The sequence below is a fragment of the Dysgonomonas sp. 216 genome, from assembly GCF_010501065.1.
GTDB lineage: Bacteria > Bacteroidota > Bacteroidia > Bacteroidales > Dysgonomonadaceae > QVMM01.
Map to the genome: position 1 here is coordinate 1 of NZ_QVMM01000011.1, position 57671 is coordinate 57671.

Annotated in this window: 52 protein-coding genes (1 of these 52 running past the window's edge); 26 read left to right on the top strand and 26 right to left on the bottom strand. The window is 37.8% G+C overall.

Annotation, left to right across the window (positions count from 1 at the left end; genetic code table 11):
• Positions 1-197 (top strand): hypothetical protein (locus D0T53_RS13470; protein WP_221411512.1); only part of this gene is annotated, 197 nt, incomplete at its 5' end.
• Between the two features lie 250 nt (positions 198-447).
• Here the strand turns inward: D0T53_RS13470 and D0T53_RS07900 are convergent.
• Complete coding sequence (locus D0T53_RS07900) at positions 448-2034, bottom strand: peptide chain release factor 3 (protein ID WP_163266606.1); 1587 nt, start codon at positions 2032-2034, stop codon at positions 448-450.
• Positions 2035-2249: 215 nt separating this feature from the next.
• Here D0T53_RS07900 and D0T53_RS07905 point away from each other — a divergent pair, with 215 nt between their 5' ends.
• Positions 2250-2498, top strand: a complete 249-nt coding sequence (locus D0T53_RS07905) for a hypothetical protein (RefSeq protein ID WP_163266608.1) — start codon at positions 2250-2252, stop codon at positions 2496-2498.
• A gap of 129 nt (positions 2499-2627) precedes the next feature.
• On the top strand, positions 2628-3401 hold the full coding sequence (locus D0T53_RS07910) for an NUDIX domain-containing protein (protein WP_163266610.1): 774 nt from the start codon (positions 2628-2630) through the stop codon (positions 3399-3401).
• 91 nt (positions 3402-3492) lie between these two features.
• Here the strand turns inward: D0T53_RS07910 and D0T53_RS07915 are convergent, their stop codons facing one another.
• The 15 genes from D0T53_RS07915 to aroQ form a co-directional block, all read right to left on the bottom strand.
• The gene (locus D0T53_RS07915) at positions 3493-5088 is read right to left on the bottom strand and encodes an MFS transporter (protein WP_185152983.1); all 1596 of its coding nucleotides are present in this window, start codon (positions 5086-5088) and stop codon (positions 3493-3495) included.
• Positions 5089-5114: 26 nt separating this feature from the next.
• Complete coding sequence (locus tag D0T53_RS07920; protein WP_163266612.1) at positions 5115-5786, bottom strand: bifunctional 4-hydroxy-2-oxoglutarate aldolase/2-dehydro-3-deoxy-phosphogluconate aldolase; 672 nt, start codon at positions 5784-5786, stop codon at positions 5115-5117.
• 91 nt (positions 5787-5877) lie between these two features.
• On the bottom strand, positions 5878-6672 hold the full coding sequence (locus tag D0T53_RS07925) for a gluconate 5-dehydrogenase (protein ID WP_163266614.1): 795 nt from the start codon (positions 6670-6672) through the stop codon (positions 5878-5880).
• 34 nt (positions 6673-6706) lie between these two features.
• Complete coding sequence (locus D0T53_RS07930) at positions 6707-7750, bottom strand: sugar kinase (RefSeq protein ID WP_163266616.1); 1044 nt, start codon at positions 7748-7750, stop codon at positions 6707-6709.
• A 96-nt stretch (positions 7751-7846) separates the two neighbouring features.
• Positions 7847-8998 (bottom strand): DUF4861 domain-containing protein, encoded by a 1152-nt coding sequence (locus tag D0T53_RS07935; protein ID WP_163266618.1) that lies wholly within the window; start codon positions 8996-8998, stop codon positions 7847-7849.
• A gap of 19 nt (positions 8999-9017) precedes the next feature.
• Positions 9018-9860, bottom strand: a complete 843-nt coding sequence (gene kduI / locus D0T53_RS07940) for a 5-dehydro-4-deoxy-D-glucuronate isomerase (RefSeq protein ID WP_163266620.1) — start codon at positions 9858-9860, stop codon at positions 9018-9020.
• Between the two features lie 317 nt (positions 9861-10177).
• A complete protein-coding gene (locus D0T53_RS07945) occupies positions 10178-10414 on the bottom strand; it encodes a hypothetical protein (protein ID WP_163266622.1) in 237 nt (78 codons plus the stop codon).
• A 67-nt stretch (positions 10415-10481) separates the two neighbouring features.
• Entirely contained in the window at positions 10482-12377 is a 1896-nt protein-coding gene (locus D0T53_RS07950; RefSeq protein ID WP_163266624.1) for an amidophosphoribosyltransferase, read from the bottom strand.
• 171 nt (positions 12378-12548) lie between these two features.
• Positions 12549-13580 carry an inorganic phosphate transporter gene (locus D0T53_RS07955; RefSeq protein WP_163266803.1) on the bottom strand — a complete coding sequence of 344 codons (1032 nt, stop codon included), beginning with the start codon at positions 13578-13580 and terminating at the stop codon, positions 12549-12551.
• 22 nt (positions 13581-13602) lie between these two features.
• Positions 13603-14250 (bottom strand): DUF47 domain-containing protein, encoded by a 648-nt coding sequence (locus D0T53_RS07960; protein ID WP_163266626.1) that lies wholly within the window; start codon positions 14248-14250, stop codon positions 13603-13605.
• A 142-nt stretch (positions 14251-14392) separates the two neighbouring features.
• Positions 14393-15625 (bottom strand): FtsX-like permease family protein, encoded by a 1233-nt coding sequence (locus D0T53_RS07965; RefSeq protein ID WP_163266628.1) that lies wholly within the window; start codon positions 15623-15625, stop codon positions 14393-14395.
• The gene (rbfA, locus tag D0T53_RS07970; RefSeq protein ID WP_163266630.1) at positions 15622-15984 is read right to left on the bottom strand and encodes a 30S ribosome-binding factor RbfA; all 363 of its coding nucleotides are present in this window, start codon (positions 15982-15984) and stop codon (positions 15622-15624) included. Before rbfA ends, D0T53_RS07965 begins: the two co-directional genes overlap by 4 nt.
• 38 nt (positions 15985-16022) lie before the next feature.
• Positions 16023-16655, bottom strand: a complete 633-nt coding sequence (locus D0T53_RS07975; RefSeq protein WP_163266632.1) for an O-methyltransferase — start codon at positions 16653-16655, stop codon at positions 16023-16025.
• Between the two features lie 271 nt (positions 16656-16926).
• Positions 16927-18390 (bottom strand): pyruvate kinase, encoded by a 1464-nt coding sequence (gene pyk, locus D0T53_RS07980; protein ID WP_163266634.1) that lies wholly within the window; start codon positions 18388-18390, stop codon positions 16927-16929.
• Between the two features lie 33 nt (positions 18391-18423).
• Complete coding sequence (aroQ, locus tag D0T53_RS07985) at positions 18424-18855, bottom strand: type II 3-dehydroquinate dehydratase (protein WP_163266636.1); 432 nt, start codon at positions 18853-18855, stop codon at positions 18424-18426.
• A gap of 244 nt (positions 18856-19099) precedes the next feature.
• On the opposite strand from aroQ, the gene D0T53_RS07990 reads away from it, so the two are divergent.
• Positions 19100-20032 carry a DUF4421 family protein gene (locus D0T53_RS07990; protein WP_163266641.1) on the top strand — a complete coding sequence of 311 codons (933 nt, stop codon included), beginning with the start codon at positions 19100-19102 and terminating at the stop codon, positions 20030-20032.
• On the opposite strand, the gene uvrB is transcribed toward D0T53_RS07990, so the two are convergent.
• The 5 genes from uvrB to D0T53_RS08015 all read right to left on the bottom strand — a co-directional run bounded on the left by uvrB (position 20033) and on the right by D0T53_RS08015 (position 24370).
• Complete coding sequence (gene uvrB, locus D0T53_RS07995) at positions 20033-22048, bottom strand: excinuclease ABC subunit UvrB (protein ID WP_163266643.1); 2016 nt, start codon at positions 22046-22048, stop codon at positions 20033-20035.
• 111 nt (positions 22049-22159) lie between these two features.
• Positions 22160-22468: a T9SS type A sorting domain-containing protein gene (locus D0T53_RS08000; RefSeq protein ID WP_163266645.1), complete on the bottom strand. Its 309-nt coding sequence runs from the start codon at positions 22466-22468 to the stop codon at positions 22160-22162.
• Positions 22469-22531: 63 nt separating this feature from the next.
• Positions 22532-23446: a ribonuclease Z gene (locus D0T53_RS08005; RefSeq protein ID WP_163266647.1), complete on the bottom strand. Its 915-nt coding sequence runs from the start codon at positions 23444-23446 to the stop codon at positions 22532-22534.
• Complete coding sequence (locus D0T53_RS08010) at positions 23446-24027, bottom strand: 7-carboxy-7-deazaguanine synthase QueE (RefSeq protein WP_163266649.1); 582 nt, start codon at positions 24025-24027, stop codon at positions 23446-23448. The genes D0T53_RS08005 and D0T53_RS08010 overlap by 1 nt, the downstream gene beginning before the upstream one ends.
• A complete protein-coding gene (locus tag D0T53_RS08015) occupies positions 24011-24370 on the bottom strand; it encodes a 6-carboxytetrahydropterin synthase (protein WP_163266651.1) in 360 nt (119 codons plus the stop codon). Before D0T53_RS08015 ends, D0T53_RS08010 begins: the two co-directional genes overlap by 17 nt.
• 284 nt (positions 24371-24654) lie before the next feature.
• On the opposite strand from D0T53_RS08015, the gene D0T53_RS08020 reads away from it, so the two are divergent.
• From D0T53_RS08020 to D0T53_RS08050, 7 genes are all read left to right on the top strand, one after another.
• Positions 24655-26127, top strand: a complete 1473-nt coding sequence (locus D0T53_RS08020; RefSeq protein WP_163266653.1) for a DUF3078 domain-containing protein — start codon at positions 24655-24657, stop codon at positions 26125-26127.
• Between the two features lie 168 nt (positions 26128-26295).
• Entirely contained in the window at positions 26296-27930 is a 1635-nt protein-coding gene (locus tag D0T53_RS08025; protein WP_185152984.1) for a peptide MFS transporter, read from the top strand.
• A 287-nt stretch (positions 27931-28217) separates the two neighbouring features.
• Entirely contained in the window at positions 28218-30431 is a 2214-nt protein-coding gene (locus D0T53_RS08030; protein ID WP_163266656.1) for a T9SS type A sorting domain-containing protein, read from the top strand.
• Positions 30428-30757 (top strand): hypothetical protein, encoded by a 330-nt coding sequence (locus D0T53_RS08035; protein WP_163266658.1) that lies wholly within the window; start codon positions 30428-30430, stop codon positions 30755-30757. The genes D0T53_RS08030 and D0T53_RS08035 overlap by 4 nt, the downstream gene beginning before the upstream one ends.
• A 194-nt stretch (positions 30758-30951) precedes the next feature.
• A complete protein-coding gene (locus tag D0T53_RS08040) occupies positions 30952-31536 on the top strand; it encodes a 50S ribosomal protein L25/general stress protein Ctc (RefSeq protein ID WP_163266659.1) in 585 nt (194 codons plus the stop codon).
• 41 nt (positions 31537-31577) lie between these two features.
• Positions 31578-32141: an aminoacyl-tRNA hydrolase gene (gene pth / locus D0T53_RS08045; protein ID WP_163266660.1), complete on the top strand. Its 564-nt coding sequence runs from the start codon at positions 31578-31580 to the stop codon at positions 32139-32141.
• Positions 32142-32436: 295 nt separating this feature from the next.
• On the top strand, positions 32437-32931 hold the full coding sequence (locus D0T53_RS08050) for a redoxin family protein (RefSeq protein ID WP_163266661.1): 495 nt from the start codon (positions 32437-32439) through the stop codon (positions 32929-32931).
• Positions 32932-33015: 84 nt separating this feature from the next.
• On the opposite strand, the gene D0T53_RS08055 is transcribed toward D0T53_RS08050, so the two are convergent.
• From D0T53_RS08055 to D0T53_RS08065, 3 genes are all read right to left on the bottom strand, one after another.
• Positions 33016-33783: a zinc ribbon domain-containing protein gene (locus tag D0T53_RS08055; RefSeq protein WP_163266663.1), complete on the bottom strand. Its 768-nt coding sequence runs from the start codon at positions 33781-33783 to the stop codon at positions 33016-33018.
• A gap of 112 nt (positions 33784-33895) precedes the next feature.
• A complete protein-coding gene (locus tag D0T53_RS08060) occupies positions 33896-34990 on the bottom strand; it encodes a Nif3-like dinuclear metal center hexameric protein (protein ID WP_163266665.1) in 1095 nt (364 codons plus the stop codon).
• 126 nt (positions 34991-35116) lie between these two features.
• A complete protein-coding gene (locus D0T53_RS08065; protein WP_163266667.1) occupies positions 35117-35908 on the bottom strand; it encodes an endonuclease/exonuclease/phosphatase family protein in 792 nt (263 codons plus the stop codon).
• Between the two features lie 43 nt (positions 35909-35951).
• On the opposite strand from D0T53_RS08065, the gene D0T53_RS08070 reads away from it, so the two are divergent.
• A complete protein-coding gene (locus tag D0T53_RS08070; protein WP_163266669.1) occupies positions 35952-36248 on the top strand; it encodes a hypothetical protein in 297 nt (98 codons plus the stop codon).
• On the opposite strand, the gene D0T53_RS08075 is transcribed toward D0T53_RS08070, so the two are convergent.
• Together D0T53_RS08075 and D0T53_RS08080 are read right to left on the bottom strand one after the other, a co-directional pair.
• Positions 36225-37106 (bottom strand): rhomboid family intramembrane serine protease, encoded by an 882-nt coding sequence (locus tag D0T53_RS08075; protein WP_163266671.1) that lies wholly within the window; start codon positions 37104-37106, stop codon positions 36225-36227. The two genes, D0T53_RS08070 and D0T53_RS08075, sit on opposite strands and share 24 nt — an antisense overlap.
• A complete protein-coding gene (locus D0T53_RS08080) occupies positions 37090-37737 on the bottom strand; it encodes a rhomboid family intramembrane serine protease (RefSeq protein ID WP_185152986.1) in 648 nt (215 codons plus the stop codon). The genes D0T53_RS08075 and D0T53_RS08080 overlap by 17 nt, the downstream gene beginning before the upstream one ends.
• A 348-nt stretch (positions 37738-38085) precedes the next feature.
• On the opposite strand from D0T53_RS08080, the gene D0T53_RS08085 reads away from it, so the two are divergent.
• From D0T53_RS08085 to D0T53_RS08150, 14 genes are all read left to right on the top strand, one after another.
• Positions 38086-38352 (top strand): HU family DNA-binding protein, encoded by a 267-nt coding sequence (locus D0T53_RS08085; protein WP_163266675.1) that lies wholly within the window; start codon positions 38086-38088, stop codon positions 38350-38352.
• 161 nt (positions 38353-38513) lie between these two features.
• Positions 38514-40319 carry an arginine--tRNA ligase gene (argS, locus tag D0T53_RS08090; RefSeq protein WP_163266677.1) on the top strand — a complete coding sequence of 602 codons (1806 nt, stop codon included), beginning with the start codon at positions 38514-38516 and terminating at the stop codon, positions 40317-40319.
• Positions 40320-40729: 410 nt separating this feature from the next.
• Positions 40730-43846, top strand: a complete 3117-nt coding sequence (locus D0T53_RS08095) for a TonB-dependent receptor (protein ID WP_185152985.1) — start codon at positions 40730-40732, stop codon at positions 43844-43846.
• An 18-nt stretch (positions 43847-43864) separates the two neighbouring features.
• On the top strand, positions 43865-45337 hold the full coding sequence (locus tag D0T53_RS08100) for a RagB/SusD family nutrient uptake outer membrane protein (RefSeq protein WP_163266679.1): 1473 nt from the start codon (positions 43865-43867) through the stop codon (positions 45335-45337).
• Positions 45338-45356: 19 nt separating this feature from the next.
• Positions 45357-46091 carry a hypothetical protein gene (locus tag D0T53_RS08105; protein WP_163266681.1) on the top strand — a complete coding sequence of 245 codons (735 nt, stop codon included), beginning with the start codon at positions 45357-45359 and terminating at the stop codon, positions 46089-46091.
• A gap of 152 nt (positions 46092-46243) precedes the next feature.
• Complete coding sequence (locus D0T53_RS08110) at positions 46244-49138, top strand: pitrilysin family protein (RefSeq protein WP_163266683.1); 2895 nt, start codon at positions 46244-46246, stop codon at positions 49136-49138.
• A gap of 775 nt (positions 49139-49913) precedes the next feature.
• On the top strand, positions 49914-51038 hold the full coding sequence (gene dnaN, locus D0T53_RS08115) for a DNA polymerase III subunit beta (protein WP_163266685.1): 1125 nt from the start codon (positions 49914-49916) through the stop codon (positions 51036-51038).
• A gap of 83 nt (positions 51039-51121) precedes the next feature.
• Complete coding sequence (locus D0T53_RS08120) at positions 51122-51892, top strand: 3'-5' exonuclease (protein ID WP_163266687.1); 771 nt, start codon at positions 51122-51124, stop codon at positions 51890-51892.
• Positions 51893-52072: 180 nt separating this feature from the next.
• Positions 52073-52387 carry a TRL domain-containing protein gene (locus D0T53_RS08125; protein WP_163266689.1) on the top strand — a complete coding sequence of 105 codons (315 nt, stop codon included), beginning with the start codon at positions 52073-52075 and terminating at the stop codon, positions 52385-52387.
• 76 nt (positions 52388-52463) lie between these two features.
• Positions 52464-52997, top strand: a complete 534-nt coding sequence (locus D0T53_RS08130; protein ID WP_163266691.1) for a hypothetical protein — start codon at positions 52464-52466, stop codon at positions 52995-52997.
• A 44-nt stretch (positions 52998-53041) separates the two neighbouring features.
• A complete protein-coding gene (locus D0T53_RS08135; RefSeq protein WP_163266693.1) occupies positions 53042-53623 on the top strand; it encodes a DUF3109 family protein in 582 nt (193 codons plus the stop codon).
• A 58-nt stretch (positions 53624-53681) separates the two neighbouring features.
• On the top strand, positions 53682-54131 hold the full coding sequence (locus D0T53_RS08140) for a copper resistance protein NlpE (RefSeq protein ID WP_163266695.1): 450 nt from the start codon (positions 53682-53684) through the stop codon (positions 54129-54131).
• A 190-nt stretch (positions 54132-54321) separates the two neighbouring features.
• Positions 54322-55434 (top strand): efflux RND transporter periplasmic adaptor subunit, encoded by a 1113-nt coding sequence (locus D0T53_RS08145; RefSeq protein WP_163266697.1) that lies wholly within the window; start codon positions 54322-54324, stop codon positions 55432-55434.
• A gap of 138 nt (positions 55435-55572) precedes the next feature.
• Positions 55573-57671, top strand: partial view of an efflux RND transporter permease subunit gene (locus tag D0T53_RS08150; protein ID WP_163266699.1) — the 5' portion only. Its footprint extends 955 nt past the window's final position; the window shows 2099 of its 3054 coding nt (coding positions 1-2099); it begins with the start codon at positions 55573-55575; the stop codon falls past the right edge of the window.

Consider the following 57671-nt stretch of genomic DNA (forward strand, 5'->3'; position numbering starts at 1 on the left):
GCGGGTCGCACAGCAGGCGCAGTCTTGATTTTTTGGTTCGTTTTGCATCAAGGCAAAATGAACGAAGGCAAGCATCGGTAAGATGCGCGGCAGTTAAAAGAACAATTACATTTTTAGTTTCCTTTTCCAGCCTTGCATTGAATAATGTTTGGCTTATGGCGGTTAAGTGCCTCTGTATCTGTCTGCAAGGGAAATAGTCAAAACAACCATGCAGAGAACTTTAACTTCAATAATTTACAATTCGTCATCGAAAAACAGGAGGCTTTTGTCAGAATATTCATTGCTTTAAAGGAATAGAGAAGATGCCTCTTCTGTAGGGAACCATAAAGAGGCTAAAACCGTCAGAACTGTCAGGTTTTGCAAAAATGACACAGATAGAGCCCGCAAACAAGGATGTTATTCTACCTTAATAGAATAAGAACGAGGCAGGAAAATAGATATGCGACCTTAAAATTCGGAAGTGAAGTGGAACTTTATGTTCTTAAAGTCTTGTTGCGCCATCATCAACACGTAGTTCGAGTCGGCAAGAAAAACATCACGTCCATCTTTGTCCTTAGCCATATATTGGGCTTTGCGCTTTTTGAATGTTTCCAGTTCGTCTTTGTCGTCGCTTTCAATCCAGCATGCTTTATATAGGCTGATCGACTCCCAGCGGCATTGTGCACCATATTCGTGCAACAGGCGGTACTGAATAACTTCGAATTGCAGTTGTCCTACGGTTCCTATAATCTTGCGTCCGTTAAATTGGTTGACAAACAATTGTGCCACACCCTCGTCCATAAGTTGGTCGATGCCCTTTTGCAGTTGTTTTGTTTTCATTGGGTCGGCATTGTCAATATATTTGAACATCTCGGGCGAGAAACTAGGTAAGCCTTTGAAATGGAGCAGTTCGCCCGAAGTAAGCGTGTCTCCAATTTTGAAAGTCCCCGTGTCGGGCAAACCTATAATATCGCCAGCGAAAGCTTCATCAACAGTCTCTTTTTTCTGAGCCATAAAGGCAGTGGGAGCCGAGAACTTCATCATGCGGTTCAGGCGGATATGCTTGTAGTTTACGTTACGTTCGAACTTACCCGAGCATATCTTCACAAAGGCGATGCACGAACGGTGGTTGGGGTCCATGTTGGCGTGAATCTTGAATATAAAGCCTGTGAAAGCTTCCTCTTCGGGCACCACTACACGCTCTATTGCCTGTATGGGGCGAGGCGAGGGGGCTATCTTCACAAAGCAGTCGAGCAGTTCTTTTACCCCGAAGTTATTCAGTGCCGACCCGAAAAACACGGGAGCAACTTCTCCTTTCAGGTAACGGTCGATATTCAGATCGGGATAAACGCCCTCAATAAGCTCAATGTCTTCACGCAGTTTGGCTGCCAGTTGTTCGCCTATGTGCTTCTCCAGATCGGGGTGTGCTATGTCTTTAAACTCGATAGACTCGGTAACTGTCTGTTTGCTGGGCGTATACAAATCCAGCTTTTCGTCGTATATATTATATACTCCCCTAAACCGTTGCCCACTGTCGATAGGCCAGCTCAAAGGGCGTACTTTTATCTGTAGTTCCTCTTCTACTTCGTCCAGCAAATCGAAGGGGTCTTTACCGTCCCTGTCCATTTTGTTGATGAATACCATAACAGGGGTTTTGCGCATACGGCACACCTCCATCAGCTTTCGGGTTTGGGCTTCCACCCCTTTAGCCGAGTCGATAACGATAATAACACTGTCGACAGCCGTAAGCGTACGGAATGTGTCTTCGGCAAAGTCTTGGTGTCCGGGAGTATCTAAAATGTTTATCTTATGGTTGTTATATTCGAAACCCATTACCGAAGTAGCCACAGATATACCCCGTTGCTTCTCTATCTCCATCCAGTCAGATGTTGCAGTTTTCTTGATCTTGTTCGATTTAACAGCTCCGGCAACGTGTATAGCCCCCCCAAAAAGCAGTAGCTTCTCGGTTAAGGTTGTTTTACCGGCATCGGGGTGGCTAACAATAGCAAACGTACGTCTTCTGTGTATCTCTTTATCAAGCTCAGGATTATTCATCTTTCAAATTTTAAGGTGCAAAGATACTACTTTTTTCATTTCGCCACTATACGAATAAAGCTTGTCTTATAGCAATGAGAATATTATGTTTAGTATATGTGTTAAATGTTTAGATTTTATTAACAAAATGTTTGTTTCAATGATTATGAGTGTATATTTTAATTCCTATATTTGTAATTCACTAATTATATGACATTAATAAACAATTACTAGAAATGAGAAAGTTAATAATATCAACAGTAATGTCATTCGCTCTTCTATTGTCTGTATCAGTAATGGCTCAGGATACTAAACCTGCAAAAAAGGAAGGATCGGCCAAAGCTAAAACCGAATGCCCTAAAAAAGCAGAATGTTCAGAAAAGAAGAAAGCTGAATGCACAAAGAGTACAGAGTGTACAAAAAAAGCAGAATGCAAGAAGGTGGAAAAGAAATCTTGCTGTGCAGCAAAGGCTGATAAAAAATAAATTGGGGTAATACTTCAGTTTAAGATTGTTAGATAAAAGCTAATAATCAATATATTAAGAGAGTACTTCCTCGGGAGTACTTTTCTTAGCTTAGACACACTTGTACCATAAAACTACATTATATTGCTTATGTTAAGAACAGCTTTCGGGTTGTCGGATAGTAAAAATGACTATCTGCCAGGCATTTCTGTCGATTGCGTCATCTTGGGCTTTTTTGAAGGAAGTCTTAGGGTGTTGCTTAATAAATACGATTCTTATGACAAATGGCTTCTACCCGGAGGTCTTGTCTTTCGAGACGAAAGTATAGAGGATGCTGTTGACAGACACCTAAAATCAAGAACCGGATTGAGAGACATATACACTAAGCAATTCTATACATTTGGTGCTCACGACCGTATAAATGTTGAAGAACAAAAAAGCATTATTAATCAATATAATTTACCGGAAGGGTCGGATTGGTTTATCAACAGGTTTGTAGGTATTGGGTATTACGCTTTAGTCGAATATTCGAAAGTTCAGATATATTCTGAAAATGAAGGGGAAACCGTTAGTTGGCACACAATCAACAACCTACCTGCATTATATGCCGACCACAAGCATATTATACAGAAAGCTTTGGATGATATTTATTATCAAATAGGGTTTGTGCCTATAGGTTATGAGTTATTACCGGACAAATTTACAATGCCAGAGCTACGACAGGTATATGAGTCATTCTTAGGAAAAGAACTTGATCGTAGAAACTTTCAACGAAAAATGTTATCTATCGGCTTGTTTGAGAAGTTGAACGAGACACGAAAAGTAGGAGCACATAAAGCTCCTAACCTCTATTCGTTCAATAAGGAAAGATATACTGAAGCTCTAAATCAAGGACTTCAGTTAATAGATTGGAAGTTCTCTTAAAAGAGAAAAAGCTTGCTGTAAAGCACAGTTTATATACAATAAAACGGGTAACCCAAAGGTTACCCGTTTTATTGTAATATCGTGATTTAGACTAATCTAAATCTGTAATAGGTTTATACTTCGGTACGAGTATTTTCATCACAACCCACCCAATAAGATAGGCTACGGCACAGATTGAAAATATGATCATATAACCCGAATTTATACCATCAACAACGGTTTCACCCGATTTAGCGAGCATTCTCAAAAACTCTTCGAGATTAGAAACATTATGTTCTTTAAGTAATGCTTCTGTTGCTTCTTTAGTTTGGAATTGCGGATATTTGTCGAGTAAAGCTTCTCCGTTTATAGTACTCCAACTCTTTTGCGTAAAATCGAACAGTTTCCCCGATCCTTTATTGATAAGGAATGAACCAATACCTCCGGCCATACCTCCAATACCTGTAATAGTGGCAATTGCTTTTTTGGGGAACATGTCTCCAATAGTAGAGAATATATTTGCCGACCAAGCCTGATGTGCTGCTCCTGCAATACCAATTATAATAACAGGAACCCAATAAGATATGTGACCTAATGGTTGAGCCAAAAGTGCCAATAATGGGAAGAATGCGAATATTAACATCGCTTTCATACGCCCTGCATACGGATTCATCTTCTTTTTATCTACAAAATACGATGGTAACCAGCCTCCGATAATGGATAGCAGAGTTATTAGATAAAGAACAAATATAGCTAACTGTCCTTCTGTATCTGACGATTTTATGTCATAAACCGAACTTAAATAAGCCGGAGCCCAGAACAGGAAGAACCACCATACTCCGTCTGTCATAAATTTTCCAAAGGCAAAAGCCCATGTTTGACGGTAGCGGAATGCTTCTTTGAACGATATCTTTTTTGATTCCTGAGCCTTTTCAACTTCTTCTTCAACAGGGTCTGTCGAATCCAGATCGGATTGTATATAAGCTAACTCTGCTTTGTTTACTTTAGGATGTTTCTCTGGTTTGTTATAGATAAAGGTCCAGAATCCCATCCACACAAAACCGAGGGCACCAATAATAATAAAGGACATTTCCCATCCCCAATGTTCAGCTATTACAGGAATGGTTACCGGTGCAGCTAGTGCTCCGACCGTAGCTCCCGCATTAAAGATACTGGTAGCGTAAGCTCTGTCTTTTTTAGGGAAGTATTCGGCTGTAGCTTTTATGGCGGCAGGAAAGTTTCCGGCTTCACCTATAGCTAAAACAAAACGGGCTATGATAAATAGAACAACACTAACACTAGCCACACGTCCTACATTTTGCACAGCTCCAATAGCTTCGCGAGCTCCTTCAAAACCAACAAACCATTCTCCTGCTACAATACCAGAGGTTGCGATACCACAAAATGCGTGAATTACAGCTCCAATCGACCATACGCCGATAGCCCATAAGAATCCTTTCTTTGTATCCATCCAGTCGACAAACTTTCCGGCAAATAGCATACCAACAGCATAGAAAATAGAGAACAATGCTGTAATTGTTCCATAGTCGTCATTGGTCCAATGAAACTCGGGAGAGATAAAGTCCTTCCACGTCAGAGAAAGAACCTGACGATCGAGGTAGTTGATTGTTGTAGCAAAAAATAACATAGAACAGATTACCCATCTGTAATTTGTCATTCTATTGCCTTCTTGTTTAAGTAAATTCATGTTTTAATTGGTATTTTGATTAAAGATTATTTGTTCCTTATTTTGGCAATAATACCAAATGCATCTTTACACATTTGAGTTATCTTACCCCAGTCTTTAGCAGCTATTACCTCTTTAGGGAATAGGTTCGACCCCATGCCAACGCAAGTAACTCCGGCGCTAAACCATTTCGATAGGTTTTCTTCTGTAGGCGTTACTCCACCTGTAACCATTATATTAGACCAAGGCATTGGAGCCTTAACCCCTTTCACAAAAGCCGGTCCCATAACATCGCCCGGAAATACTTTTACCAGTTCTGCTCCTAACTCCTGAGCCAAACCTACTTCTGATACCGATCCACATCCGGGAACATATGCTACCTGACGGCGGTTACATGCTTTAAATATTTCGGGATTTAATAGTGGGCCTACAATAAAATTAGCGCCAAGTTGAAGATAAAGAGATGCTGTACCCGGATCAACAACCGAGCCTATTCCCAATATCATCTCTGGGCATTCTTTTGCAGCCCATTTATTTAGTTCTCCAAATATTTCGTGGGCAAAATCACCCCTGTTTGTAAATTCAAACGCTCTGACTCCGCCTTCATAGCAAGCTTTAAGTACTTGTTTAGATACTTCCAGATCATTATGATAGAAAACAGGAACCATTCCGGTTTCTGCTATTGTCTGACATACTTGTATACGTGTAAATCGTGCCATTTTATATATCTATAATTAATAACAAGAGCCAATATACCAATTTGCAATCGGTATATCGGCATACATGTCTTTTGTTATTCTGTTTTTATTATCAAGGTTGCTTTCCTATATAAGCTAAAATTCCACCATCGACATATAATACATGTCCGTTAACAAAGTTAGAGGCTTCCGAAGCAAGAAATACTGCCGGACCTGCCAGATCTTCGGGGTTTCCCCAGCGAGCTGCCGGAGTTTTAGCAATAATGAAAGAATCGAACGGATGACGAGATCCATCGGCTTGCTTTTCGCGTAAAGGTGCGGTTTGGGGTGTTGCTATATAACCGGGGCCGATACCATTACATTGAATGTTATATTCGCCGTATTCAGAAGCTATATTACGGGTAAGCATTTTAAGACCTCCTTTGGCTGCAGCATAAGCCGAAACTGTTTCGCGTCCAAGCTCACTCATCATCGAACAAATGTTAATGATTTTTCCTGCTCCTTTTTTTATCATGTTAGGTATTACCGCTTTAGCAACAATGAATGGCGCATTTAAATCAACATCGATAACTTGACGGAATTCGTCTGCACTCATTTCAATCATTGGTATACGTTTGATTATCCCTGCATTGTTTACAAGAATATCAATAACGCCTACTTCTTTTTCGATTTGTTTTACCATTGAATTAACCTGATCTTCGTTTGTTACGTCACAAACATATCCGTTAACTTCAAGTCCAATTTCTTTGTATGCGGCAACACCTTTGTCTACAAATTCTTGTTTTAAATCGTTGAAAACGATTTTAGCACCAGCTTTTCCAAGAGCAGAAGCTATAGAAAAGCCTATTCCGTAAGAAGCACCTGTAATCAGGGCAACTTTACCTTCTAATGAAAATTGATTAGTCATTTTTTTGTTTTTTTATATGCATTTATTGTATTTATTAGCGGGAAACACGTCCTGAACCATCGCCTTTCATCAGGTTTTCAACCTCGGCAACTGTAACTAAATTAAAGTCGCCATAAATGGTGTGTTTCAAACATGATGCAGCAACTGCAAATTCAAGCGCTTTTTGGTCGTCGTTAGGATAGCTTATCAAACCATAAATAAGACCGCCCATAAACGAGTCGCCACCACCTACACGATCAACAATGTGTGTGATGTCGTAACGTTTCGACTGGTATAGCTTATCCGAATATAAACATCCTCCCCATGTATTATGGTTTGCATTAATTGAACCGCGAAGTGTAATGATAACTTTCTTCGCACGAGGGAAACGTTTCATTAACTGAGTACAAACCGATTCAAATTCGGCAGCATTAACTTCTCCTCCTGTATGTGCAACATCAAAACCTTCGGGTTTGATTCCAAATACTTTCTCTGCATCTTCTTCGTTTCCTAATATAATGTCGCAACCTTCAACTAATGCAGGCATTATTTCCGATGCAGTTTTTCCGTATTTCCAAAGGTTTTTGCGGTAGTTTAGGTCGGTAGATACAGTAACTCCCATTTCGTTTGCTATTTTAATAGCTTCGAGACATGCATCTGCTGCACCTTGAGACAACGCTGGCGTAATTCCCGTCCAATGAAACCATTTAGCATCTTTGAACAGTTCGCGCCAATTAATCATACCGGGTTTTATATCTGCGATAGCCGAATTAGCACGGTCGTAAACAACTTTCGATGCACGGGCTACAGCTCCTGTTTCGAGGAAATAGATACCTACACGATCACCTCCGCGAACTATATTATTAACCCCCACATTATATTTTCTAAGGTCTGATATACACCATTCGGCAATATCATTATTTGGTAGCCTTGTTACAAAATCGGTTGGAATTCCATAATTTGATAATGAAACGGCTACGTTTGCTTCTCCTCCTCCAAATGTAGCATTCAGATTTGTTGATTGAATAAATCTTTGATAACCGGGAGTTGCCAAACGCAACATTATTTCTCCAAAAGTTACTACTTTTTTCTTTTCCATGTTTTTATTTATATGATGTATTAAAGTTAAGTCTCTTATATTAGATAAAGGTCGATAATCTGCCGTATATAAGCAGGTTATCAACCTTTTTTTATCTTAATATTTTACTGCAAGCGGCTGTTTAAGTGCTTTTGCAAAATTGGATGTATAAACTTCGAAATCGTTAAGCGTAGGAAAACCAAACTTAGACCATCCATATCCTGTGTAATATGTAACAGGAGAATCTGGCTGATAAGTAGCTACAGCTAAAACATGAGAATATAAATCTGGTTTTTGAGTTTTAGGGTTCATTATTGCATATGTATCAATAACATCCTTGTCGAAGTTTTCAGGAAACACAAGTGCCAGGTAAATGTTATCAGCTTTACTGCTTTTAGGTTCAGCATATACAATATAATCTTTTGCGGCAGAAACTATAATAGAATCGTTTTCGCGTTTAACCAATCCTGCAGCAACAGCTATAGGTGTTTTCAGATTACCATACGATTGCACTACTTTCGATAGTTGAGAACCTGCATCTATCGATATTGTGCGGCTTTCGCTATATGTTTGTCCATCAACTGTTATGTCTTTATATACAAGTTTAAAGGTTGTGCGCAACGGGCCATTTTCCAGAACTTCTTGAGAGGCATAATTTTCGTTCAACCAAAGCGAATCATTTACATAAGGTGCCATAGCTCCGGCTCCAAGAGTTCGTCCTACTTTATAATCATCCAAGCCTTCTCCATGATCTTCGTGATACGAAGCTTTTCCGGCCAAGTCGTCTTTATACCATTTGTCGATAATTAAAGCGTTAGTACGTTTAAACCATGCGTCAAAGCCGTTGCTTGGGCCGTCAGATGCAATCAGAGACGGACCATATGCACGGAATGCCACGCGGTCGTTCTCCCATGCAAAATCATCTTTACGTTCTTGAATGAATCGTCCGAATGTTTTTGCTTCAAAAGTTTCGATTGCTCCTGCTTTAATAGTGAATGTTCCGGTTTCTCCGGCTTTCAAATTACCTTGAAAAATTAGTTTACCGTCAAAAGTTACCTGAGACGGAATAATCTCTCCTGCTTGGTTTACAACCTGATAAACCTGTCCTTCTGCTAAATCTACTTTTGCTTTGATAGCATCAACAGGCACTTCTACCATTTCGACAGTACGGTCGAAATCGCTGGGATTTTCAACTGTAATCTTCATCTCTTTGGGTGCACAAGATGCAAGTAATGCTGCAACAGCAAACAGTGCAAAATATTTTCTCATAGAATTTATATTTAGGTGTTTATTTCAATTTGTCAGCTGTAAAAGTATCCATGTCGTCATAGTCAAGATTCTCGCCACACATAGCCCAAATAAAAGTGTAATTGCTTGTTCCGGCTGCCGAGTGAATTGACCACGAAGGAGATATTACGGCTTGTTCATTTCCCATAAATATATGGCGTGTTTCTTGAGGTTCGCCCATGAAGTGGCATACCGATTGCTTTTCGGGAACTTTAAAGTAAAAGTAAGCTTCCATTCTGCGCGAATGTGTATGCGGAGGCATAGTGTTCCAAACGCTTCCTGTTTTCAATTCGGTCATACCCATTTGTAACTGACAGCAAGGTACTATTTCGCTTAATATGATTTGATTAAGTAAACGCTCGTTTGATGTTTCTGGCGAACCTAAATCGCGGGTACGTCTCATTTCTGACGTTATTTGTGCAGTTGGGTATGCTTTATGTGCAGGCGACGATGCGAAGTAAAATTTAGCAGGATATAAGTGGTCTTTACTTTTAAAGATAACTTCTTTCGATCCACGTCCAACATAAACAGCATCTTTAAAACCTAATTCGTAATCTTTACCGTCAACAGTAACAATGCCTTCGCCTTCGATACAGATAATACCAAGTTCACGTCTTTCGCAGAAATATTCTGAACGAATAAGATCGACAGTTTCCAGTTTTAAGTCTTCTTTTACAGGTAGTGCTCCACCAATAATAAGACGATCGTTGTGAGTATAGGTCATCAACACCTCGTCTGCTGCAAAAAGCTTTTCAACTAAAAACTCTTTACGTAATTGTGTGGTATCATATTTTTTTACATCATTGGGATGAGTTCCCCAACGTTCTTCAATTGTAGTTTTCATATGCTTTGCTTATTTTATTGTTTAATATGTTGCTAATTTTCAGTAATATACTCCTTTTAGTCTTTTCATAACACTATAGCCGTTGATATTGTTTTCTATCAACTAAATAAGATTGTGGAGAAGTTATTTTATTCACAAAATATCAAGTTTTTGTTACAGAATACCTGATATTTGTTTATTCGGGTATACAAACGTATAGTTTTTAGTACAAGTTTACAAATCTAAATATCGGAAAAGGTTATAATAAGTGTGTATTTTACAATATTTAACTATGTGTTTATTCTAATTTACGTCCTCGTATTCTGTTGTGATTTTTATCAATATGAACAGTCATGTCTGCTGCATCCGATTTTATAACAGGTTGTATAAATCGGGGTGTATTCATTGTAGTCGTCCTCTATTAATTGGTCAATATCTTCTTCCGACCATTCGTGAAAAACTTCCGACCATGAATAATCATCCTGAATACTTTCGCATTCCCAACAATAAACATCTTCGTGCCCGCAAGTTGAATATGAAAGTAATATTAACGAGATAATAAATGCTTTTCCCATAATGTGTTGCAAATAAATTACTAATTTAGCAAATATACAAACATAAGAAAAAACTTGGCTCAAAAAATCAATAAGATCTAAGGCCTATTCCTTCTATGTAGTTAAGAAACGCCGTATTTACCATTCTGTTTCCTCCCGGGGTAGGGTAGTTTCCTGAGAAATACCAATCTCCTTTATGATTAGGGCAGGCTTTATGTAAATTTTCGATTGACTGAAACACTAATTTAACTTCGGCTTGAGTTCCTTCCGGAGTGAGCATTTCGGCTATCTTTTGTGATATTTGCTCATCGGTAAACGGAGCGTATATTTCTTTTACATAGTTTACAATCTGCTCTTTGGGCTTATGGCGTTGTTCAGCAGATTTTCGATGTACTCTGCTGATAATATCTTGCAATCCTTTTTCTTGCAATAATTCTATTGCTGCCCTGAATGCGGCAAATTCGGTCATTCGCGACATGTCAATACCATAGCAGTCGGGGTAACGAATTTGAGGAGAAGACGATGCGATTACAATTTTTTTAGGGTGAAGCCTGTCTAGTATTTTTATAATGCTCTGTTTTAGGGTGGTGCCTCTGACGATGCTATCGTCAATAACTACCAGATTGTCTTTATACGGAATAATAGAGTTGTATGTAACATCATATACATGAGCCGCGAGATCGTCGCGTTGCCCATCCTGAGCAATAAACGTCCGAAGCTTAATGTCTTTAATGGCTACTTTCTCGCTTCTTACTTTCATCGATAGGATATGTTGAAGCTCGTCTTCCGAAATGGAGCTTCCACATTTTTTTATCTTCTCTAACTTTATGTCGTTCAGGCAATCCGAAAGTCCTTCGGTCATACCGAAAAAAGCAACCTCTGCCGTGTTTGGAATAAACGAAAATACAGTATTCTCCAAATCGTTATCAACGGTATCAAGTATGTTTGGTATAAGTAGTTTTCCCAGTTCTTTCCGTTCTTTGTATATATCGGCGTCCGAACCTCGTGAAAAATAGATGCGCTCGAAAGAGCAGGGAGCAACATCTCTCTTTTCTTGGATTTGAGGAAACGAAAGTGTTCCGTCTTTTTTTATAACGATAGCTTGTCCGGGTTCGAGTTCGTGGATGGCTTCGGCATCCAGATTCATGGTTGTTTGAATAACAGGACGCTCCGAGGCTACAACAACAATTTCGTCGTCGTAATAGTAAAATGCGGGACGTATTCCCCACGGATCACGAAAGGCAAAGGCATCGCCACAACCTATAAGTCCACTGATAACAAAGCCTCCATCCCATTTCTTGCTTGCTGAATTAAGCATGAAAGGTACATCTAGGTTTTTTTCTATAATATTATTGAGCTCCTGTCCTTTTATATCGGAATCTTTACCATATTTATCAAATTGGTATTGTACTTCACGATCAAGATAATGCCCTAAGGTTTCTAATAAAACAAACGTATCGGCATAATCTCTTGGGTGTTGCCCTTGGTTCAGCAAATCGTTGAACAGTTCGTCTACGTTTGTCATGTTAAAGTTTCCGGCTAAGGCTATATTTCTCGATTTCCAGTTGTTTCTTCTTAAAAACGGGTGTACGTAAGAAATGCCTTCCTTGCCTGTTGTGCTGTAACGTAAGTGTCCTAAAAATAATTCTCCGGCAAAAGGTAAACTTTCTTTTGCATATAATGAGTCATGTAAACGCTCGGCGGGTTCTTGTTCGAAGTTTTTATATACGTTGGCAAATATTTCGGATATGGCCCCCGATCCGGTTGCTCTTTCCCTGAATATGAATTCGCTGCCAGGTTTGCTTTCGAGTTTAACAACTGCTAATCCTGCACCTTCTTGCCCCCGGTTGTGTTGCTTTTCCATTAGCAGATATAGTTTGTTTAACCCATACTGCCATGTTCCGTATTTTTTTTGGTAATATTCGAGAGGCTTTAATAGCCTTATCATTGCTATACCACACTCATGCTTTAATGCTTCTGTCATATTCTTTTGCCCTATAAATTGAAGATTCCGGATTTCTTTTGCAAAATTCTTTTACAAAGATAATATAGTGCCACCAAATGTTAGATAACCATTCTGTTTCAAATTCTTATAAACTGTTTAATATATAAAAAGGCTTCACCTGTTATAGATAAAAGCCTTTGCTATTTTTGTTTATAAGATAAATTTTAGAACCCAGTAAAAAAATGCAGCGAGTAAACTGCTCACCGGTATTGTTATTGTCCATGCAACCAGTAAATCTTTTGTTATACCCCAACGTACGGCCGATAAACGTTTTACCGAACCAACTCCGATTATACTCCCCGATATCACATGGGTTGTACTAACGGGTACATGCAGCATTTCGGAAATAAATAGGGTTATAGATCCGGCGGTTTGCGCACAAAAACCTTCGAGAGGTGTAATTTTGGTAATACGATTACCCATGGTTTTCATTATTTTCCAACCGCCCGACATTGTTCCAAGGGCTATGGCTGTAAAACATGATAGGGGAATCCATTCCGGCATATTATCCATATTCTCCATATACATCCAGCTGGGCAGATCGGGTATTGTACGGTTGGCAATAAGTGCGGCAGCTATAATACCCATCACTTTTTGAGAATCGTTTAGCCCATGGCCTATACTCAATAATGCCGAGGATAAAAGCTGAAGCCCTTTAAACCATCTGTCGGCTTTTCCCGGACGCACATTACGCATAGCATAAAGGGTTATTATGGTAATGATATTTCCGGCAATCATACCTATAAGAGGAGCTAAAAATATAAAGAGTACAATGATACTAACAGTTTCCATGTGTACCGATTGAAACCCGGCTCCGGCAATAGCAGCCCCGCCAAATCCTCCGATAAGTGTATGTGACGACGATGAGGGTATTCCAAACCACCATGTTATAAGATTCCATGTTATGGCGGCAATAATTCCGGCTATAATAATATGCGATGTTATAAATTCAGATTCTACTGTTTTAGCCACTGTGTTGGCTATGCTGTCGCCAAACCCGCCGAGAAAATGTACTGCTATAAAGTATGCTACAAAATTAAAGAATGCAGCCCAAATAACAGCTTGGGTGGGAGTCAGTACTTTTGTTGAAACAACAGTTGCAATGGAATTGGCGGCGTCGTGAAAGCCGTTTATGAAGTCGAAAATGAGAGCGAGAACAATAATAATAATTAATAGTGTCAATTCCATCGGGTTGCTGGTGTTATTATGCGTATTTCACTATTATTTGTTTTATTATCTTTCCAACTGTTTCGGCCATATCTGTTGCTTTTTCCAGTTCGTGAAGAATATCTTTAAGCTTTATTACCTCTATGGCATCTTTTTCGTTTTCGAACAGGTCGATAAGGAAATGCTCATATACATCGTCGGCCTCGTGTTCTATATCTTTCAATCGCTGACAGTATTCTGTGATTTTCACGGGATTTTTCTTCAACCTGTCAAGCTCGCCCACAGCAAGGGTAATGCAGTCTGCCGCATCTTTTACCAGCTGAGCCAGTTGCGTGGCACTCTCGGGTATGTATTTCGGGCTGTATAGCATTATACGTTTGGCACAACTGTTTACATTGTCGGCAACGTTATCCATAATGCTCGAAAGGTGGTTAATATCTTCCCTGTCGAAAGGTGTGATAAAACTAATATTCAACTCTTCGAATATTTTGTTTTGAATGACATCACACTCCAATTCTTTTTCTTTAATTTTTTTGTAGAGATCTACAGCTTCTTGGTGAGTTGATGCTTTTGTACACTCAATCATAAGTGCCGATTCGAGAGATATAGATTCAGCCATTTCGCTGAGCAATAGAAAGAATTTATTCTCTTTAGGAAGAAATCTGTCGAATATACTGTTTTTCATACAGTTGGTTGATATTACTCCTTTTTTTGTTGTTTTTATGCGATTTTGCAACATAGGGTTGTCAAAAAAGCTTTGCAAATATAAAAGAAAATAGATAAAAACCGAAAATATTTAACGTAAATATGGTGTCTATTTTTCAATATCAAACATCATTACCTGTCAGATACCTCTTTAAACTATTGGTGGGATATAATACCGCAAGAAACCCAATAACTGAAACAGTTATGAATATGTATAGGATATCAAGAAATTGTACTTCTACAGGATAAACATCTATAACAAATGTTCCGGCGGTTTGCCCCAATTTTAATAAGCCGAATTTTTCTTGCAGAAAACATAGTATCAACCCCAGTACTAATCCGGCAATAGCACCCATGAAACTGATGAGCCAGCCTTCGAGCCTGAATATGGAAACTATAAGGTTATTATTTGCCCCCATCTTGCGTAAAATATTTATATCTTCTCTTTTATCGAGAATCAGCATCGATAGAGAACCTATTATATTGAATACAGCTATAATAAGTATGAATAGCAGGATAAGGTATGTCATCCATTTTTCGATATTTACCATCTTAAATGATTCTTCTTGTTGCTCGAAGCGGTCTTGAACAAGGAAATTATCTCCCAGAATCATTTTTATTTTTTCTTTCACAGCCTTAACTTCGTTTGGATCCTTTAGTTTTATCTCAAGCGAAGAGACTTCTTTGTCGTAGCGGAACAATTCGCGAGCTAATTCTAAAGATATAAAGAGCAGGTTTTCATCGTATTTGGCCTGATAAAGCGCAAATGCTCCGGCTGGAAATACCGAACGCACAGTGAATGCCGATGAGGGGTTTGCTAAATTAACTTTCACATCGCGTTTTGGCGCATGTATTTCAATAGGTGCTATAAAATTTGCCCGGGCGCCTAGGTTTGCGGCTAAACCGGCTCCGATTACTCCAAACTGAACATCGCCGTCTTTCAACATAAAATTGCCATCGAGTATAATACTGTGAGTATCGGTCATGTTTATAAATTCGGGCGATACACCTTTTACTAAACCCGTTGCTTGACGATCTTCGTATTTTATCATGGCATACTCTTCGAGCGATTCGCAGACAATGGCAATTTCGTCCAGAGCTTTTACTTTTAGTATTCTTTCGTCGGCAGGATCGAAAACTTTTCCTTTGTCTGCCATTATCTTGAGTTCGGGATCGATGGCACTAAACGATTTAACCACAATGCCTGTGAATCCATTAAATACCGATAGCGCGCATACCATTGCCATTGTAGCAATCGTGATACCGCACACCGAAATAAGAGAAATTACATTAATGGCATTGTGCGATTTTTTTGCAAACAAATATCGTTTGGCTATGTATAACGACAGGTTCAATCTTCTTTGTCTTTTGGTTTATTTCCCGATTGAAGTAGTTTGTCTATATTTTCAAGATAGTCGAGCGAGTCGTCGATATAAAAGGCTAATTCAGGAATAACCCTCAACTGTTTTCCTACACGTTGTCCTAAATCGAAACGTATAGCTTTCACATTTGCCTTAATGTTTTCGAGTAGTTCTTTTCCTTTTTCCGAAGGGAATATACTGAGGTAGGTTTTAGCCAAACCTAAATCGGGGCTTACCCTTACGGCGCTAACCGAAATTAATACCCCTTGCATTTGTTTTGTTTGCAATAAAAAGATATCACCTAATTCTTTCTGAATAAGGCGGCTTATTTTTTGTTGTCTTGTACTTTCCATCTTTTATACTATTATTGCACAAATATAGTGCTTATATATCACTTTTTCCAAATCAAAGTTAAGCCGTCGCGTATAGGCAATATTACTTTCTCTACCCGATTGTCTTTTACCAGCATATCGTTAAACTCTAATATTCCTAAAGTTTGCTTGTCGGTGTGGTGTGGTGTTTCCAGAACCTTTCCGTCCCACAGCGTATTGTCGGCTATAATTAGGCCTCCTTGTCGCACTTTGTCAAATATCATATTGTAATATTCTATGTAGTGACGCTTGTTTGCATCAATAAAAACCATGTCGAACATACAATTAATGTCGGGAATTATCTGTGCGGCATCGCCTATATGCAAATGAATCTTATCTTTTAGTTTCGATTTATACAGATGCTTTTTTATAAAGTCTTCTAATTCGTCGTTTATTTCTATTGTATGGATTTCTGCGTCGTCGGCAGCGCCTTCGGCAAGGCATAAGGCTGAATAACCGGTATAGGTTCCTATCTCTAAAATAAATTTAGGTTGCAACAGGCGGCAAAACATTTTCAATATTTTCCCCTGCAAATGTCCTGACAACATACGGGGACGAAGCAAATTTACATGAGCATCCCTGTCGAGTTGTTTCAGTATTTCACTCTCTTCGTCAATGTGGTCGAGTATGTATTTTTCTAAAAGGTTATTCATAACTTAAGTAAAAGTGCAAAGTTATCTTTTGAATTTGTGAAATCAAAAGAAGCTTAGCTTTTTTGACTTTAATATGTAATTGTAATTCTATTAATGTAGAATTGAAGGCTTGTTGTAAAGGTTTCTGGAGCCTGTTTTTGCTAAAACCTGACATTCCTGACAGGTTTTAGCAAAAAACAAAACGCCGATTACTTTTGTGTATAAAACAAATAGATGGCAAGCTAAATATAGCTGCCATCTATTTTTGTATATTATATAGATAAATCTATAATTAATCTACCGGTACTTCAAAGCCGTCTTTTGAGTCAACAACTCTTCCTACACCGTTAATTTCAAGGAATGATGTTCCTTTGCCTTCGCCGAACGAACCACTAAGATAAGCAACAAGATCGTCTTTTTTTATCGATCCTTTGTCAAGGAGAGAGTTTAATGCTTTAAGGAAATACTCTTTGTGTTTGTGAGTAGTGTATCCTGTCGACTCTTGGAATGAAGCGGCAACACCGTAACATACCGAAAGATGACGCATTACATGCTCGTCGCAACATACTGCATATACCGGAGCTTTACTGCGGAAAGCAGCTAGTGTGCGTGCTGTACGGCCTGTGAAGCTGTCGGTAATAATAGCGCTAAGTCCAAGTTGGCTTGCAGCTTTTACTGCTTGTTTCGAAAGGAATGAAGTTGTGTCGTATTCCGAGTCTTTAAAAGGTACAGGAATAGCTTTTTCTTGTAGCTTAGATTGTTCTGTAGTAGCACAAATTTTAGCCATAGCACGTACAGCCTCAACCGGATATTTACCATAAGCAGTTTCTCCACTTAACATCACAGCATCAGTTCCGTAATATACAGCATTAGCAATATCGGTAACTTCGGCACGTGTTGGGCGTGGGTTCTCTATCATTGTATGCAACATTTGAGTAGCTACAATAACAGGTTTTTTATATTCTACAGCTTTACGGATTAGTAAACGTTGTATAGCTGGAATGTTTTCCTGAGGTACTTCGATACCAAGGTCTCCACGTGCAACCATAACACCATATGCTGTTTCGAAAATTTCGTCAATATTATCAACACCTTCCTGATTTTCAATTTTAGCAATAATCTTCATCGGGCTGTTGTGCTCGTCAAGAATTTTTTGAACATCAAGAACGTCTTGTCTGTTTCTAACAAAAGAGTGAGCTATAAAGTCAGCATTGTTTGCGATAGCTATCTCAATGCTTCTTTTGTCTTTCGCTGTAATAGAAGGAAGATTTACGCTAACTCCGGGTATGTTTACGCTTTTGCGGCTACCTATAGTACCATCGTTTTGCACTTCGCAAACAAGATATTCAGCTGTTTTATCAATAACAGACAAAGCAGTTTCACCATCATCGATCAATAAAGTTGAGCCAACAGGTACGTCTGCAACAATGCTAGGATAAGATGTAGATATTTGTTCAGGAGTCGACAAAAAGTTGATGTCGCCAATAACTCTTAGTTTGTCTCCTGTTTTAACCTTAATTTTCTCGCCGCTTGCAGTTGCAGTTGTACGGATTTCAGGACCCTTAGTATCCATCATGATACCGATAGTGTTAGATACTGCTCTAACATTTGTCATTACTTTCACGAACCCTTCTTCCGTCATGTGGGCAGAGTTCATTCTGACTACGTTGATGCCTTCTTCGTAAAGCGATTTGATAAAATCTACATCACAACGCATGTCTGAGATTGTAGCTACAATTTTTGTTTTCTTAAACATAAAAGTGGTTGTTATAAATATTGAAATTTTATTCTATTTTGTATTGTTGCCTATAAAATATTCTATTGCCAGTCGGTACGAGTCAAGCCCTAAGCCAATAACAGATCCTTTGCATGCAGCTGCTATCATAGATTTGTGGCGAAACTCTTCACGCTGATGTATATTCGATATGTGTACTTCTACAACAGGTGTATTAACAGCCTTTATGGCATCGTGTATAGCCACCGAAGTGTGAGTATAAGCTCCAGCGTTAAGAATTATTCCGTCGGCAGTAAATCCGGCTTCGTGAATCTTGTCAATAATGTCGCCTTCGTGGTTCGATTGATAATACGATAGTTTGCAGGCATTTTTATATTGCAAACTCAATTCCCCGAAAAAAGCATCAAACGTTTTACTCCCGTAGACCGAGGGTTCACGCTTGCCTAGCAAATTGAGGTTTGGCCCGTTAATTATCAATATTTCCATTTCTTATAATTAAGCCTTTTAAAGCAGTATTAAGCCTTCTGTTAAAAGAGGAACAAAGGTAACTAATTTTTGTAATAATATCAAAGACAAAAAAATACAAAAATAAAGAGTTGTCGAACTTTTTAAGATAAGTTGATAACTCCATGTTACAATTAAATAATAAAGTATCTTTGTGTTCCAGAGGGTTCAACAAAAAGGTTGATTCTCTACAATTTTATAATATGAGTCCCGTTTTATTTTACAGATGAGATTTTTGCTGATTATTATATTTTCATTCGTGTTCGGACGAAACGTGTGTGCTCAAATAGACAGTTCATACATTGGTTTTTTCGACGATCAGGTTTTGTTACGCGCATATACCGGGCGCGATTTTATTTTTCTGATGCAAGGAAAAGAAGAGAAAGATTATATGCCTAATAATCCGGCGAATATAGGATTTGGTTTTTCGTGGAAAAATACGATATTAAGCTTTGGGTATGGCTATGGATTCGATTTTATGAAAGATAAAAATCTGGGAAAAACAAAGGCTTTCGATTTTCAACTCCAAAATTATGGGCGTAAGTTTACATTTGATATATACATTCAGCAGTACGAAGGTTTTTATCATGATAAAAAAGATGACGGTAAAGATGTAGAGTTGTACCCGGATTTGAGGATAGAGGCTTATGGTGCTCAGGTGCAATATCTTTTTAATGGACGTAAATTTTCGTATAAAGCGGCGTTTAACCAAAATCAGAAGCAGTTGAAATCGGCGGGAAGTTTTCTTTTGGGTTTAGCTGTAAGCCAGACTAAGATACGAACCGATAGCTCGTTGGTTTTATCTAACAAAAAAATACTTCGTAATTTTCAGATAGGTGTTAATGGGGGCTATGCTTATACATGGGCATTGGGTCGGCATTGGTTTATAAATGCATCGTTGAGTGTGGGGATACATTTTGGAAGCGAACAATTGAGTACTTTCGGAAAAAGTAAGCTGGAGGTTTATCCTGCTATATTTCCGAGAGTGTCGGCGGGGTATAACAGGGAAAAATGGTCTTTAGGCTTGTCGTATGTCAGCAGGCAGATTTTCCCTGAATTTACAGAAGAGGAACAAACAGTTCTGAATTCGGGTTCGTTCAGATTGACTTATACCCGACGCTTACACGATATACCTATTCTGTCAAAAATACTCGATTAATTATTTTTTGGTCAACAGATCTTCGAGGCGAATGATTTCGTCCCTGTATTGCGCAGCCTCAAGGAACTCCATTTTTTTAGCAGCTTCTTTCATTAGCTTTTTATTCTTTTCTATCGCTTTTTTCAAGTCGCCAACGCTCATGTAATCAATGTTTGGAGTTGATGCAATAGATAAAAAGTCTGGCTCAGTGTATGCTTGAGCTTCCGATTCGCTCGTAAGCTTAGGCTTGTTCAGAGCCGAAACTTTAGCTTTCACTATCTGTCTAGGAACAATTCCGTTAGCTTCGTTATACGCCAACTGTATTTCTCTACGACGATTTGTTTCGTTGATTGTCAGCTGCATGCTGTCGGTAATTTTGTCAGCGTAAAAAATAACCTTTCCGTTTACGTTACGTGCGGCACGGCCTACTGTTTGCGTTAGAGAACGGTGCGATCGCAAGAAACCCTCTTTATCGGCATCAAGAATCGCAACAAGCGAAACTTCCGGTAAGTCGAGACCTTCCCTTAGCAGGTTAACTCCTACTAATACATCAAAAAGCCCGTTTCGTAAGTCGTCCATAATGCGTACGCGCTCAAGTGTGTCAACGTCGGAGTGTATATATTCGCATCTAATATCGTTGTGTAATAAATAGTTTGTTAATTCTTCCGCCATTCGCTTTGTCAGAGTGGTGACAAGCGTTCGCTCATCTTTTTCGACGCGCAGTTGTATTTCCTCCATTAAGTCGTCTATCTGATTAAGGCTGGGTCTGACATCAATAGGAGGGTCGAGTAATCCTGTCGGGCGAATCAATTGTTCAACAACAACGCCCTCCGATTGGATAAGTTCATAATCGGCAGGAGTTGCGCTTACGTATATCGATTGTTTTACTAACGATTCGAATTCTTCGAATTTAAGAGGGCGGTTGTCTATTGCAGCCGGAAGCCGGAAGCCATATTCTACAAGATTCTCTTTTCTCGAATGGTCGCCTCCATACATTGCTCTTATCTGAGGTATGGTTACATGGCTTTCGTCAATAACAACCAGAAAATCTTTTGGGAAGAAATCTAAAAGGCAGAAAGGCCGTGTGCCCGGTGCGCGATTATCGAAGTAGCGCGAATAGTTTTCTATTCCTGAGCAGTGTCCCACTTCCCGAATCATTTCCAGATCGAAGGTTACACGCTCGTAAAGTCGCTTTGCTTCTAAATCTTTGCCTATCGAACGAAAAAATTCAACTTGCCTTCCTAAATCAATTTCGATTTCAGCAATTGCCCGCATCGTTCGTTCTTTTGTTGTAACAAAAAGATTTGCGGGATATATCATGTATTCTTCAAACCGTTCAATCCTGACTCCGCTTAGTGGGTCGATACTTTCGATGCTTTCTATTTCGTCGCCCCAGAAAACTACTCTTATTATTATGTCGCCATATGCAAGAAATATATCAACAGTATCGCCTTTTACTCTGAAGTTACCTCTGTTGAAATCAACTTCGTTTCGAGAATATAAGCAATTTACCAACGAACGAAGAAAAACTTCGCGTACGAGTTTTTGCCCTGTTTTAACACCAATAATATTACTGTTGAAGTCCTCGGGGTTTCCTATTCCATATAAACACGACACAGAAGATACAACAATAACATCCCGTCGGCCCGAAAGTAGGGACGATGTTGTTGCCAGACGTAACTTTTCTATTTCGTCGTTTATAGATAAATCTTTTTCGATATATGTATTAGTCGATGGAATATATGCTTCGGGTTGGTAATAATCGTAATACGAAACAAAGTATTCGACAGCATTGTCGGGAAAGAATCCCTTAAACTCGCTATATAGCTGTGCTGCTAATGTTTTGTTGTGGCTTAGTATAAGTGTAGGTTTTTTTACCTGTTCTATAACATTGGCAACGGTAAATGTTTTCCCCGAACCGGTAACGCCCAATAGGGTTTGGTGTGGGATGTCGTTATTTATTCCATTGACTAATGCCTCGATAGCGGTAGGCTGGTCTCCGGTTGGCTTATAATGGGAGCTGATTTTAAAATCCATATTGAGTATAGATCAAGTAAACACAAAAAATAAAACACGCCTCTATTAATTATAAAATTAAAAAGGAGTGTAGATGTAATTGTTGAATAAATATGTCTGGAAAAATATATTCTATTTTACGGCAATCTTTCGCGATGTATCTTCTGCCTTTACTATGTAATAGCCTTGAGGTAAATTAACATCGGTACTTCCCACCCCCGATTTTATATTCAATGTAGCAACTTTAGCACCGATTATGCTAAAAATGTCAATGCGTAAATCTTGTTTCGAGGCAGGAATAAAGTATTTAACAGTGTTGATTGTTATTTCTACTGTTTGTTTCTCGGCTTCGGCAATACTACTCTGTTCCTGATTCTGGGAAAAACCAGAAGCAGAAAATCCTAAAAGAAGGACTATGATCAGAGGTTTTATAAATTTCATTTTGCCAAAATTTTATACTTCGATACGAAGATAATATATTTTTCTGAGAAAAAATAATTTTACCTATAATTTTTTGAGTAAATTTTCGTTTGCCAGTATTGTGTTCGAAAAAATAGCTTTCGCTTCGCTCAGAAGCATATTGTTATCTGGGTAACGCGACGAAAAATGTCCCAGCATCAACTCTTTTACCCCGGCGGTTTTTGCAATAAGTGCGGCTTGTTCTGCCGTGGTATGTTTGGTTTTGGGTGCTCGGTGTTTATCGGCATTACCGAATGTTGCCTCGTGATACAATAAATCAACTCCGGCAATAATAGGAATAATTTCTTCGGAATAAGCTGTGTCGGAACAGTAAGCGTATTTGCGCACCGGATCGGCAGGGCGGGTAAGTTTATTGCATGGGATAATTTGTCCATCAGGGGTTGTAAAATCCTCGCCTCTTTTTATATATTGCAATTCTTTTACAGGAACATTATAATATTTCACCATGTCGGGTATTATATGCCTGTCTCCTTCCTTTTCTTCAAATAAGAAGCCTGCGCACGGAACTCTGTGTTTTAATGGGATTGTGCTTACTTTAATTGAACGGTCTTCGTAAATAACAGCGTTTTTTTCGGCATCGAAAGGTTTTATAAGAACTTTATAAATCATATCTCTGCAAAAGAAATCGAGTTGAGGGCGTAAGATGTCTTCGAGTTCGGCAACGGCATATATTGTCAGATCGGCGGTTCTGCCTAATAGTCCCAGAGTAGATATTAGTCCCATTAGTCCGAAACAATGATCTCCATGCAGATGCGAGATAAATATACTGTTGAGTTTGCTGAAACTAAGTTTGCTTTTTCGCATCTGAAGTTGTGCGCCTTCTCCACAATCTACCATAAACAGTTTTTCCCGAATATGTACTATCTGAGAAGATGGGTAATGTTGAGCCGTAGGTAAAGCCGAACCACAACCTAGTATGTGAATATCAAACACTTGCATTATTCAATATCTATAAGTTTGTGCATTTGTAAACTCAATGACCATTGTGGGTTTTGCTTTACCAATTCGACACAATAGTTTATATTCTCTTTGTTTGGTTTACTGCCGTCGAATACAGGGCTGACAAAATATTTGTCGGCTTTAGGTAAAGAATCTATATCCGGCAAAAAATCGCCATTTTTTACAGGAATCCTTATTTCATTTACTTTCGGATTCAATTTTTTCAGATTGTTATAATTCAGTTTAGGACTGCAGGTTATATAGTCTATTAAGTATGGTGTTTTTTTTGTGCCATTTGTTTCTATCGCCTGTTTATATCCTGCTTGTCGAAAAACTGACAGATATTCATCTGTTAGCTGCAATGTGGGTTCTCCTCCTGTCCATATTATCCATTTGCAGGGAAATGAAGATATTTTACTAAAGATCTGCTCTATTGTCATTTCTTCCCCGTTTTCGAAATCGGTATCGCAAAACGAACAGGCAAGGTTGCACTTCGAGAGCCTTATGAAAATAGAAGCTTCCCCCATGCGTCCGCCTTCGCCTTGTAACGAATAAAATATTTCGTTAACAATCAGCTTCATAAATAGCTGTTGTTTTAGGTGTTTCCGAAACTTCTATGGCATATAATTCGGGTAGTTCTTTTTTGAAAATATCGAACAGGTGTTTAGCTATATTTTCGGCACTTGGGTTGAAATTGAAAACATCGTTTAAGTGTCTGTGATCCAGATTGCTGTCGATATAATCTTTTATATATTGTAATTCCCTGTAATCTTTAACGAACCCAACATTGTTAAGTTCTGCCGACTTTAAATGTACTGTTACAACATAATTATGCCCGTGCAAACGGGTGCATGGATGATCGGACGATAATCCACTTAATGTATGCGATGCCGAAAATGCAAATTGTTTGCTTATCTTAAACATGTATTTTGTTCCTGTTTTTACTGTGTGTTACAGGTAACAAAGTTACTACTTTTTCCTGTTTGTATTCAAATCCTGACACTTTTTAGTAAAATACTAACATTGGCGGGTTGCATTTTGTCGATACGAAATAATCGAAAATTGTTTTTTGTAATTATTCTCAATAAAAAATATCAGGAACGTTAAATAAACCTTAACTGTTAATTATAGTCTATAGATAAATATTATTATTTAATATCTTTGCGATTTAAATGCTACTCTTTAACTATAAATATGATAAATAAAACATGAGAAAAAGTATACTCTACATATTATTAAGCTTTTCCCCATTTTTTATAATCGATTCTTTTTCTTCTGTTATGATTGCCGACTCTCTGTCGGTAAACGATTCGTTAAAAATATCATTACCCGAAATAGTGTCGGTAAGTGATTCGGATCAGGTAAAGGATAGCCTTGTGCTTTCGGGCGGAAATGCTGCCAATTGGGCTAAGCGTCAGCATGAGCATGTATTGCGTCGCGATTCGTTGGGGCTTATAGCTATGTCGCGTTCATGGTCGGTACTCGACCCCGGAATAACTTTTATGGATACAATGTTTTATAATCCGGCTTATCTGCCTGTGATTTTCGAGGGTAGGGTGCTTCCCGATAATATTGATTTAAGGAAAGACAAGGAACAGGAAAAAGACAAGGAGTTTCATTTAATAAGCCCGGAAAAAACATTAAAACCTTTCATTGAAAAAACATCGAGAGTGAAGGCTCAAAGACGCAATTTTTATATGCAGCCCGAAAATATGACTAAGGTAAAATTCAGCAAGTCGGATATTTCGGAGGTGGCAAGTAAAAGTAAAAAAGAGTCGGAGGGTGTGACAAAGAATATATTCGACGATATTCTGGCAGTCGAAACACCTTCGGATATTATTGCTCCTAAATTAGAGAAGGTAGTTCCCAAACGGGTGTATTGGCGTAAAAATGGAGAACATTCTTTACAGATTTCGCAAAACTATATATCAGACAATTGGCATAAAGGGGGGAATAGTAGCTACTCGGTACGTAGCAACCATAAGTTCAACCTTAATTACGAGAAAGGGAAAGTTAAATTCAATAACTCGTGGGAGTGGAGGCTTGGCTTGCAAAGTGTGTCGGGCGATACTCTGCGCGATGTGAATATTAACGACGACTTTTTGCGTATGTATAATATGTTTGGTTACAGGGCCTTCGATAAATGGTCGTATTCGGCAACTTTAGACAGCCGAACGCAGGTATTCAATTCGTACAAAGTAAACTCAACGAAAAGAGAAACCTCATTTTTAGCTCCTCTGTATGTTAATCTGGGGGTGGGTATGAGTTATAACCTTGAAAAGAAATTTAAGAATAAACCGACAAAGAAGCTTAAGTTGTCGCTCGATATTTCGGCTTTGTCTCTCGATTTCAGATATGTAGGAGATGATAAAGTGAACGAAACTAAATTCGGGTTGGAGAAAGACCATCATAGTAAAACCGATTATGGATCGAAGGTTAACGTGAAACTCGATTTTGCATTCAATTCGTACGTATCGTGGTATTCCGAGGCTTTTTATTTTACCAACTACGAGCGGGCCGAATCGGAATGGCAAAACACCTTCAATATGGTTCTTAACAGGTTTTGGTCTACAAAGATAACGGCGCACCTGCGGTTCGATGATAATGTATCGAGAGATGATAAATTGGGCTATTTGCAAGTGAACGAGCTTATAAGCTTTGGGCTAAACTATAAATGGTAATAGCACGAAACCTGTATTTGAATAATAATCGCTCGTGTTTGCTCAATATCGGGCATGTCGGTGGTGTCTCATCGACTTAAAAAAGAATAAAGTAATCATTTGGTTTTCTGTTCTTTTATACAATCGGTTTCTCAACTATCTTTTTAGGGAGAGATAAAAACTAAACAAATGAGTGACATAAAAAACAAGCATCCTAAAGGACTGAAATATTTATTTCTCACCGAAATGTGGGAGCGTTTCGGGTATTATCTTATGTTGGGCATATTTGCCCTTTACCTAATGGATATGGACGGGATGAAAATGTCGCGTTCGGGTGCTTACGATATAGTCGGTACGTATTTGGGGCTGGTTTATCTGACTCCGTTTTTGGGAGGTTTAATTGCCGATAAGCTTTTGGGCTATCGTGTTTCTATTCTTATCGGGGGGATTTTGTGTTCGGCGGGGTACATGATTCTGGCAATTCCGGGCGAGACTACAATGTGGATAGCTTTGTTGCTTATTATTTTAGGGAACGGACTGTTTAAGCCTAATATTTCTACATTATTGGGCAATTTGTATTCGAAAGATGAGTATAAAAACTCGAAGGATGCAGGATACAGTATTTTCTACATGGGGATAAATATAGGGGCTTTTGTCTGCAATTTTGTGGCTGCGTATATGCGCAACAACTATGGTTGGGGCTATGCGTTTCTTGCGGCAGGCATTGGTATGCTTATTGGTTTAATAATATTTCTTGCCGGCACCAAACATATTAAAGATGCCGATATTGTGAAGAAAAACAATAATTCGGGTTCCGAAATATCGAGAGTTTTATTGTATGTGTTTGTTCCGGCTATAATATTTGGGGTAGGAGGCTGGTTTATTCCTGATAACGTGTTTGGTTCCGACTCAAACGATGCGTTTCTTTTTGGTTGTATACCTGTGGTAGTTTTTTATGGGTCGTTGCTTTTCCGTTCGAAGAAAGAGGAACGTGCGCAAATAAAAGCATTGCTGGCCATTTTTGCTATCATGATAGTATTCTGGATGGTGTTTAAGCAGAATGCGACTGCTTTGACAACATTTGCCGAAAATTATACCGAGCGATCAATCGGTTTAGATGTTGCTCGTGTTTCCAAGCCTTTCGGGTTTGTACAAGAGTTGGTGTACGAAAAAGACAATGTTACTGCCTTGGACGATAAACTACGCCCAATAGTAGATGATAAAGGGAAAGTGCAGGACGCATTCGATTATCCTAATTATTTTATCAATTGTCCTGAAGATAAATTGCCGAAAACAGGCGATTCGGTAAACCTGATCTCTACCGAGATATTTCAGTCGATAAATCCATTTTTCATTATTGTGCTGACTCCTTTAATCCTGTCTTTCTTCTCGTTTCTCAGCAGAAGGAAGAAAGAACCGTCTACGCCCGCGAAAATGGGGTGGGGGCTTATTATAACAGGGCTGTCTTCGCTAGTTATGGTTGGTGCTGTTTCTTTTACCGATATATACGCCGATAAGGCTTCGGCCTTATGGCTGATAGGTACTTACGGTGTTCTTACTGTAGGCGAGTTACTTATTAGTCCCATAGGGTTATCGCTGGTCTCCAAGCTTAGCCCTCGCGATATTACGTCTTTTATGATGGGCGGATGGTTTTTGTCTACATCTATTGGTAATAAGCTAAGCGGGATAGTTGCAGGCTTTTGGGATTCGTTTAACGATAAAAGCTATTACTTTCTGATGAATTTTGCAGCCTGTGCCTGCGCGGGATTACTTATTTTTATTTTACTGAAATGGCTCAGGCGGATAGTGAACGAACATTCGTGATACGTTTATTGCCGATATTTTCGCTGGTCGGGCAATATAAAAAAAATACTTTCCTTTATTTGAAACATAAACTAAAGCATCTTTTCTTTTTTCATTTACCGAAAAAAGAGAAGAGTGAGCACATAAAAAACGAGGAGTAAATTTTCCTCGTTATTCATATTTCGAAATAGCATTTGTTATTGATATTCAAACAATAAGATACTTTTACAGACGATGAAATAGAGGATTCGTGGCACTTGGAAAGAGTGTGATGATTCTTAGTTTGTTTTTGAAAAGGTCTTTTGTTTATGAAAACAGTTTTACGGTTTACAATTGTTCTTGCAACAATTCTTATTTCAGCATATTCTTATTCTCAAAGTTCAACCCCCGTATTTTATAACGAGGGTAAAATTTGTGTGTCGGGAACCGACACCACAAAAACGTCTCTGTTTATTTATGGAGGTTTAGTTGCCGGAACTAACGAACAGAATGCTTATAAAACTTGTAATATTCTACATATCAATTCGAAAATAGTATTAGCCGGCGATTTTCATAACAATGTTAAAGAAGGAACTGTGTTTTCTCGTCCCGCAATTTACGACCAAGAAGGCGTATTTGAGTTTAAGTCGACATTGACACAAACAATAAAAACAGACGGAAGTACATTTAATACTATCCCATCGAAAGAGTATTTGTATATCGATTTTCCTCATGTAAGAATAGCCAACAATAAGCATGTAAATGTTATGCCCGAGATTGGGATGAAGACAAAAAATGTGTACTTGAACGAAGGTTGGTTGATACTTCAGGCCAGAAGAACCAATGCCTCTGATTTTGTCGAAACCACCGATCCACTCAGGCTGGATACATTGCTGAATGCACGGAGTAATATGGCTCATTTATTTGTAAATGGAGAAGTTACTTATTATAACTGGAGTGATGCGGATATAAATAAACGGGGATTTATTGAAGTAAATATAGCCTTAGACGAACATAAAACAGCATTCGAATATAAAAGTTTAGTAGCTTTTGGGTCGCCATACAGTAGTATAATGGCCGATTACTTTATGTATAATTTCTTGGTAGCGCCTTCGGATAAAGGCTTTTTGGGTGATAGTGGTAAAACAATTATCGATCCCCAATATAAGTTAGAAGCAGGGCGGGGGCATGCTCTGGGGGTTGACCTGAGAGGTAGTAATGGTGCTAATTATCAGGATAGAAGTGGATTGTATCCGGGTATTGATTTTAATCATCGGGCAAAGGATATGTATACGTTCAACAGGTTCAGGTATGCGAATGATCCGTTGAGGAATAAAAATCAAATATTTGGAACAGATCAAACTACTGCTGCCTATCAGATGGAAAAGTTGAATACGGGCAATATTAAAGTGAGTCTGAAGCAAGGTTTTAATTATCTGGCTAACCCTTACACATCTCCTCTTGATGTGTCGGAATTGCTACTGCTTGATGGGGCTGCTGATTGGGGTGTTATATCGTACGACGAGGGGCTTTCGGACGATGTTCGTGAAATTATAAACAGAGTATGGGTGTTAAACGGCGATGCGTCGGCCAGAGCCATAAGTGAGACTTCGAAAACTGTAAATTTCAATTATAAATATTATATAGCCAAAAGTGTTGGTGGTACATATCTCGACGAGGATGGAAGGGTTACCATTGCGCCACTGCAAATGTTTGTAGTATATGCTATACAACCATGCGAAATAACCATACCTGCATCGAAGCGAACTATGGGTAATTCATTCTTTATCAGGAGTGGAAATAAAAGGCAGGACGATTTTGTTTTCGAAGTTCTTGATGCAGCAACAAAAACCTCAGACCGGGTTAGTCTTGTAGTCCGTAGTGCCGAAGATATAGAAAATGATGATGAGTGCGAGAATGTAGCCTTACTAAAAGGAGGCAGCAATAATGGAAATTCGAGTGTGCGCTCTTCGGTCGAAGAGCCTGTTCAAACTCCATCAAGCCAGTTATTTGTAAAAGACGAAGAAACGGGTAAACTGCTAAGTGTAAAATTTCTAGCAATTGAGCCTGTAATATCTACCCCTCTTTACCTTAAACCGTCATCCGTATATCAGAATATATATATAAGGGGATTAAGGATCAATTCGATGACAAATGTACGTGAAATCTGGATCGAAGATAAATTATCCGGCGATAAGCGGCAATTAACCGATAAGTCTGTGTATAAAACGTCGACAAATCCTGATGATCCATCTGATAGGTTTGTTCTGCATTTCCATACTCGGGGGGGGCAAGGTGTTGATGACGAAGAACTCCAATCGGATTTAACGGCGTTTTACGCTGATGGTCGATTAAAAATTAAAGGGCTTACCGTTGCAGACTATGGCAGCGACATAAGAGTATACGATATTGGCGGTCGTCAAATCAAAGCGGACACAGTTGATAGCGAAGAAGAATCCTTAGATATCGAATTGAATCGGGGTGCCTATATTCTGAGTGTAAAAGGTCGCAGGGTGTTTAATGTCAAATTTGTAGTGAAATGAAAAAGCTAATAATCTTTTTATCGGTAACCATACTTACTATTGTATGTTGTCTGTACGCTCAGGAAGTTGAACCTGTCCAACTACCGTCGGAGGAGGTTTATGAGAATACCATTGAAGCAATGAACATTAATGCCTCAGGCGAATTGCCATCGACCCGGGCAGGAGGAGATGACGATTTGGACCCCGGAGGTTCGTCGGAGGGAGACGGTGGCTGGGTGGGTGCACCAATAGCGGATAACGCAGCAGCCATATTAATTCTTTCGGGAGGATATCTTACTTTTACGGTATTACGAAACAGGGGAAAGAAAACCAAGAATAAGCGATAATTACTTGATGCGAAGGGAGTGAAATATGGTTGTTGATGCGAAATATCTGCAACCTTACATCTTTAGTTTAATAAAATACGTGCTTGTTTTGTAACAATAAAAGCATTATCTTTGCACCGCTTTTGAAAGCCCGTACGTGTGATGGGAATAAGGAGGCAATCCTTAATTTGAGTAACACAATTAATTAACAAAAGATGAAATCATTTGAATTAAACGGTTCGGCTAGAACCATTTTAGGAAAAAAAGGAGCGAAAGCAGCTCGTAAAGAAAATTTAATTCCTGCAGTATTATACGGAGGAGAGAGTACTGAAGCAAAACATTTCTCGGTAAGCGAATCAAGTGTTCGTAACCTTATCTACACTCCTGAAATATATTTAGTAAACCTAAGTGTTGACGGTCAGGTAGTAACTGCAATATTGAAAGATATTCAGTTTCATCCGGTAACTGACAATATTCTACATATCGACTTCCTTCAGGTATTTGACAATAAACCTATTGTTATCGAAGTTCCTGTTGTTCTTGAAGGTCTTGCCGAAGGTGTTAAAGCCGGGGGTAAACTATCGTTAGATACACGTAAACTGAAAGTAAGAGCTATGTATAAAGATATACCTGAAAAACTTCATGTTAATATCGAGCATCTTGCTTTAGGAAAATCTATTCAGGTTGGCGAGTTGAGCTTTGATGGTTTGGAACTATTGAATGCGAAAAATTCAGTTGTATGTCGCGTTCAGTTAACTCGTGCGGCTCGTGGTCTTGCAGCTAAAAACGCAGGTAAATAAATTGAAATAAATAATAAAGAGCTTACCAGATTCTTTATTAAATGAAATACTTAATAGTAGGGCTGGGTAACATTGGGTACGAATACGCCTTTACCCGCCATAATATAGGATTCAGAGTGTTGGACGCTTTAGCAGAAGCGTCCAATGCTGTTTTTAGAGTCGATCGCTATGGCGAAGTTACTCAGGTAAAACTGAAAGGACGTACGCTTGTGCTGTTGAAGCCTTCGACATATATGAACCTCAGCGGAAATGCCGTTCGGTATTGGCTGCAAAAAGAGAATATTGGTATCGAAAACCTTTTGGTAATTGTCGACGATTTGGCTCTGCCTTTCGGGTCGTTACGTTTAAAGTCGAAGGGGAGCGATGCCGGACATAACGGATTAAAAAACATTCAGGCAGTTCTCGGCACACAAGAATACGCCCGTCTGCGTTTTGGTATAGGCGACAATTATCCTAAAGGTATGCAGGTGGAGTATGTTTTAGGTCGTTTTGATGAGGAACAGGAGAAACTTCTGCCGGAAAGATTGGATGTGTGTGGCGAGATAATAAAAAGCTTTTGTTTAGCCGGTATCCAGATTACAATGAATCAGTATAACAAAAAATAGGGGAGAACTCCGAATCTCTTTCTGGCAGCGAATCTTGAAGTTTGCATTGTGGCTGCCTGATGAATACTGTTCATAAATTATTTATATACAATGCCTTGTTTTATTTATTCTATAGATATCTTAAACTTTTTTCGTTGTGCGGTGTTTATTTTTTTAGTATTTTTGCACCTGTGAAAAAGCTATTAGCCACTACCTAAGCGTAGGTTAGTGATATCCCGAAAATCGGGGGAGTCTTTTATCTATCCTTGAGAAAGGAATACAAAAAAGACTTGATTAGTAACTTAATTGAAATTTTATGAAGCATTTGAAGTATCTGCTTGTTGGAGGATTGGTGCTTATTATGGCATCGTCATACACAACAAAAACTTCGACGGTTTTTGACGGTATTTACCCCGGAAACCGAATGCCCGATATCGCATTTAGCGACGAATCGGGGAACAAGACCAACTTGTCTGAACTTAAAGGACAAAAAATTTTGGTTAACTTTTGGGCTGCTTACGATGCAGATTCCCACATGAAGAATGTTCTACTATGGAACACACTTCGCAAAGCAGACTTAGGTGTGAAAATGATCTCTGTATCATTTGATCAAAGCAGATCGGTTTTTGAAAAAACTTTGAGAATTGACGGGTTAATGGATAGTCAGTCTCAATTCTGCGAAACATTGGGTAAAAACTCCGATATCTTTAAGGATTATAAACTGGAGAACGGATTTAAAAATTACCTGATTGACGAAAACGGGATTATTCTGGCGATAAACGTCAATCCTGCCGACCTAAGTAAATATTGAACGAAAACTGATTTTTAAAAATTACTGTAAAAAAATAAGGTACCCTTTTTAGAGTACCTTATTTTTGTTTTATGCCTTGTTCTATTAAGCTTCGGTAGTAACCGGATTTACCATGTCGGGGTCTATCATTATACGTCCGCAATATTCGCAAACGATAATTTTTTTACCGATTTTTATATCCATTTGTTTTTGAGGTGGTATTTTGTTGAAACAACCTCCACAAGCTCCACGTTCGATAGGTACAATCGCTAATCCGTTACGTGCACTTTTTCTGATACGTTTGAAAGCTTGGAGTAAACGTTGCTCAATTTCGCTTTCTATGCCTTTAATATCTTCACGCAAGGCTTCTTCTTGTTGTTTTGTTTCCGAAATTATTTCGTCAAGTTCGCCTTTCTTTTGATCTAAATCGGCAGAACGTTCTTCTAGCTGAACATTGCTTTTTTCTATTAGTTCCGAAATGTTTTTCGAATCTTGCGTAAATTCCCTGATACGCTTTTCCGAAAGTTCTATTTCCAATGTTTCAAATTCTATTTCTTTGCTCAAATGGTCGAATTCACGGTTGTTGCGAACGTTGTCGAGTTGCTCTTTGTATTTCTCTATTTTCAGGTTACAGTCTTGTATCTTTTGTTTTTGTTGCGATATGGCTGTCGACGTTTCTTTTAAGTCGTTGTCGTATTTAGCCAAACGTGTTTTTAGTCCGGCAATTTCGTCATCAAGGTCAGCCACTTCTAGCGGAAGTTCTCCTCGTAACGTTTTGATTTTATCTATCTCCGATAGTTTGGTTTGTAACTCGTGAAGAGTTTTTAATTTGTCTTCAACAGTAACTTCTTTTTCTTGTTGTTTCTTAGCCATACTAAACAAATTTAAAAATTAATTTGATAAAAAAATGCAGTAATCAGATACTTTCTAGTTTATCTGTTTACTACATTATGTATAAACAAAAAGGAGCATGTCGCTTTATTGTTTATAAATATTTCACGGGATTTTCGTCATACCCCGATTTGTTAAGCGCAAAGGTAGGGAATTTTTTTGATAATAGTTCAAAAAATATCTCTTTTGTATATATTTCAGATTCGTAATGGCCTATAGTGGCCAAAAGAATTTTATCTTCTACATCGTAGAAATCGTTATACTTTGCCTCTCCTGTTATAAATATGTCGGCTCCGTAGTTAATAGCCTGTGGTATTAAAAAGGCGCCCGATCCTCCGCATATGGCTACGTCACGAACGGCTTTGCCTGTATAGCGCGAGTGCTGAATAACATTCAGTTTTAAGGTGTCTTTCACTAAATACAAGAAATCTTCTTCTTCCGAGGGGTCGGGTAATGTACCCACAATTCCGCTTCCAGCCTGCATCCACTGATTTTCGAGCGAGTAAAAATCGAACGCGGGTTCTTCGTATGGATGTGTGGCTATTAATGCCCTCGTAACTTCGTTTTTCTTAAACGAAGGAAGTATCACTTCGAGGCGATATTCGCTTTCTGTATGTATTTCGCCAATAATTCCACAGTATGGATTTGTCCCTTCTCCGGCTCTGAAAGTTCCCTCTCCTGCCGAACTGTAACTGCACGAGTCGTAATTTCCTATACCTCCGGCTCCGGCATTAAATAATGCTTGTTTTACGCTTTCCAAGTGGTTTAAAGGCACAAATGTTACAAGTTTAATCAGCATTCCTTGCTGAGGAGCCAATATTCGTATGTTTTGTAAATTTAGCAACTTGGCTAGATAATAGTTAATACCTTTTGATGCGTTATCAAGATTTGTATGTGCGGCGTAAATAACAATATCGTGTTTGCATGCCTTCATTAAACAGCGTTCGATATAGTTTTTTCCGGTAAGGGATTTAAAAGGCTTAAATGCAAGTGGATGATGCGATATTACCAGATTGCACCCTAAAGCAATGGCTTCGTCAATAACCTCTTCGGTAACATCAATGCAAAGCAGTGCCGCTTTGGCATCCTGATTGACGTCCCCTATTTGCACACCACTATTATCGTACGATTCTTGTAATGCTAAGGGGGCCAATTGTTCTATTGCACTAAGTATTTCTTTTACTTTCATATCTTCAATCAGTGTATTTTATGCTAATCGCCAATAAATGTAGTAAATATAGGCGATTTTTGTTTATAGGCTTTCGTTTTATTTATAGATATAGCCTCTAATGTAAACAAAAGTGAAGGATATTGTTTAAGGCAGTTGTATGTAAGACCATATAGGATAGTGGTCCGAGTATTTTATTTTGCCTATAGTTGTGTTGTACGATTTTATATTTTCGCTGTGCATAATAAAGTCGATACGGAACCAAAAATGGTTTTCGTGATAAGTTATACCCGGCCCAAAACCTGTAGATGCGTACGAGTCTACTAAATTGTTCTTTATTTTTCGGTATGTGTAAGATATCGGGGTGTCGTTAAAGTCGCCGCAAACAATAATAGGAGTGTCGTATCCCCATTTTTTTACCCAGTTGCTTATTATGTCGGCCTGTGGTGCCCTTTTTTGAAATGCCGAACCTAATTTGTCTTTAATGTTGTGCATAGCATTGTCGATAGATTGCCGATTAGCATCCTTCAGTAAGTCCTGATACAGTTTCTTGTCGACGGCAGTAAGTCTGTTCGATTCCAGATGGTTATTTATGATATGGATGATTTTTCCATTGACTTTTATTTTATAAACTACCGCACCGTTTACTTCCGAGTCGAGAGGGATTTGTTCGGTACTGATTATCGGATATTTCGAAAAGCAGGCTAATCCGTAAGTGTAACCTTGCATGCTGGGCCAAAGGTCGGTAACCGAGAAGTATGGATATTGATCGAGAACCTGCCTTATGGCTTTTATATTGCGGTCTTTACTTCTGTCAGCCGACATAAATTCTTGCAGGCAAACTATATCCGGATCGTTTTCTTTAATGTATTGTATTATGGGGCTTGTTTCTGCCTTTAATTTAATGCTCCAGTCAAACGCTTTTACGTTGTAACTCATGAGTTTTATACAGTCTAGGGGTATCTCTTTTGTCTTAAAATGTATGGGGAAGTACACAAACAGAGGAGATATGCACATAATTAAAGGTATAATTGATGCAATAACAAGTTTCCAGCGTCTGATTATAAGCCAAAGTATCAGGAACAAGAAATTGGCTACAATAAAAAACGGAAAAACCATGCCCAAATATGCCGGTATGGTGCTTGTCTCGGGCGATATATACCACGCCGAGGCTGATAAAATAAGCAAGCAGGCAGCAATTAAATTTGCCACTATAACCGGAATACGAAGATATTTCATAATCCTGCTTTTTATGTTATTTTCGGCTTGCATCAAATAATTGCCTTTTTTCTTCTTTTGTTAAACTGCTATACCCCGATGCCTTAATTTTGTCGAGTATGCGGTCTATATCTTCCTGCTCTATATTTTTTTTACGGTTGTATTCGTAGTCGGCTTCTCTTCCGCCAACTTTAACCTTCATCTTGGTTTTTTTCTTGGGTTTAAATAGTGTCGAGAAAAACTTGCTGATGCTTGTAAACCATGCTGTAATGTCTCTTCCTTTTTTATACTGCAACGCAAAAACAAGCCCGACGATGGCACCACCAATGTGAGCAACATGTCCGCCCGGATTAGAAGGGTCGCGCAGGGCAAAAAAATCTATAACAAACAAGGCTAGTGCGATGTATATTATTTTTACCGGAAAAACAAAGAATATTAATTTTTGGTCGGGATGGTAAAATGCCGATGCAAAAACAATTGCCATAACTGCCCCCGATGCTCCAACCATTATGCTATCTTTCATATCGATGTAGTAGGGGATAAAGTTGAATGCGGCGATGTATAATATAGCTCCGCCTAACCCGCCTAAAAAATACAAAACCCCCATATTGCGGGAATTGAAGTAGGTAAGGAATATTTTTCCAAACCAATATAGCATCAACATATTGAAAAATATGTGAAATATGTTGGCGTGTACAAACATATAGGTTATTATGCTCCATGGGCGTGTAATTAATTGAGGAATTAGAGCCGGAACACTTAAATAGTAGCTAAAGTCGGGAATCGGTATCTTAAACAAGGTAGAAATAATTGATACGGTTTCTAACAATATAAAGATAATGGCATTGATAAATATGAGCTTTATCAGGATGTTGCCATGTTTATATCTTTTGTTTATATTTTTAAAAAATTCTGTCACTTGTGTTTGTTGTTTTTCTCCAATAAAGGATAAGAATTAAACCAAAAAGCAATCCGCCAAGATGGGCAAAATGAGCAACAGAATCGCCCGATCTGCTTGCAATACCCAAAAATAGCTCGATAACACCATATCCTATAACAAAATATTTAGCTTTAATAGGGAACGGAAAAGGTATAATAAACAGCTGTGCATTTGGGAAAAGCATACCGAAGCCAAGAAGTATGCCAAATACGGCACCCGAAGCTCCTACCGTTAAAAAAGGTCTGGTTATTATCGCAATGTTAGGATCCGAAAGGTAATCCCATAATTCTACTGTCCATACAACCTCCTGAACAATACCGGCTCCTATACCGGTAAACAGATAATAGAATAAAAAACGTTTAGGTCCCCATGCCATTTCCAATGTGCGGCCAAACATAAATACAGCAAACATATTGAAAAATAAATGACCAATGCCATTCCAATCATGCATAAACATGTACGTTATTATTTGGTGTGGCATAAACTTGTCCGAAAGGATAAAATGTAAACCGGTATATTCGGCTATGTTTATGCCTTTGCTGGCCAGTATATATTGTGCCAGCCAGCACAGGATGTTGATGATAAGTATATTTTTAGTTACAGTGGGGATCGAGCCCAGAAACCCGTTGTTATTCATTCTTTGTAATAATAAAATTAATCTTAATGTTTTTGTATTTAACCATTGTTACCTCAAGGTTGTTGCAAGCAATCGCAAAAATACAGATTATTTCCTTAATTATTATGCTATGATAAAGTGTTTGTTGGCTTGTGTAATGTGTTTTGTGTTTCGATATGTTTTTTTTGTGTTTTTTTGCAAGTGGATGCCCGATTTGTTATATTTAGAAACTGTCGATTAAAAAAATAAAACTTTTTTTTGACATCATCGGTAAACCATTATGCTTTTTGTGTGTTTAATACTATGAATACTAAATACGTTTAATTTTATTCCTATTTTATTATGAACAAGACAGAACTTATTACTGCAATAGCAGAGAAGGCAGGCCTATCAAAGGCTGATTCAAAAAAAGCATTAGATGCGTTTATCGATTCGGTATCAGTAGAATTGAAAAAAGGGGGCAAGGTAACTTTGGTTGGCTTTGGTACATATTCTGTAACAGAAAAGGCAGCAAGAAAGGGTGTTAATCCTCGTACTAAGGCTGTTATAAATATTCCGGCAAAAAAAGTTGTTAAGTTTAAAGCAGGTGCAGAATTGGCCGATCTATAATTGCGGAGCTGACTAATATTTAAAGATAAAACAGGAAATAGGGCAAAATAGCTCTATTTTCTGTTTTTACTTTTTATATATTATTAATTTGTAACTACATTTGTGTTCTCAAAAAAAATAAGCATGTTATTTGCAATAACAACTAATTAGATACAGATTTGATGAAAATAGAGAGAGATTTACAATCGGATGTAGTGAAGGCTATAAAGCAACTGTATGGGGCGGATGTAGAGTTGGGTAGCGTTCAGCTGCAACGTACCAAGAAGGAATTTGAGGGTCATTTTACCTTAGTGGCTTTTCCTTTTCTTAAAGTATCGAGAAAAGGACCCGAGCAAACAGCCGAAGAAATAGGTGCCTTTCTGAAGGAGAATACTTTATACATAGAAGATTATAATGTAATAAAAGGTTTTCTGAATCTGTCGGTTAAATCGTATCGATGGTTGGAGTTGTTGACCGAAATACAGCAGGAAAAAGATAATTATGGACTAACGCCGGCTGCGGTTGATGCTCCGTTGGTTATGGTTGAGTATTCGTCGCCAAATACAAACAAACCATTGCATTTAGGGCATGTGCGTAACAATTTGCTAGGTTATGCTTTGAGCGAAGTGTTGAAGGCGAATGGTTACAAGGTTATAAAAACAAATCTTGTAAACGATCGGGGGATTCATATTTGTAAATCTATGCTTGCATGGAAAAAATGGGGTAATGACGAAACTCCTCAGTCGAGCGGAAAAAAAGGAGATCATCTGATAGGCGATTATTATGTGCTTTTCGATAAGCATTATAAGGAAGATTTGGCGGCATTGCAAGCTAAAGGTTTGTCGAAGGAAGAGGCAGAGTCTCAATCTGTATTAATGGGAGAAGCTCGCGAAATGCTTCGTTTGTGGGAGGCCGGAGATAAAGATGTGGTCGGCCTATGGAAAATGATGAATGGTTGGGTGTATGAAGGGTTTGAAGAAACCTATAAAAATATGGGTGTCGATTTTGACGAAGGTGAAATATATTACGAGTCGGAAACCTATCTCGACGGTAAAGAAACTGTGCTTGACGGATTGAATAGAGGAATACTTTTCAGAAAAGATGATGGTTCGGTTTGGGCTGATTTGGCAGGAGAAGGACTGGATCAAAAATTATTGCTTCGTTCCGATGGTACTTCGGTATATATGACTCAGGATATAGGAACTGCTAAGGCTCGTTTCAGAAAGCATCCGGATATAAGTAAAATGGTATACGTTGTAGGAAATGAGCAAAATTATCATTTTCAGGTATTATCCATTGTGCTCGATAAATTAGGATTCTCGTTCGGAAAGGGACTACATCATTTTTCGTACGGAATGGTTGAACTGCCTGAGGGTAAAATGAAATCGCGCGAAGGGACGGTTGTTGATGCAGACGATCTGATGGCTGAAATGATAAATACAGCAAAAGAAACTTCGCGAGAGCTAGGTAAACTTGACGGGTGTTCGGAAGAGGAAGCCGATAATATAGCACGGATGGTAGGCTTAGGGGCCTTAAAGTATTTTATTCTGAAAGTAGACCCTAAAAAGAATATGACTTTTGATCCGAAGGAATCTATTGATTTTAATGGAAATACGGGGCCATTTATACAATATACACATGCGCGCATAAAATCTGTATTAAGGAAGGCTGAAGAGGCTGGTATAGCTATTGCTTCGATCTTACCCTCTGATATTTTGTTGTCGGGCAAGGAACAGGCGTTGGTTCAACTGTTAGGAGAATTTCCGGCAATTGTGAAGCAAGCCGGGGTTGAATATAATCCGGCTGCGATAGCAAATTATGTATACGATTTAGTGAAAGAATACAATCAATTCTATCACGATTTCTCTATATTAAAGGAGGAGGATAGTGATATTCGTCAGTTTAGACTGGTTTTATCTGCAACTGTGGCAAAGGTTATAAAAATAGGTATGGCGCTGCTAGGCATAGATGTGCCAGAGAAGATGTAAAATAAAAGAATATTATATTAGATGGTTAAGAGAGAATGTTTTCGAAAATGAAGCATTCTCTCTTTTTTGTTTTAATAGATTTTATAAATTAATTATAGATTAAATGTATTAAGTATTCTTTCAATTTGGTATTGTTTCGTGTTGTTTTTGCTGGTTTTTGGCGTTTCTGGTTTGTGTTTTTGTGTGTAATTGTGTTATGTTGCTTTCTTTTTATCTTTTTATCCTTGATTTTGTAGATTTTGTCTCTCCTATTTTTGATTATTTTCTTCTTTTTAGTTTTTGTTATGAATTAGGAAAGTGTTATATTTGCCTTTTGATTGTGAAATAATGTAAAGAGTGTGTTTTGAATATATTAATTGTGAAATTAATACGATAGTGTTTATAAATAGAGTTTAATTAAAGTAGAGTTTATGAAAAAATGGATCACTATTTTGTCCTGCCTATTTCTTAGTGTAGGATTTGCGATGGCTCAGACATCCGTTTCGGGTACTGTTGTTGATGAAACAGGAGAATCCGTAATTGGGGCGTCTGTAGTTGTGAAAGGGACCACTACGGGTACAATAACCGACGTAGAGGGCAAGTTTACAATCTCTGTGCCGGCCAATAATAAAACATTGGTTTTTGCACTTGTTGGTATGCAAACAACAGAAGCGCAAGCATCGGCAAACATGAAAGTTGTAATGAAGGCTGATACCGAATTGCTTGATGAAGTAATGGTTGTAGCGTATGGTACAGTGAAGAAGACTTCGTTTACAGGAGCTGCTTCGACTGTGGGTGCTGCAAAAATAGAAAAACAACAAGTATCGAACCTATCTAATGCGTTAGAGGGTGAAGTTGCAGGTGTTAGGATAACAGGAGGTTCTGGTCAGCCTGGTTCAGGTGGAAATATTCGAGTTCGTGGATTGGGGTCGTTAAGCGCTACATCAACAGCTCTTGTTGTTTTAGATGGAGTTCCTTATGAAGGAGACCTGAGTTCTATTAATAGCCAGGATATAGAAACTATGACTGTACTAAAAGATGCCGCAGCAACATCGTTGTATGGTACACGTGCAGCAAATGGTGTTGTTTTGGTAACAACAAAGAAAGGTAAATCGGGACGTACTAAAGTCGAATTAGATACTCGTTTAGGCTTTAATACACTTGGGGTTCCTAAGTATGATATATTAGAAAGCCCGGGAGAATATTATGAATTATACTGGGAGGGGCTGAGAAATCAGTCCGTGTTTTCGTCGGGATTAGACTATGTAACAGCAGGTGTTCAGGCTTCTAATGACTTGATTGATGTTTTAGGGTATAATAACTATAATGTACCAAATAACGAGCTTGTAAATCCAATCACAGGACGGTTAAATTCTAATGCGAAATTAATGTATCATGACGATTGGTTAGATGAGGCTTTTAAAACCGGAGCACGTAAGGAGGTTAGTCTTCGAATAAGCGGAGGGTCGGAAAAAACAACATATTATACATCGTTAAACTATTTGGATGAAGAGTCTTATACTCGAAACTCTGATTTTAGCCGTGTTTCTGCAAGACTAAATATTGATCAGGAGGTTAACTCTTGGTTTAAAGTTGGATTAAATTCAAATTTTGCGAATACAAAAACAAACGAATTGACTTTCGGATCGACTACTTTGTCGAATATTTTCTATTTTGGGCAAACAATAGCTCCTATATATCCGGTTTATGTATATGACTCGAATGGTAATAGGGTAAAAGATGAGAATGGCGCCGACATGTATGATTACGGTGATGGGGCTATGGGTGCACGCCCTAAAGGCAAAGGAGTAAATGCTATTTCTCAGCAAAAGTATGATTTGAGGGAAACAACTATAGATGCGGTGAGTATTAGAGGATATGCTCAAATATCATTTCTCGAAGATTTCAAGTTTACTATAAACGGAGGTTTGGATAATTATAATTTGAGTTATGTAAGGCTTCAAACACCAATTGGAGGTGATGCTGCAAATGTTGGAGGTCGTGGAACAAGACAGGCTTCTCGCGGATATTCTTTGAGTTCTACTCAATTATTGAATTGGACAAAAACGCTGGAGTACGATCACCATCTTGATGTTCTATTAGCACATGAAATAAAAAAGGATAGAGGTACATATTTAGCTGCTCAAAAAACAAATTATGAAGAATCTTCTTCCAATGCCGAATTAGCAAACGCAGCAAAAATAAAAACAGTTACATCTTATGCACAAGAATATGCAATAGAGGGTCTTTTTGCTCAGCTAAAATACGATTATCGCGATAAGTATTATTTATCGTCAACAATAAGACGTGACGCATCTTCTCGTTTTAGCAAAAATGACCGTTGGGGTACATTTTGGTCTGTTGGTGCTTCGTGGCGTATAGATCAGGAAGATTTTATGGCAGATGTAGATTGGGTAAACGATTTGCGTATCAGAACTAGTTGTGGAACACAAGGTAACGATAGAATTGGTACTGTTATTGCATACGAAAATGCTTACTCAGTATTGCCTTATACCGGCGAAGCTGGTGCAAACCATGTTTTTTGGGGGAGTAAGGCGCTAACATGGGAAAAGTCGAAGCAATTTGACTTAGGGCTCGAAGCTAAATTGTTTGATAAGTTGACAGCTAGTATTGGCTTTTTTAATAAACAGTCAGATGATTTACTTTTCATAAAAACACTAATTCCTTCTCAAGGTACACCTTCTGTTAAGTGGGAAAATGCGATGGGAATAAATAACAAAGGATTAGAGGTAGAGTTGTTGTATGATATTATTAAAACAAATGACCTTAAATGGGATTTTTTAATAAATGCATCATTTGAAAAAACAAAATTGACTCAATTGCCGCCTGATCGTCCAAATGGTTGGCCTAATGGAGAGTATTTCTTCAAAAAAGGAGAGAGTCCGTATACGTATTACAAATTTAAGTATATGGGCGTAGATCCTGATAATGGAGCTCCGCAATACTTAGCAGATGTGATAGATCCCGTGACGAAAAAAGTAACAGGAACAAAAATTGTAAATTCAACAGGAGAGGCTACCCGTTACGTATTAGATAAAAGAGCTAATCCCGATGTTTATGGAGGGTTTTCTACAAATGCGTCATATAAAGGTTTTGATTTAGGCTTATCTTTTTCTTATGAATTAGGTGGTTGGGTTCAAGATACGCAATATGCAGGATTAATGTCTGGTGGTTCGGCTGGAGGTAACTGGCATAAAGATATTTATAACAGATGGACACCAGATAATCGTTACACAAGTGTACCTCGGTTAGAGGTTGATAATCAGGAAATAGCAGGTGCTTCAGACAGATTTTTAGTGGAAAGATCTAATTTGAGTTTACGTAATGCAACATTTGGGTATACTTTCCCTAAAAATACGTTATCGAAATTAGGTGTTGAAAAACTCCGCTTATATGTTGTAGGAGATAATTTGTTTTTAATATCTAAAAGAAAAGGTCTTGATCCTCGCCAGTCGTTCAGTGGGGCAACTGGATATCACTATTCTCCTATCCGGACAGTGTCTTTTGGTATAAACCTAAACTTTTAATTTAATATATTAGTAATTATGAAAATTCTGAAAAAATTATATACAATACTTCTTGCGGTAGTTATTCTTTCCGCATCAGGTTGTTCAGATAGTTGGTTCGATACAGAGGATTCATCACAAATATATAATCCGAAAGCAAAATCATTGCTTATCGGGGCATATGGATATATGAATCAAGCAGGCAATATCTTTGACGGTCACGACGATTTTGGCTATATGTCTATAATGTTGAAATCCGATTTAATGTCTGAGGATATGGCGTTACAGCAGAGTACATATTTTATTTTTGATTATAAATTCGACTATTGGGCCTCTACATATGTGAAGCCTGCTCAGGATTGGACATTTTTCTATGGTATTGCTTCAAAAGCGAATAGTATCATTGATATAATCGATTTGGATACAGAAGATCCGGACATGAAGGCTTATTTAGGGCAGGCTTATGCTCTTAGAGGAATGGCTTACTTTTATCTGATACAACGTTACCAACAAACTTATAAAGGAAATGAAGATGCTCAGGGATTACCTATTTGGCTTAGTTCAAAAGACAATAAGGACGAAGAGTATGGTTATAGAGCTTCGGTACAAACAGTATATGATCGTATTGATGCCGATTTTCTTAAAGCTATCCCTTTGCTAGATGGTTGGAAGCGTCCTGAAAAGCTAAACAAAGTATATATTGATAAGAGTGTAGCTGCTGGGTTATATGCTAGGGTTTGTTTAGTGAAGAATGATTGGGATAATGCCGCTTATTATGCTAATATGGCCCGTCAAGACTATTCTGTTCTGACAGCTACAGAGTTTGCTACAGAAGGATTTAATAATATAAATTCGAAAGAATGGATGTGGGGTGGCGATATTGATGCTGAATCTTCATCGGTATATGCATCGTTCTTTTCTCATATAGGATCATATGATTCGGGTTATGGCGGTTTAGGAGGTTATAAAAAAATAGATGCTCGTTTATATAGTCAAATGTCTTTCAACGATATACGTAGATCTTGGTTTAAAGTTGCAGGTTCGGGGTATAGTTATACCGAACAGGAACAAAAATTTCCTAATTATACCAATTTGAAGTTTAAAAAGACTAATAACTGGGAGGGTGATTATTTGTACATGCGTGTGTCTGAGATGGTTCTAATAGAGGCTGAGGCATTGGCCAGAAGCGGACAAGAAGGTCCTGCAGCCGATGTTTTGAAAGAATTAATGAAAGAAAGAGATTCTTCTTGGAATAAAACATCAGTTACGGGTGACGAAGTTTATTTACAACGTCGTCTGGAATTGTGGGGAGAAGGGTTTGCTAATTACGATTTGTTACGGTTGAAAAAAGGTGTTGATCGTTCTTATGAAGGAACAAATCACTTGTCGGGTGCTACATATAAGATTGAACCAAATAGCTGGTATTTCTTGTATAAAATTCCTCAACGAGAAATTGATAACAACCCTGATATAAATGAAGAAGATCAAAACCCAACTCCTATAGGAAAGTAAACAAATAAAAATAATTGATATGAAAATTACAAAAATATTATCATTATTGCTTGTCGCTTTATTTATATACAGTTGTTCGGATGATGATAAATTATCGGATTCTTATAAAAAAGCAAGCAAGGCAACAACAACCACTGGCGATGTAAGTGAAGATTATGGAGCAGTACTTATTACTATTGGTAATAAAATAGAAAACGACGGAGGTGCAGATGTTTTAGCATATGGAATATGTTATAGTGAAACAGACACTGAACCCACAATAGAAGCTGGTTGTAAATATACTGCGGCAACATCTTTTAATGCAGAAACATTGTTATATGCAGATACGTTGAAAGCTTTAAAAGCAGAAACTAATTATTATTACAGATCGTATGCTTTAAACTCTCAAGGTGTATCTTATGGAGAGGTAAAATCTGTTATAACAGGTGAAATACCTATTGTAAGAGGTATATTTTACTCAGAAATATTTGGTGGTGCTTGGTATGTAGAGGTTGGTGTTATCGAATTTATGGGGTATTACCTTATAAAAGATGTTTATGGAGATGGTTATGACTTGAGTGTTACTGTAGATGCTGAAGATAATGTTATAGTTTCCTCTCAGCCCGCATGGACTCATGCATCTTATGGGCCGGTGTATGTGAGGACACTATCTCCATTGAAGAAAAATGGCAATCAGTTACTAATGAATGTTCAACATTATGTTTCGGCTGGTACCTTCGGTACTTTTGTCGAAAGACTTGTTTTACCTGAATAAAATATTTTTATTATAAAAAAAGGTTGTCTGGTTTGTTTCCGGGCAACCTTTTTTGTATAAGGCCTGCGCAAGGCAGTTAAAAGGGAATAAAACTTTCGTAAAAATATTATAAATATTATATTTGTTACATAATTAATAAATCAACAATAGGTATGAGAAAACGATTAAAAATTTCTGTCCTGGTTATGCTTGTTGCCTTTTTAGGAACAACAGTATACGCCCAAGGATTGAAAGCATTTAAGCTACCTAACGGGCTTAGTGTTTTTGTGTACGAAGACGAAACAGCTACCGAGGTTTTCGGGCAAGTTGTTTTTAATGTTGGGGCTAAAGACGAGCCTTCTAATTATACAGGGCTGGCTCACTATCTTGAGCATGTTCTGTTTAAGGGAACAGAAAAAATAGGAGCTTTGAATTGGGAAAAAGAAAAGCCTGTTTATGAGCAGATTATTCAGAAATACGATGAACGTGCCTCCGAAACAGATCCTGTAAAAAGAGAAGAAATTGATAAAGAAATTAATAAACTGACTGTAGAAGCGGCTAAATATGGTTTGACAAACGAATTTGCAGCCCTTACAGAAGGTATGGGAGGGATAGGTCTTAATGCCGGAACATCGTACGATTACACGGTATATTATAACAAGTTTCCACCTAGTCAGGTTTATAAATGGCTAGACCTAAACTCGGAAAGGTTGATTAACCCTGTGTTCAGGGCTTTCCAAACCGAGCTTGAAACTGTGTATGAAGAGTATAACAGGATGATGAATAATCCGAGCAGACAATTAAGTAATTTCTTATTTAAGTCGATATTTGAAAATCACCCTTATTCGCGTTCGGTAATAGGATTTCCCGAGCATTTGAAAAATCCTCAACTAAGCGAACTTATAGGTTTTTATAATAATTGGTATGTTCCTGAAAATATGGCTCTTATATTAGCTGGAAAAGTAAAAGTTCAGGATGTGCTTCCTGTTGTAAGAGAAAAATTCGGACGTCTTGAAAATAAGGCTTTGCCCGAAAGAATAATGTATCCCGAAACCGAATTTAAAGGAAGAAAAGAACTAAAGGCTAAAATAGGAAACTATCCGTTGTTATTTATGATTTATAAGGGTATCGAAGGTGGTCACCCCGATGAAATAGCATTGGATATTTGTTTAAGTATATTATCGAATAGTAACGAAACCGGGCTTATCGATAAATTGAGTATCGATGGAGATGTAATGAATGTAGGTGCCGGTGCGCTGACCTTGAAAGAAAGAGGGCGCATAATGATAAATGCAGTTCCTTACTACGACCCCAATCAACGCAGATATAGCTCAATGAAGTCTTTGGAAAAAATGCTTCAGGAGAAAATTGATAAATTGAAGAAAGGCGAATTTGAAGACTGGCTTGTTGAGTCGATAAAAAACAATATGATTCGCCAGTATGATATGGGTATGGAATCTACCGATTTTAAAGTTAATCAAATATCTCAGGCCTTCATATATGGTCAGGATATGGGCGAATTCCTTAACTATAAAGAACGCGTATCTGCTATAACAACAGAACAGATTAAAGAAATTGCTAAAAAATATTTTACTGACGATTTCTTAGTACTAAATATCAGCGAAGGAAAACGTGAGAAAAACGAAAAGCTAAAGAAACCCGAATATGAGGCTTTAGAAGCTCCACAAGATGCAAAATCGGATTATGCAAAATTATTGGAATTAACCTCTATACGTTATTCTTCTCCTGTATTTACCGATTTCGATAAGGTAAAAATGAAGTCGGTTAATGATAAATCGAAACTATTCTATACCAAAAATGAAGACAACGAGGTCTTTACCCTTATTATAAAATATGGTATCGGAGCCGAAAAAATGCCACATTTACCACTTGCTACATTATTGATGAATAATGCCGGTATTATGGGGCAAATGAAAGCTCAGGAAGTAAAACAAGCTTTCAGTAATTTGGGTGCTACATGTGCATATCGGGTAGATGACAATTATCTGTATGTTATAATGAGTGGTATAGATGCAAATTTGGAGGCTTCGTGTAATTTGCTTACACGTCAGATTTTATTCCCCGATTTGGATGAAAAACAAATGAATAATGTAAAAGGTATGGAAGCGCAAAGCCGTATGTTTGAAGATAAATCGACAAGCGGATTGAGTAATGCATTAGACAAATACATTTATTACCAGAAGAAATCGGAATATATCGACAGGCCTTCTTTCTTTAGTATTTTAGATTTGACTGTAGGTAATATGACCGGCGAATTCCAGCGTGCTACCGATTACGAAGCAGAGATTCATTATGTAGGTAACTACGATTTTGATGTTGCATATGATATTTTGAGTAAAAATTTACCATTAAAACAAGGTGAAAAAGCATCAACATCTCCCGAAATCAAAGATAGGGTTGAGTATAAAGGAAATACAATTTATTTTGTAGGCGACCGAGATGCTCAGCAAAGTAACATATCTTTCTATATCGAAGGAGAAAATAATACAAACGAGTCGGATGTTGTAAGACGTGCTTTCAATGCTTATTTCTCCGGAGGGTTTAATGGGCTGATAATGAAGGAGATTCGCGAATATCGTTCTATGGCATATACTGCATATGGTCAAGTATCGCCTCCTCCGGTAGAGAATAAAAAAGATTTTTTTGTAGGTTATGTAGGTACTCAGGCCGATAAGGTATTAGATGCATTGGAGGTTTACACGGGGCTGTTGAATGATATGCCTTTACATCCGGACAGAATAACTAATATCAAAAACTATCTGAAAGAAACAGAGCAAAACTATAAGCCCGAGTTCCGTTCTTTAAGCCTTACCATACAATCGTGGAAAGAGCGTGGATATACAGAAGATCCGGCAAAAGAAAATTTAGCTAAAATAGAGGCTTTAACATTTGACGATATAGTTGACTATTATAACAAACACGTAAAAGGCCGTCCTTATGTAATTGGTATTGTAGGCGATCCGAAAGATATTGATACAAAGGCATTGGAAAAATACGGAAAAGTTGTAAAATTAGATTCTAAACATTTGTACGACAACAGATTCTAATAATACAGAATTTATATAGCTAAAAAGAGTAACTCTACAAAGGAGTTACTCTTTTTGTTTTTTAATAATAAATGATGATAATGGTCTCGAAAATCATTATAAATTGGTATTGTCGGGTATTACCCGATAACCGAACTTTGTAACTATTAATTTATATCGTAAGTATAAACAAAATAAAAAGGAAACCATACTTGTTCTATAAAAATTAGATTTCTATAGATAGTTTTTTAGTTGATCGTTCGAACCCTTGCTGACGTGATGTCGGCGAGGGTTTATATTATTAGTGCTAATTGGTAGTTGATTTTATCTATATACTGATTGCTGATGGGGAAACAAATATTGATAAACAATTGCAATGAATAAAAAAACAGAAAAACTGTCAGGTGTGTCAGGTTTTTTTGATTTATGCTATTTTACGCGTTGTGAACTATGTGCAATTCTATGTTGATAGAATGCGTTCTTTAAAATTATACAGCAGCAGTGCAGAATCGATAATTACGCGCAGTTGTAACATAATTAAAGAACAAAAGCCTCCTTACTGCGAAGATATGGAGGGGCGAAAAAACGAAAATCGTCAGGTATGTCAGGTTTTGAAATTATAAGCTTTATGGTGTGTTTTGGATGAGGTATAATTCTATATTGATAGAATAAATAAAAAAGGCGAACAACGGCAAGTTAGTATACTGTTATTGCTAATAAAGTTTTTTGATTGTAACAAAAATATCTTTACATTTGTTAGTCGAAGAAATTTAAGAATAAATATAAGTTATATATTATGAAATTTGTTGTATCAAGTTCAGCTCTTTTAAGCCACTTACAGGCTATAAGTAAGGTTATTAACTCGAAAAATACTTTACCCATTTTAGACTGTTTTTTACTGGATTTGCAAGGATCTACCCTTACGTTAACAGCTGCAGATACCGAAACCAGATTAGTTACGTCGTTGGAGATTTCGGAGGTAGAAGGTCACGGACAGTTAGCGATAAATGCGAAAAACTTATTAGACCCGTTAAAGGAGCTACCCGACCAACCGTTAAGATTTGAGATAAACGATGAAAATCTTGAGGTGTTCATTTATTTTCATAATGGTAAATATAATTTTATAGGACAAAACGGAATTGATTATCCACAACCAAAAGAGTTGACAGAGTCGGTAATAGATATAAGTATCGATCCGCAGATATTACTGTCGGGAATAAATCATACTCTGTTTGCCAGCGCTGATGACGAACTGCGTCCGGTTATGAATGGAGTTTACTTTGATATAACAACAGATGATCTGACATTTGTGGCATCGGATGGGCATAAGCTTGTGCGTTTTAAAACATTAGCGGCAAAGGGAGCGGAAAGAGCATCGTTTATTCTGCCTAAGAAGCCGGCGAACTTGCTGAAGAGTATATTAGCAAAAGAGTCGGAGAATGTTGAAATTAAATTTGATTCGAACAATGCATACATAAAAATGGCTAGTTATACAATGACTTGTCGTTTTATAGAAGGACGTTACCCTAATTACAATTCGGTAATACCTCAGGATAATCCAAATAAAGTATTGCTCGACCGTCAGTCATTTTTGAATGCTCTGAAACGTGTGTCGGTGTTTTCTAATCCGGCAAGTAGCCTTGTAAAGTTGCAATTGTCGGATAATATGATTGTTATTTTTGCACAGGATATCGACTTCTCGACAGCTGCCGAAGAAACAATAAATTGCGATTACTCAGGTGTATCGATGAATATAGGGTTTAAATCGAACTTTTTGATAGAAATATTAAGTAACATTTCGTCAACAGAAATAACACTAGAGTTGTCCGATCCTTCGCGTGCCGGCTTGATACTTCCTGTAGAAAAAGAGGGAGATGAGGATTTGCTTATGTTGTTAATGCCAATGATGTTGAACGACTAATAAAAGTCTGAATACAAAAAAAATCATAGAAGAAACTTTATTGCAGTTTGTCGGCAGTAAAGTTTTTTTCATAAAAATAAAATATGGAATTGAATCTTAAAAATCCGATAGTATTTTTTGACTTAGAAACTACCGGAACCAATATCGTAAAAGACCGTATTGTAGAGATCTCTTATTTGAAGATTTTTCCTAATGGAAAACAGGAGTCGAAAACTAGGCGTATAAATCCCGAGATGCCTATTCCAGCCGAAGCCTCAGCTGTACATCATATCTTCGACGAAGATGTAAAAGATTGCCCAACATTTAAACAGGTAGCTAAATCTTTAAGCGATCAGTTGGAAGGGTGCGATTTAGCGGGTTTTAACTCCAGCCGTTTCGATATTCCTTTGCTGGCCGAAGAATTTCTTAGGGTAGGGGTAGATATTGATTTCAGCAGGCGAAAATTTATAGATGTACAGATTATATTCCATAAAAAAGAACAGCGCACATTAGAGGCTGCATATAAATTTTATTGTGATAAAAATCTGACAGATGCACACTCGGCCGAGGCCGATACTATGGCTACATACGAAGTTTTAAAGGCTCAATTAGATCGTTATCCTGATTTGGTAAACGATATAGAGACTTTAGCTAAGGAGTATTCAACGTTTAATAATAATGTAGACTTGTCCGGACGGATAATTCTTGACGAAAACGGAGTTGAAGTATTTAACTTTGGTAAGCATAAAGGAAAATCGGTAGCTCACATATTAAAAACCGAGCCAAGTTTTTATGCTTGGATGATGGATAGTGAGTTCCCCTTGAATACCAAACAAGTACTTACGAAAATAAAACTTCGTGAGATGAGTAAATAATAAAAAGAACCAATAGGAGTTAAAAAAAGGTTTAATAAAAGTTTGTTTATGTTTATATTTTAGTTTTATTTGCACTCGCTTAACATCCGTTGTTGCGGCTAAAATGTTTCGGAATACGGGTTTCAGGCAAACTATACTAAGCTAACAATTAATTAACTTTTAGAAAAAAAACTAAAAACAATGAAAAAATTATTTCTTTCTTGTGCAGTAGTTGCTTCTTTGGCTTTATCAAGCTGTGGTGCTGCTTTTGGTCCAGTAGGTGCTCTTTACACAGACGTTACAATGAAAAACGACATCGTTGATGGTGCAACTCTTGGTTCTAAAGTAGGAAAATCTGAAGCAAAAAGCTACTTAGGCCTTATTGCTATTGGCGATGCAGGTGTTGAAGCTGCAGCTAAAGCTGCTGGTATCAAAAAAATCAGCCACGTTGATATGCATACAAACTCAATTCTAGGTATAATTAATACTTATACTTTAGTTGTTTACGGAGAATAATAAAGTTCGTATAACAAACATAAGTAAGAGAAGCCTGTCGTAAGGTTTCTCTTATTTTTTATATATATTTGTGGGTATGAAAAAAGTATTATATTCAATAATCCTGCTTTGTGCTACAATTAACATATCAGCGCAGGATATTAGTAAAAAGTATTTGTCGCGGATACACAATGATGGTTATCTATATTTCATATACCCAATGGAGGGGTTTTCGACAAATGATACGAAAGCAAAAAAAGACATGGTATTTGATATAACATACCTGACTACACGCGATTCCGTTACTTATAATTTTACATATTATACAAAAGAAGCCTCGCCGACAGATTCGGTATTTATATTATTGCCCGATAACGAACGCTCTTATGTCGAAAGCACAATGTTTTACGTAGAGCCTAAGAGAAAGAACTGGGAACAAAGAGCATCTTTATCTATACCTGCGGAGTTTCTCAATAAAATGTATGAAAACGATTTACCCTACAAAGTATTAGTTCACTCGAAAGGTAATTCGTACTTGTATACAATGAAAGAAAAGGATTGGAAAAAACAGTCTGCTATTGTTCGAAAAATTCTCGAATCGATAAAGTACTCTGTCGAATTTCAAAAATAAACTTTTCTTATTTCGGTCTTTTATAAAAAACTAACTTTAGATTAATGATACAAATAGATGATGCTATAGTAGCCCTTGATGTAATTGAAGAAAACTTTATATGCGATTTAGCTACGTGTAAAGGAATATGTTGTGTAGAGGGTGATTCGGGTGCTCCACTCGAATTTGACGAAGTGAAAAAGCTGGAGGAGCTATTGCCTGTGGTGTGGGACGATTTGTCGCCCGAAGCTCAACGTATAATAAAAGCACAAGGTGTTGCCTATAAAGACACCGATGGCGAAATGGTAACATCTATTGTGAATGATAAAGATTGTGTGTTTACATGTTACGATAAAAGCGGAGTATGTATGTGTGCAATAGAAAAAGCCTTTAAAGAAGGACGTACTGATTTTTACAAACCCATATCGTGCCATTTATACCCGATAAGATTACAGCGTTACCGCGATTTTACCGCAGTAAATTATCATCGGTGGAGAGTATGCAAAGCAGCAGTAGCATTGGGTGATAGAGAGGGTGTGCGTGTATATCAGTTTTTAAAAGAACCACTTATAAGGCGGTTCGGAGAATTGTGGTATAACGAACTGTGTATTGCGGTGGAAGAATATAAAAAAATGCAAGGTCGTTAAACTTTTAAAAAGCTCTGGTGTTTAAATATCATATAAATGTTTTTAAAATTTAGAGATTATGAAAAAGATTTTAGGTTTAGCATTGGTTGTTTGTACATCGGTAGGTTTATTGAGTTGCTCGGGATCGTCAAAAAAAGATACTGAAACTATAATAACAGAATCGGAAGTAATAGAGGGGATTCATACTGCAAAAAATTCATTGGATTATAAAGGTACATATATAGGCGTATTGCCATGTGCCGATTGCGACAGTATAAATGTTACCATAGAGTTGGGCGACAGCAATTACACCAAAACAGATGTTTACAATAAAAATGGAAAAACAACAAATGCAGAGGTGAAAGGAACTTATGCATGGGAGGCAGACGGAAATAATATTATATTGAATGGTGTAACAGATGCTCCTAATAAATACTTTGTTGGTGAAAATACTTTGACTCAACGTGACATGAGCGGAAATGAAATAACAGGAGATTTGGCTTCGATGTACACGTTGAAGAAAAAATAAAAGAATATAGGTCTAAGAATAGTTGTTTACATGTAAAAAAAGGAGGTATTCGCATAGGAATATCTCCTTCTCTTTGTTAAAATGATTGAATATTTCTGAATAAAACAGAAAAAGCGGGAATGTGATTAAACTTTCTTTCTTTTTTTAGTTCAATAATCAGAATGTACTAGAAACGCGCTATATTAACCTCATGAGTAAGAAAACTAAAATCGTACTAATAATTATTATTGTTCTGTTTATAGCCGGTATGGCTTTGTTTCCGGTAATAAAAAACAGTATAAGTTCTACTAACGATTCAGATACTTTGTCTCCGGATGTAAGTACAAGTGCAAGAAGTGGAGGTAAAAAACCTGCATTAAATGTTAACGCCATGGTGTTGACATACGAAAGTTTGAATGATGTTTTTAAAATAAAAGGATGGTTAATACCCGACGAAGAGGTAAGCCTTTCGTTTGAAACTTCGGGAAAGATAACCGACATTTATTTTAAGGAAGGTACATCGGTGAAGAAAGGTACTTTGTTGGCTAAAGTGAACGATAAACCTTTGCAGGCCGAGTTAAAGAAGCTTGAGGCTCAAATTCCTTTGGCTACAGATCGGGTATTCAGGCAGAAATCATTGTTAGAGAAAGATGCAGTAAGTCAGGAGGCTTATGAGCAAGTAAATACTGAACTTGAGAAATTGAATGCCGATATTGAGTTAGTTAAGGCTCGTATTGCTCAAACCGAATTGAGGGCTCCATTTGATGGCGTTATCGGATTAAGACAAGTTAGCGAGGGTACTTATGCGTCGCCCACAACTGTAATTTCACGATTGACGAAAATATCGCCTCTTAAGATGGAATTTTCGGTTAATGAAAAGCAGGCAGCTTTTATAAAGGCTGGAGTACCATTGACTTTTACAGTAGACAATGATAACAATGTATATAAAGCTACAGTTTATGCAGTAGAGTCGAGCCTCGATCTGTCAACATTTACATTGTTGGCTCGGGCTATATATCCGAATACTAATGGAAAACTTAAACCCGGATATTCGGCTAGTATAGAAGTTAGACTGGATGAAATAAAAAATACAATTGTTATTCCAAGTATATCGTCAGTTGCCGAATTAGGACGTGATATTGCTTACATATACCGCAACGGGAAAGCTCATCAAGTTGAGTTGTCTAAAGGGATGAGGACGGCATCGTCGTTACAGGTTCTCGAAGGTTTAAATGTTGGCGATACATTATTAGTTACCGGAGTTATGCAGTTGAGAAATGGCATGCCTGTCACAATTGATAAATTTATAAAGAATAATCAGTAATCAGGGTTGTTTACTATCCTTCAATCATAGTGTTTAATTACATGTATTTTTTGAATTATAACTAGTTTCCACTACTATAATTGTCAAAATAATAAAAAGGTCTCTGCGGCCTTAAAACAAAAGCAATAGCTGAATTTTATGACTATATCAGAAATAAGCATACGGCGCCCGGTGCTGTCAACAGTATTTGTTCTTATTATATTTTTATTAGGTATTATCGGATATACTTATCTTGGAGTAAGGGAGTTCCCGAATGTTGATAATCCTATTATTACGGTAAATGTAACTTATCCGGGGGCTAATGCCGAGGTTATAGAAAATCAGATAACAGAGCCTTTAGAACAAAATATAAATGGTATTCCGGGAATCCGATCATTGTCAAGCTCCAGTAGTCAGGGATCGGCCCGTATTACAGTAGAATTTGAATTGAGTGTAGATTTGGAGACTGCGGCAAATGATGTTCGGGATAAGGTGTCGCGGGCACAGCGTTATTTACCTCGCGATGCAGATCCACCTACAGTTTCGAAGGCTGATGCTGATGCCAGTCCGATTATACAGATAACAGTGCAGAGCGAAAATCGTTCGTTATTGGAGTTAAGTGAAATAGCGGAACTCACTGTAAAGGAACGTCTGCAAACAATTCCGAATGTAAGTGCTGTTGAAATTTGGGGCGAGAATCGTTATGCTATGCGCTTGTGGCTCGATCCATTAAAAATGGCCGCCTATGGAATAACTCCAATGGATGTAAAGAATGCTATTGACCAGGAGAATGTGGAGTTACCATCGGGTACAATTGAAGGAGACAATCTGGAACTTTCGATCCGGACATCGGGATTAATGCAAAGCCCCGAAGAATTTAATCAACTTATAATAAAGGAAGATAATTATAATGTTGTACGTTTCAGGGATATTGGCAGGGCTGAACTTGATACCGAAAATCGTAAAAATATTATGCGCCGCAATGGTGTGCCTATGGTTAGTACGGTTATTTTGCCACAACCGGGGGCAAATCAGATTGAGATATCAGACGAAGTGAAGCTGCGTTTGGAACAAATGAAAAAAGATTTACCCGAGGATGTTCATCTGGATATAGCATTCGATAATACGAAGTTTATAAGGGCTTCGATTGATGAGGTTGAAGAAACTATATATGTTGCCTTTGCACTTGTTGTGTTGGTTATATTCTTTTTCCTTCGCGATTGGCGTGTTACACTTGTTCCTTGTGTTGTTATTCCTGTATCTTTGGTTGGTGCATTTTTTATAATGTATCTTGCTGGTTTTTCTATAAATGTTTTATCTATGCTTGCGGTTGTACTAGCCGTTGGGCTTGTGGTTGATGATGCGATTGTTGTTACCGAGAATATTTATCTGAAAATAGAAAGTGGAATGAGGCCGCTTCAGGCGGGTATTGAGGGCTCGAAAGAGATATTTTTTGCTGTAATATCTACAACAATAACACTGGTTGCCGTGTTTTTCCCGATTGTGTTTTTGGAGGGTATGACCGGGCGGTTATTTAGGGAGTTTAGTATTGTAATATCGGGTGCTGTTATTATTTCGTCATTTGTTGCTCTTACTTTTACGCCAATGTTGGCTTCGAAATTATTGAAGAAGACGGATCGCCCTAATTGGTTTTACCGTAAAACCGAACCATTTTTCAGAGGCTTGAATTCTATATATCACAAAGCTTTAAGCTACTTTCTTGTACATAAAATAATAGCATTGCCCATTATTATTATAACCTTAGGTGTAATCGGGTATTTTATGTCAGTTATCCCTTCCGAAATGGCTCCTTTGGAAGATCGTTCGCAAATAGTTGTTCGAACTTCGGCTCCTGAGGGTGCAACATTCGAATTTTTAAGAGATTATAATGATCGTATAGCAGAGATTGCAGACTCTGTTATTCCTGAGAGAGAAACGAATATAAATCTGTCACGGAGCGGTTTTGGTATGATTCGAATTATGCTACCTGATATAAAAGATCGTAAACGCAGTCAGATGGAAATTGCAGATGAATTGTCGAGTGCATTGCGGAAGGAAACAGGAGCGAGGGCATTTGTTCAACAACAGTCTACTTTTGGAGGGCGGCGGTCTCGAATGCCTATTCAATATGTATTACAGGCTCCGAATATTGAAAAACTACAAGAGTTTATTCCTTTGTTTATGCAGAGAGTGAATGAAAGTCCTAAATTTCAGATGACGGACGTGAATCTTAAATTTACAAAGCCCGAAACAAAGGT

Excerpts from the sequence above, each read along its gene's own strand:
- D0T53_RS08120 (WP_163266687.1), top strand. The coding sequence starts at position 51,122 with ATGGAATTGAATCTTAAAAATCCGATAGTATTTTTTGACTTAGAAACT.
- D0T53_RS07920 (WP_163266612.1), bottom strand. The coding sequence starts at position 5,786 with ATGGCACGATTTACACGTATACAAGTATGTCAGACAATAGCAGAAACC.
- D0T53_RS07950 (WP_163266624.1), bottom strand. The coding sequence starts at position 12,377 with ATGACAGAAGCATTAAAGCATGAGTGTGGTATAGCAATGATAAGGCTA.
- D0T53_RS07915 (WP_185152983.1), bottom strand. The coding sequence starts at position 5,088 with ATGAATTTACTTAAACAAGAAGGCAATAGAATGACAAATTACAGATGG.
- D0T53_RS07975 (WP_163266632.1), bottom strand. The coding sequence starts at position 16,655 with ATGAATAACCTTTTAGAAAAATACATACTCGACCACATTGACGAAGAG.
- D0T53_RS08110 (WP_163266683.1), top strand. The coding sequence starts at position 46,244 with ATGAGAAAACGATTAAAAATTTCTGTCCTGGTTATGCTTGTTGCCTTT.
- D0T53_RS08095 (WP_185152985.1), top strand. The coding sequence starts at position 40,730 with ATGAAAAAATGGATCACTATTTTGTCCTGCCTATTTCTTAGTGTAGGA.
- rbfA (WP_163266630.1), bottom strand. The coding sequence starts at position 15,984 with ATGGAAAGTACAAGACAACAAAAAATAAGCCGCCTTATTCAGAAAGAA.
- D0T53_RS07925 (WP_163266614.1), bottom strand. The coding sequence starts at position 6,672 with ATGACTAATCAATTTTCATTAGAAGGTAAAGTTGCCCTGATTACAGGT.
- pyk (WP_163266634.1), bottom strand. The coding sequence starts at position 18,390 with ATGTTTAAGAAAACAAAAATTGTAGCTACAATCTCAGACATGCGTTGT.
- D0T53_RS07990 (WP_163266641.1), top strand. The coding sequence starts at position 19,100 with ATGAGATTTTTGCTGATTATTATATTTTCATTCGTGTTCGGACGAAAC.
- D0T53_RS08055 (WP_163266663.1), bottom strand. The coding sequence starts at position 33,783 with ATGGCTAAGAAACAACAAGAAAAAGAAGTTACTGTTGAAGACAAATTA.
- D0T53_RS08020 (WP_163266653.1), top strand. The coding sequence starts at position 24,655 with ATGAGAAAAAGTATACTCTACATATTATTAAGCTTTTCCCCATTTTTT.
- uvrB (WP_163266643.1), bottom strand. The coding sequence starts at position 22,048 with ATGGATTTTAAAATCAGCTCCCATTATAAGCCAACCGGAGACCAGCCT.
- D0T53_RS08070 (WP_163266669.1), top strand. The coding sequence starts at position 35,952 with ATGGGGAAGTACACAAACAGAGGAGATATGCACATAATTAAAGGTATA.
- D0T53_RS07905 (WP_163266608.1), top strand. The coding sequence starts at position 2,250 with ATGAGAAAGTTAATAATATCAACAGTAATGTCATTCGCTCTTCTATTG.
- dnaN (WP_163266685.1), top strand. The coding sequence starts at position 49,914 with ATGAAATTTGTTGTATCAAGTTCAGCTCTTTTAAGCCACTTACAGGCT.
- D0T53_RS08065 (WP_163266667.1), bottom strand. The coding sequence starts at position 35,908 with ATGAGTTACAACGTAAAAGCGTTTGACTGGAGCATTAAATTAAAGGCA.
- D0T53_RS08050 (WP_163266661.1), top strand. The coding sequence starts at position 32,437 with ATGAAGCATTTGAAGTATCTGCTTGTTGGAGGATTGGTGCTTATTATG.
- D0T53_RS08140 (WP_163266695.1), top strand. The coding sequence starts at position 53,682 with ATGAAAAAGATTTTAGGTTTAGCATTGGTTGTTTGTACATCGGTAGGT.
- pth (WP_163266660.1), top strand. The coding sequence starts at position 31,578 with ATGAAATACTTAATAGTAGGGCTGGGTAACATTGGGTACGAATACGCC.
- D0T53_RS08005 (WP_163266647.1), bottom strand. The coding sequence starts at position 23,446 with ATGCAAGTGTTTGATATTCACATACTAGGTTGTGGTTCGGCTTTACCT.
- D0T53_RS08000 (WP_163266645.1), bottom strand. The coding sequence starts at position 22,468 with ATGAAATTTATAAAACCTCTGATCATAGTCCTTCTTTTAGGATTTTCT.
- D0T53_RS08105 (WP_163266681.1), top strand. The coding sequence starts at position 45,357 with ATGAAAATTACAAAAATATTATCATTATTGCTTGTCGCTTTATTTATA.
- D0T53_RS08130 (WP_163266691.1), top strand. The coding sequence starts at position 52,464 with ATGAAAAAAGTATTATATTCAATAATCCTGCTTTGTGCTACAATTAAC.
- D0T53_RS08025 (WP_185152984.1), top strand. The coding sequence starts at position 26,296 with ATGAGTGACATAAAAAACAAGCATCCTAAAGGACTGAAATATTTATTT.
- D0T53_RS08085 (WP_163266675.1), top strand. The coding sequence starts at position 38,086 with ATGAACAAGACAGAACTTATTACTGCAATAGCAGAGAAGGCAGGCCTA.
- kduI (WP_163266620.1), bottom strand. The coding sequence starts at position 9,860 with ATGAAAACTACAATTGAAGAACGTTGGGGAACTCATCCCAATGATGTA.
- D0T53_RS07900 (WP_163266606.1), bottom strand. The coding sequence starts at position 2,034 with ATGAATAATCCTGAGCTTGATAAAGAGATACACAGAAGACGTACGTTT.
- D0T53_RS07910 (WP_163266610.1), top strand. The coding sequence starts at position 2,628 with ATGTTAAGAACAGCTTTCGGGTTGTCGGATAGTAAAAATGACTATCTG.
- D0T53_RS08135 (WP_163266693.1), top strand. The coding sequence starts at position 53,042 with ATGATACAAATAGATGATGCTATAGTAGCCCTTGATGTAATTGAAGAA.
- D0T53_RS08010 (WP_163266649.1), bottom strand. The coding sequence starts at position 24,027 with ATGAAGCTGATTGTTAACGAAATATTTTATTCGTTACAAGGCGAAGGC.
- D0T53_RS08145 (WP_163266697.1), top strand. The coding sequence starts at position 54,322 with ATGAGTAAGAAAACTAAAATCGTACTAATAATTATTATTGTTCTGTTT.
- D0T53_RS07935 (WP_163266618.1), bottom strand. The coding sequence starts at position 8,998 with ATGAGAAAATATTTTGCACTGTTTGCTGTTGCAGCATTACTTGCATCT.
- argS (WP_163266677.1), top strand. The coding sequence starts at position 38,514 with ATGAAAATAGAGAGAGATTTACAATCGGATGTAGTGAAGGCTATAAAG.
- D0T53_RS08035 (WP_163266658.1), top strand. The coding sequence starts at position 30,428 with ATGAAAAAGCTAATAATCTTTTTATCGGTAACCATACTTACTATTGTA.
- D0T53_RS08100 (WP_163266679.1), top strand. The coding sequence starts at position 43,865 with ATGAAAATTCTGAAAAAATTATATACAATACTTCTTGCGGTAGTTATT.
- D0T53_RS07960 (WP_163266626.1), bottom strand. The coding sequence starts at position 14,250 with ATGAAAAACAGTATATTCGACAGATTTCTTCCTAAAGAGAATAAATTC.
- D0T53_RS07945 (WP_163266622.1), bottom strand. The coding sequence starts at position 10,414 with ATGGGAAAAGCATTTATTATCTCGTTAATATTACTTTCATATTCAACT.
- D0T53_RS07930 (WP_163266616.1), bottom strand. The coding sequence starts at position 7,750 with ATGGAAAAGAAAAAAGTAGTAACTTTTGGAGAAATAATGTTGCGTTTG.
- D0T53_RS08015 (WP_163266651.1), bottom strand. The coding sequence starts at position 24,370 with ATGTTTAAGATAAGCAAACAATTTGCATTTTCGGCATCGCATACATTA.
- D0T53_RS08125 (WP_163266689.1), top strand. The coding sequence starts at position 52,073 with ATGAAAAAATTATTTCTTTCTTGTGCAGTAGTTGCTTCTTTGGCTTTA.
- D0T53_RS08040 (WP_163266659.1), top strand. The coding sequence starts at position 30,952 with ATGAAATCATTTGAATTAAACGGTTCGGCTAGAACCATTTTAGGAAAA.
- aroQ (WP_163266636.1), bottom strand. The coding sequence starts at position 18,855 with ATGGAAATATTGATAATTAACGGGCCAAACCTCAATTTGCTAGGCAAG.
- D0T53_RS08060 (WP_163266665.1), bottom strand. The coding sequence starts at position 34,990 with ATGAAAGTAAAAGAAATACTTAGTGCAATAGAACAATTGGCCCCCTTA.
- D0T53_RS08030 (WP_163266656.1), top strand. The coding sequence starts at position 28,218 with ATGAAAACAGTTTTACGGTTTACAATTGTTCTTGCAACAATTCTTATT.